General features: G+C 36.2%; 62 protein-coding genes, 8 tRNA genes and 5 riboswitches (1 of these 75 running past the window's edge). Of the genes, 21 read left to right on the top strand and 49 right to left on the bottom strand.

The window, feature by feature from the left end; all coding sequences use genetic code 11:
- Positions 1-788, bottom strand: the 5' portion of a protein-coding gene (locus tag ABH960_RS14755; RefSeq protein WP_113768969.1) for a DUF871 domain-containing protein. It extends 301 nt beyond the left edge of the window; only the first 788 of its 1,089 coding nucleotides appear in the window; its start codon is at positions 786-788; the stop codon falls past the left edge of the window.
- Between the two features lie 472 nt (positions 789-1,260).
- On the opposite strand from ABH960_RS14755, the gene ABH960_RS14750 reads away from it, so the two are divergent.
- Positions 1,261-2,463: an MFS transporter gene (locus tag ABH960_RS14750; protein WP_201051277.1), complete on the top strand. Its 1,203-nt coding sequence runs from the start codon at positions 1,261-1,263 to the stop codon at positions 2,461-2,463.
- 373 nt (positions 2,464-2,836) lie between these two features.
- A complete protein-coding gene (locus ABH960_RS14745; RefSeq protein ID WP_404446091.1) occupies positions 2,837-4,492 on the top strand; it encodes a Na/Pi cotransporter family protein in 1,656 nt (551 codons plus the stop codon).
- A gap of 36 nt (positions 4,493-4,528) precedes the next feature.
- Here the strand turns inward: ABH960_RS14745 and ABH960_RS14740 are convergent, their stop codons facing one another.
- On the bottom strand, positions 4,529-5,527 hold the full coding sequence (locus ABH960_RS14740; RefSeq protein ID WP_404446088.1) for a YhdH/YhfP family quinone oxidoreductase: 999 nt from the start codon (positions 5,525-5,527) through the stop codon (positions 4,529-4,531).
- 314 nt (positions 5,528-5,841) lie between these two features.
- Between ABH960_RS14740 and ABH960_RS14735 the strand changes: the two genes are divergently transcribed.
- Positions 5,842-7,044, top strand: coding sequence for an LCP family protein (locus tag ABH960_RS14735; RefSeq protein WP_404446085.1), 1,203 nt, complete (start codon positions 5,842-5,844; stop codon positions 7,042-7,044).
- A 148-nt stretch (positions 7,045-7,192) separates the two neighbouring features.
- Positions 7,193-7,633, top strand: a complete 441-nt coding sequence (locus tag ABH960_RS14730; RefSeq protein ID WP_002029912.1) for a hypothetical protein — start codon at positions 7,193-7,195, stop codon at positions 7,631-7,633.
- Between the two features lie 33 nt (positions 7,634-7,666).
- On the opposite strand, the gene ABH960_RS14725 is transcribed toward ABH960_RS14730, so the two are convergent.
- From ABH960_RS14725 to ABH960_RS14675, 11 genes are all read right to left on the bottom strand, one after another.
- On the bottom strand, positions 7,667-8,440 hold the full coding sequence (locus ABH960_RS14725) for a sulfite exporter TauE/SafE family protein (RefSeq protein ID WP_002029911.1): 774 nt from the start codon (positions 8,438-8,440) through the stop codon (positions 7,667-7,669).
- A gap of 33 nt (positions 8,441-8,473) precedes the next feature.
- The gene (locus ABH960_RS14720) at positions 8,474-8,953 is read right to left on the bottom strand and encodes a DsrE/DsrF/DrsH-like family protein (RefSeq protein WP_404446082.1); all 480 of its coding nucleotides are present in this window, start codon (positions 8,951-8,953) and stop codon (positions 8,474-8,476) included.
- Between the two features lie 89 nt (positions 8,954-9,042).
- Positions 9,043-9,402 (bottom strand): rhodanese-like domain-containing protein, encoded by a 360-nt coding sequence (locus ABH960_RS14715; protein ID WP_404446079.1) that lies wholly within the window; start codon positions 9,400-9,402, stop codon positions 9,043-9,045.
- Positions 9,403-9,440: 38 nt separating this feature from the next.
- Positions 9,441-9,671, bottom strand: coding sequence for a sulfurtransferase TusA family protein (locus ABH960_RS14710; protein ID WP_002134528.1), 231 nt, complete (start codon positions 9,669-9,671; stop codon positions 9,441-9,443).
- 21 nt (positions 9,672-9,692) lie between these two features.
- Positions 9,693-10,829, bottom strand: coding sequence for an MBL fold metallo-hydrolase (locus ABH960_RS14705; RefSeq protein WP_404446075.1), 1,137 nt, complete (start codon positions 10,827-10,829; stop codon positions 9,693-9,695).
- A gap of 38 nt (positions 10,830-10,867) precedes the next feature.
- On the bottom strand, positions 10,868-11,428 hold the full coding sequence (locus ABH960_RS14700; RefSeq protein WP_404446071.1) for a sulfurtransferase TusA family protein: 561 nt from the start codon (positions 11,426-11,428) through the stop codon (positions 10,868-10,870).
- A gap of 88 nt (positions 11,429-11,516) precedes the next feature.
- Positions 11,517-11,780, bottom strand: coding sequence for a metal-sensitive transcriptional regulator (locus ABH960_RS14695; protein WP_000456201.1), 264 nt, complete (start codon positions 11,778-11,780; stop codon positions 11,517-11,519).
- 179 nt (positions 11,781-11,959) lie between these two features.
- Positions 11,960-12,349 carry a DUF2606 family protein gene (locus ABH960_RS14690; protein WP_404446068.1) on the bottom strand — a complete coding sequence of 130 codons (390 nt, stop codon included), beginning with the start codon at positions 12,347-12,349 and terminating at the stop codon, positions 11,960-11,962.
- Positions 12,315-13,208, bottom strand: coding sequence for a trypsin-like serine peptidase (locus tag ABH960_RS14685; RefSeq protein WP_404446436.1), 894 nt, complete (start codon positions 13,206-13,208; stop codon positions 12,315-12,317). The genes ABH960_RS14690 and ABH960_RS14685 overlap by 35 nt, the downstream gene beginning before the upstream one ends.
- Before the next feature lie 426 nt (positions 13,209-13,634).
- On the bottom strand, positions 13,635-14,219 hold the full coding sequence (locus tag ABH960_RS14680; protein ID WP_002150439.1) for a DUF3238 domain-containing protein: 585 nt from the start codon (positions 14,217-14,219) through the stop codon (positions 13,635-13,637).
- 136 nt (positions 14,220-14,355) lie between these two features.
- Positions 14,356-14,940, bottom strand: coding sequence for a DUF3238 domain-containing protein (locus ABH960_RS14675; protein WP_404446064.1), 585 nt, complete (start codon positions 14,938-14,940; stop codon positions 14,356-14,358).
- A 152-nt stretch (positions 14,941-15,092) separates the two neighbouring features.
- Between ABH960_RS14675 and ABH960_RS14670 the strand changes: the two genes are divergently transcribed.
- Positions 15,093-15,566, top strand: coding sequence for a MarR family winged helix-turn-helix transcriptional regulator (locus ABH960_RS14670; protein WP_002087475.1), 474 nt, complete (start codon positions 15,093-15,095; stop codon positions 15,564-15,566).
- Positions 15,567-15,694: 128 nt separating this feature from the next.
- Here ABH960_RS14670 and ABH960_RS14665 read toward each other — a convergent pair whose 3' ends face one another.
- The 3 genes from ABH960_RS14665 to ABH960_RS14655 form a co-directional block, all read right to left on the bottom strand.
- Positions 15,695-16,957, bottom strand: coding sequence for a neutral/alkaline non-lysosomal ceramidase N-terminal domain-containing protein (locus ABH960_RS14665; RefSeq protein ID WP_404446061.1), 1,263 nt, complete (start codon positions 16,955-16,957; stop codon positions 15,695-15,697).
- Positions 16,958-17,063: 106 nt separating this feature from the next.
- Positions 17,064-18,479: a stage V sporulation protein SpoVR gene (gene spoVR / locus ABH960_RS14660; RefSeq protein WP_012260354.1), complete on the bottom strand. Its 1,416-nt coding sequence runs from the start codon at positions 18,477-18,479 to the stop codon at positions 17,064-17,066.
- A 117-nt stretch (positions 18,480-18,596) separates the two neighbouring features.
- Positions 18,597-19,157: a nitroreductase family protein gene (locus ABH960_RS14655; RefSeq protein WP_002087479.1), complete on the bottom strand. Its 561-nt coding sequence runs from the start codon at positions 19,155-19,157 to the stop codon at positions 18,597-18,599.
- Between the two features lie 231 nt (positions 19,158-19,388).
- Between ABH960_RS14655 and ABH960_RS14650 the strand changes: the two genes are divergently transcribed.
- The 9 genes from ABH960_RS14650 (at position 19,389) to ABH960_RS14610 (ending at position 26,204) form a co-directional block, all read left to right on the top strand.
- The gene (locus ABH960_RS14650; RefSeq protein WP_137076685.1) at positions 19,389-19,997 is read left to right on the top strand and encodes a hypothetical protein; all 609 of its coding nucleotides are present in this window, start codon (positions 19,389-19,391) and stop codon (positions 19,995-19,997) included.
- 234 nt (positions 19,998-20,231) lie between these two features.
- Positions 20,232-21,737, top strand: a complete 1,506-nt coding sequence (locus tag ABH960_RS14645) for a spore germination protein (RefSeq protein WP_002188379.1) — start codon at positions 20,232-20,234, stop codon at positions 21,735-21,737.
- Positions 21,734-22,816 carry a spore germination protein GerYC gene (gerYC, locus tag ABH960_RS14640; protein ID WP_404446056.1) on the top strand — a complete coding sequence of 361 codons (1,083 nt, stop codon included), beginning with the start codon at positions 21,734-21,736 and terminating at the stop codon, positions 22,814-22,816. The genes ABH960_RS14645 and gerYC overlap by 4 nt, the downstream gene beginning before the upstream one ends.
- A 12-nt stretch (positions 22,817-22,828) precedes the next feature.
- Positions 22,829-23,938, top strand: coding sequence for a GerAB/ArcD/ProY family transporter (locus tag ABH960_RS14635; RefSeq protein ID WP_404446053.1), 1,110 nt, complete (start codon positions 22,829-22,831; stop codon positions 23,936-23,938).
- 45 nt (positions 23,939-23,983) lie between these two features.
- Positions 23,984-24,493, top strand: coding sequence for a PCYCGC domain-containing protein (locus tag ABH960_RS14630; RefSeq protein WP_404446050.1), 510 nt, complete (start codon positions 23,984-23,986; stop codon positions 24,491-24,493).
- Between the two features lie 121 nt (positions 24,494-24,614).
- Complete coding sequence (locus ABH960_RS14625; RefSeq protein WP_001195459.1) at positions 24,615-24,863, top strand: YhdB family protein; 249 nt, start codon at positions 24,615-24,617, stop codon at positions 24,861-24,863.
- A 165-nt stretch (positions 24,864-25,028) separates the two neighbouring features.
- Positions 25,029-25,448: a disulfide formation protein C gene (locus ABH960_RS14620; RefSeq protein ID WP_002125372.1), complete on the top strand. Its 420-nt coding sequence runs from the start codon at positions 25,029-25,031 to the stop codon at positions 25,446-25,448.
- Between the two features lie 12 nt (positions 25,449-25,460).
- The gene (locus tag ABH960_RS14615; RefSeq protein ID WP_016093295.1) at positions 25,461-25,916 is read left to right on the top strand and encodes a thioredoxin family protein; all 456 of its coding nucleotides are present in this window, start codon (positions 25,461-25,463) and stop codon (positions 25,914-25,916) included.
- A gap of 72 nt (positions 25,917-25,988) precedes the next feature.
- A complete protein-coding gene (locus tag ABH960_RS14610) occupies positions 25,989-26,204 on the top strand; it encodes a DUF1540 domain-containing protein (protein ID WP_002029883.1) in 216 nt (71 codons plus the stop codon).
- A 32-nt stretch (positions 26,205-26,236) separates the two neighbouring features.
- Here ABH960_RS14610 and ABH960_RS14605 read toward each other — a convergent pair whose 3' ends face one another.
- From ABH960_RS14605 to ABH960_RS14595, 3 genes are all read right to left on the bottom strand, one after another.
- Positions 26,237-26,488 (bottom strand): hypothetical protein, encoded by a 252-nt coding sequence (locus ABH960_RS14605; RefSeq protein ID WP_002029881.1) that lies wholly within the window; start codon positions 26,486-26,488, stop codon positions 26,237-26,239.
- 163 nt (positions 26,489-26,651) lie between these two features.
- Entirely contained in the window at positions 26,652-27,413 is a 762-nt protein-coding gene (locus ABH960_RS14600; protein WP_404446043.1) for a L,D-transpeptidase, read from the bottom strand.
- A 374-nt stretch (positions 27,414-27,787) separates the two neighbouring features.
- Complete coding sequence (locus tag ABH960_RS14595; RefSeq protein ID WP_404446433.1) at positions 27,788-28,654, bottom strand: SDR family oxidoreductase; 867 nt, start codon at positions 28,652-28,654, stop codon at positions 27,788-27,790.
- Positions 28,655-28,878: 224 nt separating this feature from the next.
- Here ABH960_RS14595 and ABH960_RS14590 point away from each other — a divergent pair, with 224 nt between their 5' ends.
- The 4 genes from ABH960_RS14590 to ABH960_RS14575 all read left to right on the top strand — a co-directional run bounded on the left by ABH960_RS14590 (position 28,879) and on the right by ABH960_RS14575 (position 34,041).
- Positions 28,879-30,180: an NCS2 family permease gene (locus tag ABH960_RS14590; protein WP_002029878.1), complete on the top strand. Its 1,302-nt coding sequence runs from the start codon at positions 28,879-28,881 to the stop codon at positions 30,178-30,180.
- A gap of 92 nt (positions 30,181-30,272) precedes the next feature.
- Positions 30,273-30,378: riboswitch (SAM riboswitch) on the top strand.
- Between the two features lie 87 nt (positions 30,379-30,465).
- Positions 30,466-31,578, top strand: a complete 1,113-nt coding sequence (locus ABH960_RS14585; RefSeq protein ID WP_404446040.1) for a sugar ABC transporter substrate-binding protein — start codon at positions 30,466-30,468, stop codon at positions 31,576-31,578.
- Positions 31,575-33,062: a sugar ABC transporter ATP-binding protein gene (locus tag ABH960_RS14580; protein WP_404446037.1), complete on the top strand. Its 1,488-nt coding sequence runs from the start codon at positions 31,575-31,577 to the stop codon at positions 33,060-33,062. Before ABH960_RS14585 ends, ABH960_RS14580 begins: the two co-directional genes overlap by 4 nt.
- On the top strand, positions 33,046-34,041 hold the full coding sequence (locus tag ABH960_RS14575; protein WP_113936759.1) for an ABC transporter permease: 996 nt from the start codon (positions 33,046-33,048) through the stop codon (positions 34,039-34,041). Before ABH960_RS14580 ends, ABH960_RS14575 begins: the two co-directional genes overlap by 17 nt.
- Positions 34,042-34,185: 144 nt before the next feature.
- On the opposite strand, the gene ABH960_RS14570 is transcribed toward ABH960_RS14575, so the two are convergent.
- Together ABH960_RS14570 and ABH960_RS14565 are read right to left on the bottom strand one after the other, a co-directional pair.
- Positions 34,186-35,040: a patatin-like phospholipase family protein gene (locus ABH960_RS14570; RefSeq protein ID WP_404446034.1), complete on the bottom strand. Its 855-nt coding sequence runs from the start codon at positions 35,038-35,040 to the stop codon at positions 34,186-34,188.
- A 130-nt stretch (positions 35,041-35,170) separates the two neighbouring features.
- Positions 35,171-35,632, bottom strand: coding sequence for a MarR family transcriptional regulator (locus ABH960_RS14565; RefSeq protein ID WP_002125351.1), 462 nt, complete (start codon positions 35,630-35,632; stop codon positions 35,171-35,173).
- Positions 35,633-35,772: 140 nt separating this feature from the next.
- Between ABH960_RS14565 and ABH960_RS14560 the strand changes: the two genes are divergently transcribed.
- Positions 35,773-36,951 carry an MFS transporter gene (locus ABH960_RS14560; RefSeq protein WP_404446031.1) on the top strand — a complete coding sequence of 393 codons (1,179 nt, stop codon included), beginning with the start codon at positions 35,773-35,775 and terminating at the stop codon, positions 36,949-36,951.
- 19 nt (positions 36,952-36,970) lie between these two features.
- On the opposite strand, the gene kdpDN is transcribed toward ABH960_RS14560, so the two are convergent.
- From kdpDN to tenA, 18 genes are all read right to left on the bottom strand, one after another.
- Positions 36,971-38,125 (bottom strand): KdpD-like non-kinase potassium sensor, encoded by a 1,155-nt coding sequence (gene kdpDN, locus ABH960_RS14555; RefSeq protein ID WP_100248418.1) that lies wholly within the window; start codon positions 38,123-38,125, stop codon positions 36,971-36,973.
- Between the two features lie 56 nt (positions 38,126-38,181).
- Positions 38,182-38,763: a K(+)-transporting ATPase subunit C gene (gene kdpC, locus ABH960_RS14550; protein ID WP_404446028.1), complete on the bottom strand. Its 582-nt coding sequence runs from the start codon at positions 38,761-38,763 to the stop codon at positions 38,182-38,184.
- Positions 38,764-38,780: 17 nt separating this feature from the next.
- Complete coding sequence (gene kdpB, locus ABH960_RS14545; RefSeq protein ID WP_219300003.1) at positions 38,781-40,871, bottom strand: potassium-transporting ATPase subunit KdpB; 2,091 nt, start codon at positions 40,869-40,871, stop codon at positions 38,781-38,783.
- A gap of 13 nt (positions 40,872-40,884) precedes the next feature.
- The gene (gene kdpA, locus ABH960_RS14540; RefSeq protein ID WP_061675211.1) at positions 40,885-42,552 is read right to left on the bottom strand and encodes a potassium-transporting ATPase subunit KdpA; all 1,668 of its coding nucleotides are present in this window, start codon (positions 42,550-42,552) and stop codon (positions 40,885-40,887) included.
- A gap of 19 nt (positions 42,553-42,571) precedes the next feature.
- Complete coding sequence (kdpF, locus tag ABH960_RS14535; protein WP_000972378.1) at positions 42,572-42,652, bottom strand: K(+)-transporting ATPase subunit F; 81 nt, start codon at positions 42,650-42,652, stop codon at positions 42,572-42,574.
- Positions 42,649-42,753, bottom strand: coding sequence for a SipW-dependent-type signal peptide-containing protein (locus ABH960_RS14530; RefSeq protein ID WP_000887888.1), 105 nt, complete (start codon positions 42,751-42,753; stop codon positions 42,649-42,651). Before ABH960_RS14530 ends, kdpF begins: the two co-directional genes overlap by 4 nt.
- Positions 42,754-42,848: 95 nt before the next feature.
- Positions 42,849-42,994, bottom strand: a riboswitch (cyclic di-AMP (ydaO/yuaA leader).
- Positions 42,995-43,256: 262 nt separating this feature from the next.
- A complete protein-coding gene (locus ABH960_RS14525) occupies positions 43,257-43,487 on the bottom strand; it encodes a hypothetical protein (RefSeq protein ID WP_404446024.1) in 231 nt (76 codons plus the stop codon).
- Between the two features lie 16 nt (positions 43,488-43,503).
- Positions 43,504-43,890 carry a hypothetical protein gene (locus ABH960_RS14520; RefSeq protein ID WP_404446021.1) on the bottom strand — a complete coding sequence of 129 codons (387 nt, stop codon included), beginning with the start codon at positions 43,888-43,890 and terminating at the stop codon, positions 43,504-43,506.
- 93 nt (positions 43,891-43,983) lie between these two features.
- Positions 43,984-44,131, bottom strand: a riboswitch (cyclic di-AMP (ydaO/yuaA leader).
- A 556-nt stretch (positions 44,132-44,687) separates the two neighbouring features.
- Entirely contained in the window at positions 44,688-45,509 is an 822-nt protein-coding gene (gene thiD / locus ABH960_RS14515) for a bifunctional hydroxymethylpyrimidine kinase/phosphomethylpyrimidine kinase (protein WP_404446018.1), read from the bottom strand.
- Between the two features lie 6 nt (positions 45,510-45,515).
- Positions 45,516-46,535 carry a thiazole biosynthesis adenylyltransferase ThiF gene (gene thiF, locus ABH960_RS14510; protein ID WP_404446015.1) on the bottom strand — a complete coding sequence of 340 codons (1,020 nt, stop codon included), beginning with the start codon at positions 46,533-46,535 and terminating at the stop codon, positions 45,516-45,518.
- Positions 46,528-47,298, bottom strand: coding sequence for a thiazole synthase (thiG, locus tag ABH960_RS14505; RefSeq protein WP_404446012.1), 771 nt, complete (start codon positions 47,296-47,298; stop codon positions 46,528-46,530). The genes thiF and thiG overlap by 8 nt, the downstream gene beginning before the upstream one ends.
- 2 nt (positions 47,299-47,300) lie before the next feature.
- Complete coding sequence (gene thiS, locus ABH960_RS14500) at positions 47,301-47,504, bottom strand: sulfur carrier protein ThiS (protein ID WP_001049509.1); 204 nt, start codon at positions 47,502-47,504, stop codon at positions 47,301-47,303.
- A gap of 15 nt (positions 47,505-47,519) precedes the next feature.
- The gene (gene thiO / locus ABH960_RS14495; RefSeq protein ID WP_404446008.1) at positions 47,520-48,629 is read right to left on the bottom strand and encodes a glycine oxidase ThiO; all 1,110 of its coding nucleotides are present in this window, start codon (positions 48,627-48,629) and stop codon (positions 47,520-47,522) included.
- On the bottom strand, positions 48,622-49,242 hold the full coding sequence (tenI, locus tag ABH960_RS14490) for a thiazole tautomerase TenI (protein ID WP_113936771.1): 621 nt from the start codon (positions 49,240-49,242) through the stop codon (positions 48,622-48,624). The genes thiO and tenI overlap by 8 nt, the downstream gene beginning before the upstream one ends.
- 10 nt (positions 49,243-49,252) lie before the next feature.
- Positions 49,253-50,254 carry an ABC transporter substrate-binding protein gene (locus tag ABH960_RS14485; protein WP_404446004.1) on the bottom strand — a complete coding sequence of 334 codons (1,002 nt, stop codon included), beginning with the start codon at positions 50,252-50,254 and terminating at the stop codon, positions 49,253-49,255.
- Positions 50,251-51,003 (bottom strand): ABC transporter permease, encoded by a 753-nt coding sequence (locus ABH960_RS14480; RefSeq protein ID WP_404446429.1) that lies wholly within the window; start codon positions 51,001-51,003, stop codon positions 50,251-50,253. The genes ABH960_RS14485 and ABH960_RS14480 overlap by 4 nt, the downstream gene beginning before the upstream one ends.
- A complete protein-coding gene (locus ABH960_RS14475; protein ID WP_404446001.1) occupies positions 51,003-51,752 on the bottom strand; it encodes an ABC transporter ATP-binding protein in 750 nt (249 codons plus the stop codon). Before ABH960_RS14475 ends, ABH960_RS14480 begins: the two co-directional genes overlap by 1 nt.
- A complete protein-coding gene (tenA, locus tag ABH960_RS14470; RefSeq protein WP_404445998.1) occupies positions 51,721-52,416 on the bottom strand; it encodes a thiaminase II in 696 nt (231 codons plus the stop codon). The genes ABH960_RS14475 and tenA overlap by 32 nt, the downstream gene beginning before the upstream one ends.
- An 89-nt stretch (positions 52,417-52,505) precedes the next feature.
- Positions 52,506-52,609, bottom strand: a riboswitch (TPP riboswitch).
- A gap of 60 nt (positions 52,610-52,669) precedes the next feature.
- A riboswitch (TPP riboswitch) is annotated at positions 52,670-52,782 on the bottom strand.
- A gap of 259 nt (positions 52,783-53,041) precedes the next feature.
- On the opposite strand from tenA, the gene ABH960_RS14465 reads away from it, so the two are divergent.
- Entirely contained in the window at positions 53,042-54,199 is a 1,158-nt protein-coding gene (locus tag ABH960_RS14465) for an SH3 domain-containing protein (RefSeq protein ID WP_404445995.1), read from the top strand.
- Between the two features lie 5 nt (positions 54,200-54,204).
- The gene (locus tag ABH960_RS14460; RefSeq protein ID WP_002010638.1) at positions 54,205-54,537 is read left to right on the top strand and encodes a hypothetical protein; all 333 of its coding nucleotides are present in this window, start codon (positions 54,205-54,207) and stop codon (positions 54,535-54,537) included.
- A 240-nt stretch (positions 54,538-54,777) separates the two neighbouring features.
- On the opposite strand, the gene ABH960_RS14455 is transcribed toward ABH960_RS14460, so the two are convergent.
- The 10 genes from ABH960_RS14455 to ABH960_RS14410 all read right to left on the bottom strand — a co-directional run bounded on the left by ABH960_RS14455 (position 54,778) and on the right by ABH960_RS14410 (position 57,555).
- Positions 54,778-55,929, bottom strand: coding sequence for a DUF3965 domain-containing protein (locus ABH960_RS14455; protein ID WP_113936776.1), 1,152 nt, complete (start codon positions 55,927-55,929; stop codon positions 54,778-54,780).
- A 423-nt stretch (positions 55,930-56,352) separates the two neighbouring features.
- Entirely contained in the window at positions 56,353-56,772 is a 420-nt protein-coding gene (locus ABH960_RS14450) for a CBS domain-containing protein (protein WP_002010634.1), read from the bottom strand.
- Positions 56,773-56,903: 131 nt separating this feature from the next.
- A tRNA-Glu gene (locus ABH960_RS14445) sits at positions 56,904-56,975 on the bottom strand.
- Position 56,976: 1 nt separating this feature from the next.
- Positions 56,977-57,051, bottom strand: a tRNA-Asn gene (locus tag ABH960_RS14440).
- 7 nt (positions 57,052-57,058) lie between these two features.
- Positions 57,059-57,135 (bottom strand) — tRNA-Ile (locus tag ABH960_RS14435).
- A 10-nt stretch (positions 57,136-57,145) separates the two neighbouring features.
- A tRNA-Trp gene (locus ABH960_RS14430) sits at positions 57,146-57,216 on the bottom strand.
- Positions 57,217-57,219: 3 nt separating this feature from the next.
- Positions 57,220-57,295: transfer RNA gene (locus ABH960_RS14425), tRNA-Thr, on the bottom strand.
- A gap of 20 nt (positions 57,296-57,315) precedes the next feature.
- Positions 57,316-57,391, bottom strand: a tRNA-Phe gene (locus ABH960_RS14420).
- Between the two features lie 9 nt (positions 57,392-57,400).
- Positions 57,401-57,476: transfer RNA gene (locus ABH960_RS14415), tRNA-Asp, on the bottom strand.
- 2 nt (positions 57,477-57,478) lie between these two features.
- A tRNA-Met gene (locus tag ABH960_RS14410) sits at positions 57,479-57,555 on the bottom strand.
- Positions 57,556-57,671 lie beyond the last annotated feature (116 nt).

Raw genomic sequence — 57,671 nt, 5'->3', positions numbered from 1 at the left:
ACGATAATTCTTTCTAAATCTGTTGTTGTATCGTATAGTTCTATATCAAATGTTTGTTTCTCTTTATTTAACGCACCTAGTGCTTGTAATTCTTCTTCTGAAGCATAAGCATTCGCAATAATAACATCATCAATTAATTCTGTTGCAAACAAATGCTTCGCCTGTGTTGTCATCGGTAATTCGCGATGCTGCTCTAACGTACATAACCCTTCTGTTACTGGCCAAGGTCCGTATGTTGCATCAAATGATGAAATAAAAGCAGCCGTTCTCATACCGTAATCTTTAAATTGTTTCGAGCATTTAATGAAATGATCGTATGATAATCCTGAATAACGATGTGGATAAAAATTATGGCAACCAATTAAATTTTCACGATTTGGTCTATGGCTCATAATGTTATCTACATATTTCGTACCGTTACTCATATTAATTTCAATTTTTAAGCCGTATGGATTGTAAGTCATAATCGATTCTTCTAAACCAGAGAATCCAACATCTAAACGGATACCGTACGCTCCTAACTCATGGAAGAACGATAAATCATTATATGAAATACCTAATTGTGTAAAGACAGACGGACTAATATCAACTAATACTTGGAACCCTAATGCATTTGCATGAGAGATCGTTTCTTTAAACTCTTCTATAATTTTCTCTTTTTCGCCATCTACAGATAATAAACATGTGAATACACGTGTAAATCCGTATTTACTCGCTAATGTTACATACTCTTTATCTTTCTCTACTGTCGAATGTTCTGGATAAATAGAAATACCTAATCGTCTCATATGTACACGCCTCTTTCTTCATCATATTGTAAACCTTTTCAAATATACGTAGCGAAAAAGTATGTATCCCCTTTTCTTCCACTACAATTTGAATCCGCTTTCTTTAAAGAAAAAACAATTTCTATCATTCATAACAACTACTAGTCTACACATCTATACTTTACATCTTTTTTTCATAGTTGTGTAGCTTTTACACAAATTTGTCAGTTTTTTACCTAAAAAATTGTTATCCGCTTTCAAGACACCTTCCTTGACTGTTATGTTGACCAATACATATACTCGAAAGAACAGAGATAAAGTGAAACTTTAATCAGTGGGGGTATTGTTCATCCCCCATTGATTATTAGCCTTCACCAATCGGGCGTTAACGGACAGCATGGCTCCCACCTAACTTCTTTGCTCCAACCAAATTTTGAGGTGAGAGTCTTACTGCCCGTTAACGCGGGAAAACTTTTATATAGGGGATGAATATATGGGAGAGGCAGTACTCGTAAAACGAGAACCGTTATGGACAAAAGAGTTTATTGCGCTAATTCTAGCAAACTTATGTATGTTTTTAGGATTTCAAATGTTAATTCCAACTTTACCTGTTTATGTGAAAGAAATTGGAGGCACAAGTTCAAATATCGGATTCGTTGTCGGCATGTTTACCGTTGCAGCACTTTTTATTAGGCCGCTAACTGGAAATGCCTTGCAGAAATTCAACAAAAAAATCATTTTAATGATCGGTACCGCTATTTGTTTACTCGCTATGGGCAGTTACCTTTTCGCTTCAACCGTTTTCCTATTGCTTGCCGTTCGAATTTTACACGGAGCTGGTTTTGGTATTACAACGACTACATACGGAACTGTCGTTTCAGATTTAATTCCGCAAGCTCGCCGCGGTGAAGGCATGGGATACTTCGGTCTTTCTGGAACTATTGCCATGGCGCTCGGTCCGCTTATTGGACTTTGGCTTATGCAAGCATATAACTTCACGATTCTTTTTTTATGTGCACTTTCATGCACAATAGTTTCATTAATATTAACGAAACTACTTCAAATCAAAAAATCGCCGCAACCACCACAGCAAACATCTGGTACCTTTCTCGATGGATTTATTGAGCGTAAAGCTTTACTTCCTTCACTATTAATATTATGTATTACATTAATGTACGGGGGAATTGGGAGCTTTATTACATTATTTGCTACAGAAGTCGGGATTGCTGATATCAGTCTCTTCTTTTTATTTAACGCACTTGCAATCGCTGTAACTCGTCCGTTTTCTGGAAGATTATATGATACGAAAGGTCATACATTCGTCATCATTCCAGGTGTTATTATTACGTTTACAGGTATTATCTTGCTGTCGTATACAACTACAATTCCGAGTTTAATTATTGCCGCAGCTTGCTACGGCAGTGGTTTCGGAGCAATTCAACCGGCACTACAAGCATGGATGATTGACCGAGTAGCACCGCACCGGAGAGGAGTAGCAACAGCAACATTCTTCTCAGCATTTGATCTTGGAATTGGTGCTGGAGCGATTATTTTTGGATTCATTGCACACTTTACCAACTACGCAACTGTATATCGATATTCCTCTTTATTACTTATTGCTTTCTTGTTCATTTATATTACAAGTATAAGAAAACAAAAGCATAGAGATAAAAATACAGAAAAAGCTGCTGGATAATTCAGTGGCTTTTTTCATCCCACAATAACCTCATACTAATCAATACACGTTAAACATTCCCCATTTTTCGATGGTATAAAACTACAGGCATTTCCCTACATATTTTTTTAACTTTCATCAAAAAATATACGATGAACTCGCAGACGCTTTTTTTCATATGTAATCGAAAAATATTATTCTAAAAAGTGTGACTCCTTTACAAAAATACCATTTACAAAAGTTGAAAACCAATTAAAACCAGGTGTTTCTTTAAAGATTTGTAAACTTTTTATCCCTTTGTAAATTTAGTGTAAATTTTACTGATAAATCGTTTACAGTGCCTCAAGGTTTAGTTAATAATTACATCGTACATGAAATTTAAGGAGTGGAATGCGTGGAATACAATATTCAAGATATGATCTTCCAGTTCATTGGTGGATTAGGTATTTTCTTATTCGGGATTAAATACATGGGCGATGGACTGCAACAAGCAGCTGGAGATCGTCTTCGCGATATTCTAGATCGTTTTACAACAAACCCTCTTATGGGTGTACTAGCAGGTATGTTAGTTACAGTATTAATTCAATCAAGTTCAGGAACAACCGCTTTAACAGTCGGACTTGTAAGTGCTGGATTTATGACATTAAGACAAGCAATCGGTGTTATTATGGGTGCGAACATCGGAACGACAGTTACTGCATTTATTATCGGGATTAAAATCGGAGAATACGCTCTCCCAGTTATGGCAGTTGGAGCAATCTTACTATTCTTCTTTAAAAATAAAAAAGTACAGTCTTTAGGTCAAGTCGTATTTGGGTTTGGTATGTTATTCTTCGGTTTAGAATTAATGAGCGCAGGTATGAAGCCTCTTCGTTCTTTAGAGTCATTCCAAGAATTAATGGTTAGCATGAGTGATAATCCAATTTTAGGAATTGTTGTTGGTACAGTCTTCACTTTAATTGTACAAAGTTCAAGTGCGACAATCGGTATTTTACAAGAACTATTCGGTCAAGGTGCTATTGATTTACAAGCTGCTCTTCCTGTATTGTTCGGTGATAACATCGGTACGACAATTACAGCCGTATTAGCAGCAATCGGTACTTCAATTGCAGCAAGACGTGCAGCATTAGTTCACGTTATCTTTAATATTATCGGTACCATTATCTTTACGATTATATTAATACCATTTACAAGTTTAATTCAATATTTCCAAACGTCATTAAACTTAAATCCAGAAATGACAATTGCATTTGCACACGGGACGTTTAACGTAACGAATACAATCATTCAGTTCCCATTCATTGCAGTATTAGCATGGATTGTAACAAAACTTATTCGTGGTGAAGATGCATCTATTAACTTCAAACCACAGCATTTAAATCCAATCTTTATTGAGCAATCTCCAGCGATTGCTTTAACAGAAGCTCAAAAAGAAATTATTCGTATGGCTGAGTTTTCATTAGATGGACTAAAAGAAGCTAATCAATTTTTAAATACACAAGACAAAAAACACGCTAACATGGCTACTCAATTAGAAGGAGCTATTAACAATTTAGATAAAAAAATTATCGAGTATTTAGTTTTACTATCAGAAAAACCACTTTCACCTACAGACTCTGAAAAACATTCAGTTTTAGCAGGTGTTGTTGGAGATATTGAACGTGTCGGTGATCATGTAGAAAACCTTGTAGAACTTGTAGATTTCCAAATTTCAAACCGCGTTTCACTATCAGATGAAGCACTAGCTGAATTAAATGAAATGCTTGAATTAACAATTTCAACATTACAAGATGCAATCAATGCTTTAACAAACTTCGATACTGAACTAGCACAAACGGTTATTGCAAAAGAACGTAAAATCGACCAAATGGAACGTGTTCTACGTAAACGTCACGTATTACGTCTGAACGAACGTAGCTGTTCAGGTGATGCAAGTATCATCTTCGTTGATATGGTAAGTAACTTAGAGCGTATCGGTGATCACGCTGTAAATATTGCTGATGGTGTTTTAGGCGAGCAAGGTAAACTAGCAGTAAAACAATCATTATAATTAGAAAAAGAGACGCTAATGTAAGCGTCTCTTTTTTCATTTCATCTTTACAACCGTTCTTCCTTTTAACTTTCCTTGCAGTATAAGTGTAAACTTCTCATCTAATTCTTTTAATGTACATTCTTCTGTATAAGATAATAGCTCTGAATTTTTCCACTCACCTGCTAGCAATGCCCACACTTCTCTTCTCATATCTACTGGACATTGAACTGAATCTATTCCTAAAAGGCTAATCCCTCGTAATATGAATGGGTATACAGTTGTATTTAATTCGTGCCCTGCTACGTTCCCACACGTTGTTACACAGCCTCCATACTTAACTACCTTTAAAGAACTTTCTAACATGCTTCCGCCTACGGTATCGACAACCCCAGCGTATATTCCTTTAAGCATCGGTCTTCCTGATTCATCACTCAACTCCTCGCGGCGAATCATCTTTCTTGCACCTAAACGTAGCAGCATCTCTTTCTCTTCCATTTTCCCTGTTGCCCCTACTACGCTATATCCTAGCTTCCCTAAAATACTAACTGCTACACTGCCTACTCCGCCCGTAGCACCCGTTACTAAAACATCTCCCATACTAGGCGTAATTCCCGCTCTAATGAGCTTATATACCGATAAGGCAGCTGTAAAACCGGCTGTCCCGTACATCATACTTTCCTTCAAAGACATTTCTTTCGGTAAAGGAACAACCCAAGATGATGGCACGCGAATATATTCTCCGAAACCACCAGAAGTATTCATACCTAAATCATATCCAGTTACAATAACTTGATCGCCTTCCTGAAAGGCGTTATTTTCACTACTAACTACCTCTCCTGCTGCATCTATGCCAGGTGTATGAGGATATGTTCTCGTTACACCTTTATTACCAGTAGCTGAAAGGGCATCTTTATAATTTAATGAAGAATAATGAACACGTATTAATACGTCTCCTTCAGGTAAACCATTTACTTCTCTCTCAACAAGCTTTCTTTCAAATTGATTATTTTCCTTTTCTTTCACGACAATTGCTCGGAATGGTGTATAATTCATTACGCTCTCTCCTTCATCCGTAAAATCCTTCTTTATTATATAAGAAGTACATATACAGCTAATCACATCTTCTTGGCTATATTTCAACAAATCTTACTTCTCTATCACTTTCTCACATTACATATTTTCATTTCTACTAAAACAACTTATACTTATTCTACATCTCAAAAATAAAATATAGAAAATCTAACTTTTTATAAATAAATTGAATTTTTACGAAATGTAAATGATTTGTAATGTTTTTTTTCGCTAAATTTCATTATAATAAGTGGATATGAGTGTCGTATTTCAATCCAAATGAAGGAGTACAAGAAATGGAGCAAAACCCATCTTTACAAGAAAATACACGAACTAAACCGAAAAATAGTAAGAAAAAAACAAAAATTATTATAAGCGTTATTCTATTAGTTTTAATAATAGGTGGCGGTTATACATGGTTTTTAGTAAATAAAGCATCTTCTGCTGTTCGAAACGCCGCTCACGATTTAGCACGCGGTGATAAGTCTGATTTACGTGCTAAAGCTGTAAAACCTATTACAAATAACGTCTCTGTCTTAATAATGGGTGTTGATGAAAGCGATGTCCGTGGGAAAGAATATGGTGAAGCTATAAGAACGGATGCACTATTACTTGCAACGTTTAATAAAGATAGCAAAACTGTAAAGCTATTAAGTATTCCACGTGACACGTATACTTATATTCCAGTAGAAAAGAAAAAAGATAAAATTACACACGCTCATGCATTCGGTTCTACTAAAAACGGAAAAGATGGTGGACCACAAGCTAGTATTGATGCAGTTGAAAAATTAATGAATGTTCCCGTCGATTACTTTGTAAAATTCAACTTTAAATCATTCATGAAAATCGTTGATGATTTAGGCGGCATTGAAGTTGACGTACCAGTTGAGTTTACTGAACAAGATAGTAATGATAACGCCGAAGCAATTCACCTGAAAAAAGGTGTTCAAAAGTTAAATAGTGAAGAAGCTCTTGCTCTTGCTAGAACAAGGCACATTGATAGTGATGCGATGCGTGGACAACGTCAGCAACTTGTTATTGAAGCAATTTTAAAGAAACTAACAAGCGCTGGATCCGTAACAAAAGTTGGAAACATCATTGATGATATTAACGGACAATTCGTTACAAACTTAACATTCGATGACATGCTTTCATTCTATAAATATGGATCGGATTCGGAAATTGAGAAATTACAACTTCAAGGTGAAGATTGTTACATGGCAAAAGGTGATGATACATGTAGTAAGTCAGCTGGTGGTGGTCGAACTTACTACTACAATCCAGATAAAAAAGAATTAGCTAATGTTACAAACGAACTTCGTAGTCACCTTGGACTACCTGCCTATACAAAATCTGATTCTGATTCGAAAAAAACAAGCTCAGAGAAAACAAAAGCATCTACGTCTGAAAATACGAGTGAACGCGAATCAAGTAACGATGAAACTCAAAATAAGAATAACAGTGAAGATACAGAAACATCGTCTAATGACAATGAATAAAGTGAAGCAGTGCTCTATGGAGGTAGAGCACTGCTTCTTTTTAATGCTTTCAAAATAAAAAATCAGAACTTTCCAACTATCTTTTTTAATATTTTTAAATTATAATAAATAGTAGTAATCTATTCCAATTATCAGGGGGCCCACGCATATGAAAGCTGCAGTAAAACATAACATTTCAGATTTTAAAGAGTACTTAAAATCAAACGATATATACATGGAAGAAAATATAGATGAAAATGATGGTTCGGTACATTTTTCAGTAGGATTAGAAACAGAAGCTGGCGCAAAAATTCAACTTATCGCTGCTTTCCAAAGCGAACATCCTGCTGTGGATATATACTGCTTCAATGTTGCTCTTGTACCTGATTCAACATCAACAAATGATATTTTACATGTCATCAATGAATTAAACACATCTTATCGATTTGCAAAATTCACGCTAAACAAACAAAATGCAATTGATATTTCAACATCTCTTGCATTCTCAGAACCAAACTTTAATCCCGCACTTGTCTTTGAACATACGAGAATGCTATATAAACTGGCAAACGATGAATATAAGAACTTAATGAAAGTTATTTGGGCGTAAATAAAAAGATGGTGCTACAAGAGCACCATCTTTTTATTTCGATATCATATCAACCCACATCTTTATCGCGGTTCCTACAATTAAAGTAGACAATACGTATTGCAAAACTTTTTGATTCACTCTCTTCCCTACTCTCACTCCAAGAGGAGCGGCAAATAAACTTGCTATCGCAACGATAAGAGCCGGAATAACAACTATTTGTCCAGTAATCACTTTCCCAGTAGTAATTCCTATCGAGGAAATAAAAGTAATAGCGATAGATGTTGCTATTGTTGTACGTATCGGTAGTTTTAAAACAACTAGCATAATCGGTACTAAAAGAAATGCACCACCAGCCCCAATAATGCCGGAAACACTTCCTACAATAAACGCTAGCAAACTAGCGAGCCACTTATTGTACGTAATTCCTTCTGTCCCCTTACGATTGCTTCGCTTCGGTATAAACATCATAATAGCCGCAATAGTAGCTAGTAATGTGTAAACAACGTTTACAGCATGCTCATTTAATAGATTCGCACTAAAGCTACCTACAAAGCTTCCTATTAATATACTAGCTCCCATATACACAACTAAAGTTTTATCCATATCGTTACTTTTCCTGTACGCCCACGCGCCTGCAAAAGTTGCAAAAAACACTTGAATCGCTGTAATACCACTCACTTCATGTGATGTATATCCAGCAAATCCTAGCAATACTGGAATGTATAAGATCATCGGATAATTAATAATTGCACCGCCAATCCCAACCATTCCTGAAATAAACGAGCCTATAAACCCAATAATAAAAAGTAGTACTGTTAAACTCATATTGTATCCCCCGCCTTCTAAAAAGAAGGTGATTTAAATAAATAAATTCACATTCCCATCCGAAGCATCTGCTAAATATGCACCTACTCCTGCAAACTCTACCCCTTCCATAATCTCTTCCTCTTTTAACCCTAATAAATCTACTGTCATTTGACAAGCTACAAGCTTAACTCCCTGTTCTTTCGCCATATCAATTAAATCTGGCAAAGGCATCGCATTATGCTTCTTCATAATGCCTTTAATCATCTTTGGCCCCATACCAGCAAAATTCATTTTTGATAATCCCATCTTATCAGCGCCGCGCGGCATCATTTTTCCAAACACTTTCTCTATAAACGTTTTCTTTACTTTCACATGCTCATCTTTCCTAAGGGCATTTAAACCCCAGAAAGTATGAAAAATAGTCACTTCATGATCGTACGCCGCTGAACCATTTGCAATAATATAAGCAACCATTGCTTTATCATAATCTCCGCTAAATAAAACGATTGTTGTTTTCTTCTGTTGTTCCATGTTGTTCTCCTCCTAATTACCTATAGGGGTATTTTAAAATTTGTAAAAAGGCTCAAATCATCTAGCTACACCTAATGCTACTTTTCCCCTTACAAAACGTTCATACCGCCTGAAACATTTATAATGCGCTGAAATCCTAATTTCTTTAATACTTTTGCTGCTTGCTTACTTCTCATCCCACTCTGACAAATAACAATTACTTCCTTATTTTTATCTAACTCATTTACTTTACTAGCTAACTCATTTAGTGGGATATTCTGAAATCCTTTCATATGATTTCCTCTATATTCTCCAGCTGTACGAACATCGATAAATTGTTTTCCCTTTTTCCCCACTATACTCTTTAATTCTTTTCCATTTATATTTTGAACACCTTTCACCGGTAAAAAACGTGAAATAACAAGCCATGCAGCAATTACAATGAAAAGCGTACTTAATATTGTATTCATAAAAACAACCTCTCCGCCTTTACAAAACTAGTTCTTCACTACGCCTTCTTAATCCAAAACTTCAGCACATCGTCTTCTATATTATGCTTTACTATTTCATGACCGCCTGTTTTTGACCATGCTGGAATATCTTTTACTGATCCTTTATCCGTTACATGTACTTCTAACACTTCTCCAGATTGTAAAGCATCCATCGCTCTCTTCGTTCTTACAATCGGCATTGGACATGCTAAACCCTTCGCATCTAATACTTGTTTTACATTCATCATCTATTCCTCCAGTTTGTTATTTTATAATGAATCATGAACTGCACAACGATTTGGGCCAATCTCCATTTCACGCTCTTCTTCCACACTCGGATAAATCTTACCCATATTCGTTTGACGAATTTCTTCATAAGCATTCGGCTGAGGCGGTAAGTTCTCTGTCACAGTTTTACGAAACTCTCCCTCATCAACAATATTTAACCCTACATTCTCCTTAAATAAATCTTGTAAATGCGCACTCACAATGCCTCTGTCGTCCATTTCACTTATTTTTGAATAATGAGCCGGTAAAACAATTAAATCTTGAGACAGTTCCTTATAAAGTTTATATAACGTATTTCGTAAATCACTCACCCAATCTTCAGCCTTCCCAGCAAGATCTGGACGCCCGATTGAATCTACAAATAAAATATCGCCTGATAATAAATAGGAATCATCTACAATAAATGATGTACTTCCAATCGTATGCCCCGGTGAGTATAATGCGTCAATTTCAATTTTGGTACCCCCCACCGTAATAACAGATCCTTCAACAAGCGGTTTATATGAGAAAACGACTTCCTCCGCATCTTTTGGAGGTAACCAATACGTACCACCTACTTTTTCAGCTAACCTACGTCCTCCAGAAATATGGTCTGCATGTAAATGTGTATCCATGACATTCGTAATAGTAACACCATACTCTTCCGCAAAATCTTCATATGCTTCAACCGTTCTGACTGCATCAATAACTGCTGCTTCACCGTTTGAGACGATCATATAAGATAAACAGCCTTTTCCAAGACGGTTAAATTGATATACACTTCCTCCGCCCTGTACATCTCCTACTTTTAACGGCTTTACATATTCACTCCAAGCTTTCATACCACCAGCTAAATAATAAACATCATTGAATCCGGCATGTAACAATTGCTCTGCGACAAACTGCGAAGAACCTTCTTTCGCACATACGACTAAAATTTCTTTCTCCCTCGGCAATTCATCTACAATATGATCTACACCATCTAATAAGTCAAAATACGGTTTATTTATAGAAGAAACTTGTTTCCCTTCAATTTTCCAATCTTCATAGTCCGTTTCATTCCGAACGTCTAAAATAAACAACTCTCCGAATAAAACTTTCTCGGCAACCTCTTTTGCTTGTAATATCTTAACACTCATCCAATTACCCCCATAGGTATGTTTTTATTTAAAAAATTTTATTTCCCCACATTCCCTTGCCACTCTAACATACCTGGAATGACATTCTTCACATTTGAATAACCTTTCTCTTTCAACATTTGGCACGCTATATCACTACGGTTACCAGTTCGGCAAACAACATAAATTTGCTTCGTCTGATCTAACGCTGCACTGCCCAGTTCGCCTAATGGAACTGAAATAGCCGATGGAATATGACCAAAAGCGAATTCCGCCGCTTCACGAACATCTAATATAATACACTCTTCACCACTTAATAATATCTCTTCCAATTCCGAATTCGTAATTGTATGAGGATATTTCACTATTTCATTCATTTCATGTTCATGTGCTTTTCTAACGTAATGCATCAATAAATCGCCTTCGTGTTTCGTACCGATATATTGATGACCTACTTTGCTCGCCCAACTTTGTATATCTACAGTAGACCCTTTATCTGTTGCCTGAACTTCAATCACTTGCCCTGATGCGAGACTTTCCATCGCCTTCTTCGTCTTCACAATCGGCATCGGGCAGGCCAAACCTTTACAATCTAAACTCATATCCACTTTTATACTCATAATCATTTCCTCCCTAATCATTATACATATACCTGTATGGGTATAATGAGATGTTTTTAAAAATCTGTCAACACATACGTTTGACAGATTATCGGCTTTTTACAAGTAATTGAACAGCTTCTTTAATTAACTCTTCATTTGAGCCATTACCTGTCTCAAACTGCTCGCGCAAACATTGCTCTAAATTTGTTCCAACAACGAGTCCAATTGTACGATCAAGTGCAGAACGGGATGCAGTTAACTGTGTAATAACATCTCGGCAATCTTTTCCCTCTTCCATCATGCGAAGCACACCACGAACTTGACCTTCAATACGTTTCAATCTATTTTTCATATCTTGATTATATTCCACTGTAGACCACCTCCGTAATTATAACTATATTATACATTACTTTGTAACTTTGTATAATATCATATACCCTTTAGGGTATATTGTAAAGTTTTTAATTTTAAGCCTATAATTTATACTTTCTAACCAGATAAAAATAGACCGAATCAACCATATGGCGGGTTTCGGCCTATCCTTATTCATTAATTTACGTTAATCGTTATTAATTCAGCTATATTTCTATCATTAATCACAATCGCCTTTTTCTCATTATTCGGCAGTAAAATTATATACTTCCCTTTTCTGGGAATCTTCCAAATGAATTTTCCTTCTTGATTAGTCTCCCCTATCGAAATTACGATTTCTTTGCTAGGCCCAGGTGATTCATCTTTTATAAGCATAATTTCAAAATCTTTTATCGGTTGTTTCTCTTTATTCTGAACATAGAAAGTTATAGGATTACCAACCTTACTAGCATTCTCCTCATTATTTGCTATACAACTAGACATCAAGATTATGACCAATATACAAAACAAAATCCCAATATACTTACTATATTTATTCAGACCATTTTTTAATATTATTAAAAACATCGTCTGTTATCCGATTTCCAGAATTCATATTTTTATTTCCTCTTGTATGAATGGCTATTATTCTGACACCCGTATCAAAATAATGGCATACAGGTGATCCACTTTGCCCCTCATAAGTATCAATCCTATATGTTAAAATTCTAGGATTAACACCTTCAATTGGACCATAGTCTCTCCACATTGTGTAACGTTCATTTCCTACTTTATCAGCTGGATATCCCGGAATCACCGCAAGTAAACCTTTTGGTGAATCTACATAGGTAGTTCTATATCCCAACCACCCTGTATAATCTCCGGGAGACCCATTTAATTTAATCGTTCCATAATCATAATCTGAATTTCCATTATCAGTCCATCCACTTACTGAGTAAAGTTTTGTTCCTTTAAAAGGTAAATACGGTGCTTGTCCTCCATTACGACCTGGAGTTACAATAACATTTGTCGCCCATCCACCAATTTCTTTATTGTAAATACAATGTCCAGCTGTAAGCACTGTATCTTTACTAATTAGTGCTCCTGTACACCCATAAATTTCTCCATTATTATACTGAGTTGCTACATGGACTATAGCGCTATACGGATATGAAGTTGTATCATTGACCCGTATTCGATCATCTATTCCTATAACAGAATAGGTAAGAATATTAGGTGAATAATTTAACTTAGTATTTTCCAATAAATATCCCCAATCTTCCCTACCATGTTTACGCCCTTCAAACGAAGGCGAAACAAGATCTTCTCCTCTTAGATCATTACTATACAAAGATTGTTCTTGAAAAAGTACTCTTTCTCCCTCATTCGAAACTGATGTCCAAGGTACATCTTCTGCATATACCTTCTGATTCACCCAAAATACCATATAAAAAAAGATAAAGAGAACACCAAAACTGTAAAGAGCCAATCTACATCTTATAGAAATAAAGCTATACACTTTAACTTACCTCCTATATAAATGATAGCGAACAATTGAGGATCCCCTTTATAAATTCTAATTTTTCTTTTCTTAAAAGTAAATGTAATTAATAATGATTATCATTATTAATTACATTTACTTAACAAAACAATGAAATTATTTACATTCTTTACTTTGAGTTAAAAAAGCTTAGTTCTTCCAAGGATTCGGCTGTAAAGAAAAGGAGTTAGGTGGGAGATCAACTTCCCGTAAATGCCCAATTGGTGATGGCTAATACTCGGCGGCGGATACTATGACTAATACAATATATCTACTACAAAAAATTCATTTCATTTACGAAAGAAAGAATCAACCGTTTTATTATCCTACTTCTTATAATCTCTTTGTAAAACTATAATCCATCTCTCCACCTAAAGCTTCAGCTGTATCACCAGTTTCTCTAAAATCATGTGTATAAATTTGCTCAAATGAACCAAAATCTACTTGTTTATAAAATTCATAACAAGGGAATCCATCATGCTCTCCTTGAATATCGATACTACCATCCTTTTTAACACATACAGTTAATAAATAATCCACAGGAGGTGCATATATATTTAATGGATTACTTGCACTGGCACTCATTTTGAATTGGACACCATCAGAATTCCATGCAATATGAGTACACACAATATTTTCAGTACTCGCTTTTCCTGTTCTTTTATTCACAGAACCATCTGGATTTGTAATCTTCTCTGTCGTAATACCCGTGTTTGCATATGAAAACACTTCTTCTTTATAAAAATCTACTACTACCTCTTGCTCAACTCTAGAGCGCATAGTATTTACCGCATGTGGTGTAAATTCACGTGAATCACCTTCGAATTGGATTACTCTTCCTGTTTGTACATCCTTACTCGGTTCCGTCCAAGACATTGGAATAAATACACTGGCTCTAATTTTAACGATATTCGTCATAAGAAACACCCCTGTAATTCTAATTTTATATACTGCATACTATTGAATAAAATAGACCACAATTTCAATCCTAGAACCAATAGCTTTCTCTTTTACGTTTGCTACTTCCTTCTAAAAAATAGCGCTATATTTATATCTAGATTTTCGTTTTAAAGCTATATTCCATTTCTCCAGCTAGTGCTGCTGGGGTATCATCCGTTTTCCTGAAATCATGTGTATATATTAATTCAAATGAACCAAAGTCGATTTGTTTATAAAATTCATAGCAAGGAAAACCATCATGTAAACCTTCAACATGCACAGTACCACTATCATTAACTCGTATAGTCAAAAAATAATCAGCTGCAGGTGCTGCCGCGTTTAACGGATTACTTGCACTTGCTCTCATTTCAAATGAAACTTCATCTTCACTCCATACAATATTTGTACATGCAATGTTTTCTGTACTTGTTTCTCCTTTTTGATACTCAATTGAGCCATCTGGATTTGTAATTTTCACAGTAACGATACAAGCATCTGCATATGTGAAAATTTCTCTTTTATAAAAATCAACAACCACTTCTTGTTCTAATCTTGAACGCTTTGTGTTCACAGCGTATGGTGTAAATTCACGTGCATCTCCGGCATATTCAAACACTCTTCCCATCGCAGGATCCTGAATAGGTTTCAGCAAAGCATACGGTGCAAATACACTCCCTCTAATTTTAACGATATTAACCATGTGAAACCTCCATAATTCATTGATTTTATTTAGATAAATCATTATTTGTTCTATTACCATTATATAGTCAATTTGATTGACTATATCCTGTATAGTACAATAGATTCTACTTATAGTCAATTTAATTGACTATAAGCAAGGAGGTTATATACATGACTCATCAAACACTTAACGAACTAGATCTTACTTCACTTTTATCACTATCCTTCAGTACATTAATTACTGAACTACACGACAAATTAAGTGAATTGGGATTTGAAGATATTAGGCCAGCGCATGGTTTTATGTTCAAACGCATCCTTCCTAATGGAGCAACCGGTATAGAACTAGCTGAATATTTAGGGGTTTCAAAACAAGCCATAAGTAAAATGGTAGATTCTCTTGAGAACAGTGGTTATGTCACGCGCCAAACGCATCCTACTGATAAAAGAGGTAAAATTATTGTTTTAACCGAGCGTGGTTTAGCAGTAATGAAAGCAAAAGAAGAAATAGTAGCTGAAATAGAACAACGATGGATTGCAAACATAGGTGCAGAACGAATGCAAATGCTTAAAGAGGATTTAACAACATTCGTTACTAAAGAAAATACAGGAAAATTATCATCGAGCATACGACCTGTTTGGTAAACAAAAACTCCATATAAAAAACGAATCCACTTTGATTATTCTTTTTCAAAGTGGATTCGTTTTTTACAGCTTTATTAAAATCATTGATTCCTCTAAATTTTGTTTTAAATATATGGGATACCCATATTTTATACATTATATAATTCCGTAACTCTCTGCACGATCAGCTCTGCCGTATTCTCCTCTGGCGGCATCAACAAATTTGTAACCGGCCCATACACAACAGGATTTAATTCCACTTCATACCCACCATATGCATACTCCTCTTTTGTCGGTAAGTAACCAATATATCCATTCGTATAGCCACCAAAGAAAGCTAGTTCATTTTGAAGACTCTCTTTCATTTCTAAAACAGTTTCTGAAAAAGGTTCCATCGGTATTCCAGAGAATATACCATCATTAATTTGAAACAATTGAATTTCTAAATCGATACTTAAGTGCCTAATGTTTTTCCTATGCTTATCTAAAACAATAGCAAGCCATTCGTCAGTATTCACACCCCACTGCTTCTCAGCTAATTGGGCCATTCTTTTTATCTCTTCAATTTCTGGAATATCCTTTAACTTCATTTGCATCGTACTCGAAATAGTTCTTAGCTTTACAATTGGTCTATATGTAACTGTTGGTAATATCGTTAACACATGTCCACTGAGTACGTAAGCCATTTGTTTTAATGCTTCCTGTGAACCACGATACTTCGCATTCACATTTCCAGTGGCACCTTGAACAATAATAACAGGACAGTTTACTATTTTCTCCAGAATCTCTCGCGTCATTCCAGGATAATCTGCTGATAATACATCGCTATCCCCTTTTAAAACATTCGGATGAGCAGTACAAAATACAATGACCCCAGCTAACTCCTTTGACTCAGCATTTCTCATTGCTAAAACACCAATTCTTTTATCTACAATACCCTCTATATTTATGCCCATCTTTGCTTTTCCATCAGGTGTCCTCTCTCTTCGGTTTACTCCAATATCACCTGTCGTAACATCCCACCCAACTTCACATGACCGCATATTATTATTCGCAGTAATAGCACCCTGCACTACATTATTTAGTAAAATCGTTTTATACGACTTTATTAAAGGATGATCACCGACTGTTTCCGGACCAGAATGAGTATGTGTATAAACGACAGTTATTTGCTCAAATGGTACATGAAGCTCACTAGCTACTCGTTCACGAATAATATTCGTATCTTCTACTAACATTCCAATGTTATCAATACTTATAAATACAGTCTTCACTTCATCTTTTTCAAATACAAAGATTGTCCCGTAAATGTGCTCTTCAATATTATTAATTCCTGTATCTCTATGGTATCCAATAAAATCAATACCTAAAGGCGGCGTAATATCCACCTGACATACCCCTACTTTGCTCACTTGAATCGCTCCATTTCTATATGTAACTCCCTTTCTTCAAGAATAGCATATTTACCATTTTCAAAATAAAAAGAACGGACAAGAAATTCTATGTCCGTTCTTTTCATCACACATACTTCCGATGCACCATCTTCCCATCATAAGAAAACACAACGCCCTTACTCTCCACCATCGACTCCATATGCACTGTTCTTCCCCATAGCTGATGAAGATACGGTAATACTTTTTCTAAGTATTTTAAATCTAACTCAATTCCTTCATAGCTATGTTTAATGTACAATTCCCCATTCTTTAAGTAGTCTCCATCTTCTACTACTAAGTACGGGAAACCTCCATTTGTGCGCATATTTACGAGTTGATCGCGTACATGCTCCCATTCTTTATCAATTACTTTATATTCTTTTCCTTGGCGCTGGAATAAGTACATATCTTCTCTCATTACAAGTTTTTTATTTAAATAGTTTCTTAGGAACGATACATCCCATTCAATTTCCCGTACTTCAAAGATTTTGTCACGACCAGAACCAGGTTTCACACCGCGTCGTTTCATTTCTTCTGTCGGGTTGTTATAGCGCTCTTCAATATCTTCAAACATTTTAATACCGAGGTAGTATGGATTAATACTTGTTTTTGATGGCTGTACGACACCTGCATTTAATTTCGCAAATTCAATTGCTTCACCAGATGTTAAGTCCATTTCACGAAGTATGCGTTGATGCCAGAAGGAAGCCCAACCTTCATTCATAATCTTCGTTTCAAGCTGTGGCCAGAAGTATAACATTTCTTCACGCATCATCGTTAATATGTCGCGCTGCCACTCTTCTAGCTCACGGCTATATTCTTCAATAAAGAGGAGTAAATCTTTTTCTGGCTGCGGTGGGATTTTCTTCTTTTTATGCATATTAGGTCGTTCTCTCTTTTTGTTTCGATCATCTAAATTCCATAAATCATCGTACTGTGATATCTTTTTCTTTTCTACATCCTCTTCTAAATCTTCAATACTCCATGCAAGTTTCGGACGCATAAGCGATGGATCAATATGTTCTTGAATGGCAAGTACGGCATCTAAAAATGTTTCTACCTCTTCTCTTCCATACTTATGTTCATACGCCTTCACACGATCTGCTGTCGCTGCCATACTCTCCACCATATCGCGTTTCGTATTAGAAAAACGAATATTATTTTTGAAGAAATCACAATGTGCTAAAACGTGCGCCACGATTAATTTATTTTGAATTAAAGAATTCGTATCTAATAAAAAGGCGTAACATGGATTAGAGTTAATAACGAGTTCATAAATTTTACTAAGTCCTAAATCGTATTGTAATTTCATTCTGAAAAATTGCTTTCCAAAACTCCAATGCGAAAACCTCGTCGGCATCCCATATGCACCAAATGTATAGATAATTTCCGCTGGACATACTTCATAGCGCATCGGATAAAAATCAAGACCAAATCCAGTCGCAATTTCCGTAATTTCAGCAATCGCATATTGTAGTGCTTTATCATCACTTGCTCTCATTATTTTCCCTCCTTACACTTTCCCTTAAGAAAGTGTATGATGAGGAACAAGCTTTCATGAGGATTGATTGCATAATAAAAAGACACCCTCTAAAAAAACGAGAATGCCTCTTTCTAATTAACCTTCAATGATCTCCATCTTCTCCGTAATCGGTGTACGAGCTTTTCCTTCTGGTGCTTTATCGAAATAGCCGATATGAAGAATTCCAATGATGCGCTGGCCTCGTGTTAAACCGATTCCTTCTATAAATAGTGGATTATAGTTTAATCCACCTGATTTCCAAACGCACCCTAAGCCGCGTTCCCAAGCAAGTAATTGGAAGTTTTGCATAAATGCACATGTTGCAGCGTAATCTTCGTCACGTTGAATTTGACGCGGATCTTCATTAATGTAAACAACGATTTGTGCAGGTGTGCTTAAGAAACGATCAGATAAAATCTTGCCGCGTTTCGCTCTTTCTTCTTCTGTGAAAGAGTTTAGTACTGCGTCCACTAATTTCTGACGGCCTTCTCCAATGTATAATTTACAATTCCATGGTTCACGGTGTTTATGATTCGGTGCCCATGTTGCGTCGTTTAATAGTTCAATTAATAGCTCTTTTTCTACTGCTTTATCTGTAAATGTACGAACAGAACGTCTTTCTTTAATAACGTTTGCGATGGAAGTATATGTAGTCATATTTTTCTCTCCCTTATTTTTATCTATATGTATAAATCCGTCATTGATATTGATTTTCAATTTCGATTATAACCTAGTTTTTCACTATTAATCAATGTTTTATGTTGGAAAACCATGAAAAACTTCTTTTTATACTGTGAATAAAAAAACTTAACTTGTTCACAAGTTTTTCACATTTTATGGAAATGATATGTGTAAGTTTTCCACATTACCCATCTAGGAGGAGTTTATATGTACAAGAAAATCGCAGTAAGTATGACTATGGCAGCATTATTGTGCGGGATATCTGTCTTTCCTGCTTCCGCTTCCGCTTCCGCTGCCACGCCAAAAGAAGTAACAATGCACCATCATAAGCCTATTTCAGAAGAAGAAATGCAGTCGCTCGAAAAACTCGGCTATAATAAACATGAAATTTGGAAAGCTGCCCACATTGCAAGAATAAGTAAAAAAGAAATTAAGGACGTTTTAGCTTACTATAAGCAAAATAAATCTTGGGAGAAAACAGCCGAGCATTTCGGTGTAGACCCAAGTAAATTGAAAAAGCATCATATGAATAAAGAAACGAAAAAAGCACTACTGCAAAAATTAGCAAATATGCAAAAGTCCACACCAGATGGACTGAAACAAAAAATGAAAGAATATAACATCGGCTTACGCCAACTTACCGTGTTAACAATCATCTCTCAAAAAAGTAATACCCCTCTTGACGATGTACTAAAAATGAAAAAAGATGGGATGGATATTAAACAAATTGCGGAAAAATTAAATGTTAAAAAAGAAGATATACGGGCAGAAATGATTAAATTAGTGAAGTCTATTAAAGAAAAGAAAACAAATTAGCCTGTCAAAAAGGAAGAGATATTCAATACTCTTCCTTTTCTTTATCCCGCTATTTGTGGGTAGTAAAACTCCCACCTCAAAATTCGGCTGGAGCAAAGAAGTTAGGTGGGAGTCGTGCTGCCCGTAAAATCCAGATTATTAGCCTTCACTTTATGAACTTTCAATTTTCAAGTATAAATTCCCGTCTTTCCCAAAAACTAACACAAGTAAATGATGTGTGTAAGGGGTGAGGAAATGTTCCGTGTATCATCTAAAAAGAAGAAAAAAGCACTCTGTTCTATTCCGGAGTTTATCCACACTATGAAAGAATCCAGTGATTTCGTGTCTTATAACGTAGTAGACGATGGAACATTGTGTTTGTTTTATTATAAATCTACAGCTGAATCACTCCTCATTAATCGATTCATTTTAACACCTATTAAAAGAGAATTAGATCACATTGAAAATATAAGTGATATAGCAAATATCGTCACACTTGAGGAGATTATCACTGGCCCTACTATTGATGACATTCGTGAAAAATTATTAAGTGGGTATGTACTTATACAACTAAAAAATGATTCTCAAATCGCAGAATATGCACTTATTCGTGCTGAAAGTTCCGTTTTAGGTACACGGCTATATAACGATACTGAAAATGAATATAGTGTCATCGGTCCAAAAGTCGGATTTGTTGAGAATATCGATACAAATATACACTTACTTCGGCGAAATATCGTCACAGAACAATTAGTTTTCAAAGAAGTTATAGTTGGTTCTATATCAAAAACAAAAGTCGTAGTTGCTTACATCGAAGATATTACGAATGAGCAGCACGTTAATACTGCGATGCAGCGCCTACAAGACATTGACTTTGATGTTCCTTTCGATGCAACTATGATTGAACAGTTTATTAGTGATAACAGCAACTCTCCCTTCCCTGTTTTACTCCCTACAGAGCGTTTAGATCGCTCCGTTTATGCATTATTGAATGGAGGAGTCGTCATTTTAACAGACGGTTCACCTTACGCATTAGCTGGACCAGCGACATTACTCGATTTCTTCGTCTCTCCAGAAGATTATTATTTACCATGGATAGCAGGCTCATTTCTTCGAATGGTTCGCTTTTTCGGAGCAGCATTCTCGCTATTTTCATCAGCTATTTATACAGCTGTATTAACGTATCACTATCAAATGATTCCTGCGGATTTACTAGGTCCGATTATTTTTTCAAGAGCTAATGTACCCTTTCCGCCCATTTTAGAAGCACTTTTTTTAGAAATCACAATCGAATTGCTCCGTGAAGCTGGAGCACGATTACCTACAAAAGTTGGACAAACAATCGGCATCGTTGGCGGGATTGTAATTGGCCAAGCATCTGTTCAGGCTGCTTTAACGAGTACCATTTTATTAATTGCAGTTGCTTTATCAGCACTCGCTTCTTTTACAACACCAACTGTAAAAATGTCTTCTACTATCCGGATACTACGATTTCCACTTATTCTTTTAGCTGGTGCATTTGGGGGCTTAGGTCTCATTGTAGGATTCGTACTCATATTAGCTCATTTAATTCGCTTAAAATCACTTGGATCACCTTATCTATTACCTCTATATCCATTTCGCGGTTTAGGAACGGCAGAAGGTCTCTTTCGCTTGCCATTTAGTCAAACTGCAGGACGTGCCTCTTTTCTAAGACCAAAAAAAAAATGGCGCTATGATCCAAACAAAGCGAAAGAAAAACATGATGGTGAAGAGAAATGAAAAATACTTTATTATGCTTTTCCATTATCATTTTAATTTTCCAATCCGGCTGTACACAACCGAATATAGTAGACACACAGCGAATGATTCATATAGGTGGATTTGATATAACGAAGGATAAAAAATTTCGCGGGACAATCTTATATCCCGATTACACAAAAGGCGTTCAATCAAAACCAGAAACTCAGTCAACTACCGCAGATACAATTGAAACAATTTCTTCACTTCTAAACGCCAAATCACCACATACGATCGCTGTAGGTCAAATGCGTGTTGTCCTATTTGGAAAATCATTTGGTGAACGTGGAATTGGGGATGTTATTAACAACTTACAACGTGATCCTAATATTGGCCGAGATGTGCAACTAGCGCTTGTAGATGGTTCAACAGAAGAATTACTTAAACATGTCAAAACGAATGGATCGCTATATCTATCTGATTTACTGGAGCAAAATATAGAAACCGAGACAATCCCTCGGACAGCTTTAAATATTTTTTTATATAACTTTTATTCATCTGGATGCGATCCATTTCTTCCTTATATTAAAGTTGATGAAGACAAGTCTGCTTCCATTAAAGGAATTGCTTTTTTAAAAAAGGATAAAGTGGTTATGTACACAGATAAAAAAGGATCTTTTTTATTAAAACTACTCATTAATCCAACTAAAAATGGTCGTTACGAAGTTCCGATACGTCAAGGTAAGCATAAAGGATTGATCGCTACTCAAAACTTATCCGGGAAAAGTTTTTGTTCTCTTTCCCAAAACGGTGACATTCCGAAAGTTAACATCCACTTAAAGTTAAACGGACTTATAAAAAATGCTCCCCACTGGCTCGATTTAGCAAAGCACGAAAATATAACTTACGTAAAAAAACATGTAGAAAAAACGCTTGAGAAGCATTTAAACGAATTAATAAAACAATTCCAAGAAAAAGAAATCGATCCGATAGGTATACAAGAAGAAATTCGTAGTCATTCAAGAAAATGGACTATAAAACAAATTCAAGAAATGTACCCTAATGTAGACGTTGCTGTTCATGTGCAAATCAATGTCGTGCAATCTGGTATCGGAGAATAGTGAGGTGCTGTAATGGCTGGACAAGATAAAACACATACTGTTTCCCCTTATTTCACATTTCTTCTATTACACTCCCTTCAAATTGGAGTAGGTGTGTTAGGATACCAAAGGATTATTGCGCAATATGCCGGTTATGATTCTTGGATTTCTCTTATTGTTGCGGGCATTGCAACTCATATCGTGCTATTTTGCATGCTTAAAATGTTAGAAAAAGATAATGATTTAATGAATATTCATACGACATGTTTCGGAAAGTGGATTGGAACATTTTTGTCCGTATGCTTTGCTGCATACCTTCTATTATTTTGCCTTACTGTCCTTCGTACATATATTGAAGTCATTCAAGTTTGGGTCTTCCCTACAATTAAACCGTGGAAATTAACTTTATTATTTTTACTTGTGACTTACTACGTAATTAAAGGTGGTTTTCGCTCTGTAACAGGAATATGTTTTTGGGGCGTCGTAATACCGATTTTCGTCCTATTTTTCTTAGTTTTCCCAATGAAATACGCGCATGTCCGTAACATTCTCCCAATTCTAACTCATTCACCTTTAGAAATTCTAACTGCAGCGAAATCATCTGCATTAGAATTTCTTGGATTTGAAGCAATTCTTGTTTTTTATCCATTTATAAAAAAAGAAAAATCATTAAATAAATGGGCGCACGGTGGTATTGCTTTTACAACAATTCTATACGTAATACTAGCCATTGTTTCCCTTATGTACTATAGCCAAGGACAACTACATCATACAATTTGGCCAACATTAACAATGCTAAAAATCATAAAGATTCCTTTTATCCAAAGGTTTGAGTACATCATTATTTTCATGTGGTATCTTATTATTTTACCTAATCTTTGTTTAACAATTTGGTCTTCTTGTTGCATTAGTAAAAGGTCTTTTCACGTACCATTTAAAATTACACTTCCATTTATTATTGCAGCTATATTTATTTCATCCTTATTTTTCACAAACCGTGAAAGTATCAATACATTAAATACAGTACTGTCTCAAGCTGGTTTATATATTGTATACGCTTATATCCCAATTTTATTTCTATTCCATTCACTACGATGGCGCTTCAAAAATCAGTCGAAAAAATCTTCACCCGACACACCATGATATTTGATACAATTTGATTAATACATTTGTAAAGGGGACAAGCGAATGAAAAAGTATGTATTTTCTTTACTTGCAGTACTGAGCCTAATTCTTGTTGGATGCGGGAGTACTAGTACAAATGACAAAAAATCTTCTGAATCAAAAGAAGAGCATGACCACGCATCACATACTCAGCAAGCTGATATTCAAGAAAAGACAAAAGGAGTCGACACACTCCCTACCTTCCTAGACAAGCTTGATCCGCAAATGAAAGATATCTACACTGTCGCTGGACAAAATGCAGAGCTATTAGATTGGATTCCATGTTACTGCGGTTGCGGTGAGGGTGTAGGACATAAAAACAATAAAAACTGCTTTATTCGTGAAATTAAAAAGAATGGTGAAGTTGTTTGGGATTCCCACGCAACAACTTGTGTCAACTGTCTAGAAATCGCGGTTGAATCGGCTTCTATGAAACAAAAAGGAAAATCAACGCTCGAAATTCGTAACTATATCGACAATAAATACAAAGAAGGCTATGGCAAGCCAACACCTACGCCAATGCCAAAAGCATAAAAACGAGGAAATCCCTCGTTTTTCTCTTTTCATTCACCTTTTTTCTTAACAAATTCTTTCAAGTGTATTTCTCCTTACTTGTCACACACTATATATAACTCCTCGGTAAGGAGGGTACACAGTGCAAACATATAACGACTATGATAAAGCTCTCTATTACACGTATTGCTGTAATTGGGATAAATTACTCGTTCTCATGGTTCAAACGAACGATCAATTATTTTCTAAGCGTATTGAGCATTTTTTACACGCTTATCAATACAGTAAAGAACTACCAGAAGTTGATAAACAATTGCAGCTCCTATTTCAATATATTGACCACGCATCCCAAAAGTCACATGTAGAAGAAGTAGAGCAAATTCAAATGTAAAATATAGCGCTATTCTCTTTATGAGAATAGCGCTTTTTTAAAATGTTTATATCAATAAAAGTTTCTCCTTATAAAACTTTTATTGATAAACATATTTTTTCTTTCTTTTCCCTACCACTTCATACTATAATTTAGTATGTAACTATTATAAGTGAGGTATAAAATATGGGACGAGAAAAAAAGCAAGAGTATGCTTTATTTGCTGCATGGGGAGCTTCGTTTATTGCTACATTAGGAAGTCTATACTTTTCCGAAATTATGAAATTTGAGCCTTGTGTCCTTTGTTGGTATCAACGTATTTTTATGTATCCATTTGTTTTATGGCTCGGTATCGCTGTAGTAAAGAAAGACTATCGCATTGCAAGTTATTCTTTACCAATCGCAAGTATTGGTGCTTGTATTTCTTTATATCACTATGCAATTCAAAAAATCGCAGCATTTTCAGCTGCTGGGGCAGCTTGCGGCCGCGTACCTTGTACGGGAGAATACATAAACTGGTTCGGCTTTGTGACAATCCCGTTTTTAGCACTTATCGGCTTTATCACAATCGCTGTTTGTAGCTTCATCGTAATTAAAAACAAATAAGGAGATGAAAGAATGAAAAAAATGCTTATATTTGGCGGTATTATTATCGCCTTGTTTGCAGCAATTTTCGCTGTAACACAAATGGAAGAAAAAAATGCTTCAACAAGCCAAAAAATTGATAATGCTACTGATAGTAAGACAAATGGCCCTGACTACTATACAAATAAAATCTCTCTTTCAGATCTCCAAAAGAATTTAAAAGAGAAAAAAGAAGAAACAGTATACTTTTATCAAACATCTTGCGTTCATTGTCAAAAGCTATCTCCTATCGTAGTACCAATGGCTAAAGACTTGAATGTTGATATGAAAGTTATGGATATTGAAAAATTAGATGCTCCTTGGGATGAATATAAAATTAAAGGAACTCCAACAATCATTCATTTTAAAGATGGTAAAGAAGTGAGCCGTATTAGCGGCGAACAACCGGAAGACAAATTAAAAGAGTGGCTTGAGCAAACGAAAAAATAATAAGAAAAGGAAACTCCTTCTATACATGAAATGCGTGTAAACTCCCACACTAATGTATAAGGAGGGGGTTTTATGCCAGAAGTGAAATGCTCTGTTTCCAATTGCTCATTTTGGGGACAAGGTAACCTTTGTCAAGCAAGTGCAATCGTTGTTCAACCTGATGCACAAGAAGCAGGTCAAATTGAAAACAGTTCATATACAAACGCTACTTTAACAAACGAGACGCTTGAAAGTTCTGTAACAACGAGTGTAGAAACGTGTTGTCATACATTTAAACCGAAATATTAAACGTAAAAGCATACGATTAGTCGTATGCTTTTTTACATTCCTCTCCAAACATCATGCATCATAAAAAAGTACAAAATAACGAGAAGGACCGTCCCGCATAAAGTAATGCGTCGATATACACTCTTCTCCCCTTCCCTCGCTTTAACAAATGCCCAAATAAATCCGACGAACAATATTAAATCAATATATGGAACATAAAAGGAAAAGACGAGTAACGCATATAAATACACGATAAATAAACAAGTCGTGATTAAGAAAATTTTAAATGCAAATTCACTTTTCATAATGTGACCGCCCCCCAGTCTGTACTGTATTATATTCAGCAAAACATAATAGTTGCTGTTTCAATTTTTTCATCTCACTATTTACAGGCGCGCGATTGGTATGAAATCAATAAAAACAACTAAAATTCATCACAAATAAGCTACCGTCTATTTACGGTAGCTATTACGGGACATTATATTTCCGTTTATATAGGTTACTTAAAATCGAATAAGGTAATTGTTCATAACGAATTTTTTCTCCTGTTTCATCTACAACATACAAATTGTTTCCTATATAATAGGTTCCATCTTTTCGTTTGGAATACACTGTGTATCTTTCATTTGGCAATACTGTTTTTACTTTCGTCAATTGTCCATTTGGTTCTTGCCAATATATATTTACACGATCTACTAACGTAAGCATTCCAATTTGTTCTTCTTCTACTTTACGACCATTCCAGCTCACAACACGATAACCTAGCTTATATGCTTCATATTCGGGACTCGTATGAAAACGAGAAATAATTACTTTCGTCTGTAATTGTACCCGGTCGTATAACCATTGTATGTCCCGATCGTGCATGCGAATACAACCATTCGACTCCCGGCTTCCAATTGTTCCTTCCCGATTTGTCCCGTGAATTGCATATTCCTTTTTATCTAGACCTAGCCACCTCGTACCGAGAGGGTTATTCGGAGCACCTCCAGCTATTTTTTTACGATGGTATTCTTTATTTTTATATTTAGTTATAATACAAAAATTCCCTTCAGGCGTCGGGGTGCTATCTCTTCCTGTCGTTATCGGAAATGTTCTAGTATAGTTTCCCTCTTCAAAAAAAGACAGCTGATTCGTCGTAAGGTTAACTAATATTAAATGATCTGTATTAGCAAAAACGCTAGCTGGCAGGCAGAAAAATAGGATTACGATAAACCATACTTTCTTCATCTAAATCCTCCCTAGCACTAACATCATAATAAAGTGAAACTTTACTCGGTGGGAGGGTTTGTCCATCCCCTACTGAATATTAGCCTTCACCAATCGGGCATTTACGGGCAGGTATCTCCCACCTAACTTCCTTGCATTCGCCGAATTTTGAGGTAGGAATCTTACTGCCCGCAAATAGCGGGATAAAGTGAAACTTTAATCAGTGGGGGTTTTGTCCATCCCCCACTGATTATTAGCCTTCACCAATCGGGCATTTACGGGCAGTTAATCTCCCACCTAACTTCTGTGCTCCACCTGAATTTTGAGGTGGAATTTTACTGCCCGTTAATGCGGGATAAATGCAATTAGCTTTACTTTGCTCTTATAAATGAAAACTATCCATTCACAATTACTCCACCATTTACATGCATCATCTGTCCCGTTACATATGCCGAATCACTAGACGCTAAATATACATATGCAGGCGCTAATTCATACGGCTGACCAGGCCTTTGCATAGGAACATTGCTCCCAAACTGTGATACTTTTTTCTCATCAAAACTGGATGGAATAAGCGGTGTCCAAATTGGGCCTGGTGCAACACCATTTACACGAATTCCTTTTTGTACTAACGACTGAGATAACGATCTTGTAAAAGCGACAATTGCTCCTTTCGTTGCAGAATAGTCGATCAACGTTTCATTTCCTTCATACGCAACGATAGATGCCGTGTTTATAATTACATCCCCTTGCTTTAAATGAGAGAGTGCTGCTTTTGTAACATGAAAATAAGAAAAAATATTAATACGGAACGTTTTTTCTAGCTGTTCCGCTGTAATATACTCTAGTCCTTGCTGCGGATATTGCTGTGCGACGTTATTCACAAGAACATTTAGCCCCCCTAGCTGCTGGGCGGTCTCTTCTACAATCTCTTTACAATGTTGTTCATTACTCAAATCTCCCGGCAATAATACACAATTCACGCCTTCTTTTTCCACAAGTTGTTTCGTCTCAGTTGCATCTTCGTCCTCATCTAAATAAGCAATCGCAATATTTGCTCCCTCTTTTGCAAAAGCGATAGAAACAGCTCTTCCAATCCCGCTATCTCCTCCTGTAATTAATACATTCTTTCCTTTTAACTTTTCACTTCCTTTATAACTTGGATCTTCAAACTTTGGAAGAGGATTCATTAACGATTCAATACCAGGTTGTTTATTTTGATGTTGTGCTGGCATTGTTAAAAAGTTTTTTTGCTGCGGCATAACTTCCTTCAACTCCTTTCCCCTTATAATGCGCACAATAAAAAAAACTACTTACACATTAAAGAACCGCAATTCACACACAGTTTTACGATTAATATTCGAATTTACGACATAAAATATGAGTTGTTCTAAAGTTTTTATGCAAAACTATTGCAAAATAGTTAAAAAACGAATATTATATATAACTGTTGTGAAAATTATTCGTAAAAAGAAAGGATGTTTATATGTTTAACCTTTCAAAACATAAAACTTCTATTAAAACTGAAATTATGGCAGGTATTATTACCTTTTTAACAATGGCATATATCATTGTCGTAAACCCTGTCATCCTTGGGGATGCAGGTGTTCCGTTTGAACAAGCATTTACAGCTACAATTATCGCTGCTGTTGTCGGAACATTATTTATGGCGATCTTTACTAATTTACCAATCGCAATTGCACCAGGTATGGGATTAAATGCTTACTTCTCTTATTCTGTTGTAAAAGCCCATGAAGGCATGACTTTCGCAATTGCATTCTCTGCTGTATTCGTAGCAGGTATGATTTTAATTTTGTTATCATTCACATCTTTCCGTACGAAATTAATGGAAGTAATTCCTGAGAACTTAAAACATGCACTTACTGCTGGTATCGGTCTTTTTATTGCTTTTATCGGTTTGCGCTTAACGGGAATTGTTACAAAAAATGATGCAAACTTAGTTGGGCTTGGCGATCTTCACTCTGCTCCAGTTCTACTAGCATTAGCTGGCCTTGGAATTACAATTATCCTTATGTCTTTAAATATAAACGGGGCACTATTTATCGGAATGTTATTAACTGGTATTATCGCTTACTTCACAGGTCAATTAACATTCTCAAGCGGCGTTACATCAATGCCTGGATTACCAGAAGGAATTATCGTTTCAAATCCAATTACTGCTGTATCTGATGTAATTAACTACGGATTATACGGCGTTGTGTTCTCATTCTTCCTTGTTACACTATTCGATACAACAGGTACACTACTTGGCGTTGCACAACAAGGTGGATTTATGAAAGATGGAAAGCTTCCAAAAGCAGGACGAGCTCTTCTATCTGACTCATTCTCAGCAACAATTGGAGCTATGTTCGGAACAACACCATCAACAGCTTACATTGAATCATCTGCTGGTGTTGCAGCTGGTGGTCGTACTGGTTTAACAACTGTTACAGTAGCTGTTCTATTTGCATTAGCAGCATTCTTCGGACCGTTAGTGAGCGCTGTTTCTGGCGTTTCAGCTATTACAGCACCATCACTAATTATCGTTGGTAGTCTTATGATGGGCTCAGTTCGCCACATCGATTGGGATACATTCGATGAAGCATTCCCAGCATTTTTAGTAATCTTAAGCATGCCACTTACATCAAGTATCTCAACAGGTATTGCACTTGGATTTATTTCATACCCACTTATGAAAGTGGCAAAAGGACAATTCCGTGCTGTTCACCCACTTGTGTATTTATTCGGGATCTTGTTCGCTTATCAATTAGTTTTCTTACCACATTAAAATCCCTCGTTGTGAGGGATTTTTTATTTACAAAAAAACATTTGACAACAGCATACACTTATGGAATAATTCGAAATAGTTAAATATTCGATGTCTTATCAAGAGCAGGTGGAGGGATGAGCCCTACGAAGCCCGGCAACCGACCCATTTATGGGCACGGTGCTAATTCTTACAACACATTGTGTTGAAAGATAAGAGTAATATGATAAGACGTCTTTTCTATATGAAAAGACGTTTTTATTTTCACTCCCTCCTCTCTTTTCTTAATTTAGGAGGGATTTTTTTATGAAAAAATTATGTTCCACCGTACTCATTATTCTCTTACTCGCATTAACAGCTTGCACAAATGAACAAGATGCTATCTCTTCACAAAAGCAACAAACGGTGAAGAAAGAAGCTACTACAGCAGCAAATCATTTACAAGCAGAAATTCCAAGCCAAGTAAAAAACCCATTAAAAATCGCATTAATTATGCAAATGTCCATCGGAACTTTTTCCTCTCAATATATTGAGGGTGTCAAAAAACAAGTCGAGCTATTCGGCGGCAGTGTGCAAGTCTACAATTCTGATAATGATTTAGCAAAAATGGCAGCAAATCTAGATACTGCTATTAATTCAAAAGTTGATGGTATTTTAATTGATCACGGTCGCTCTGAAGCACTAAAACCCGGAGTAGAAAAAGCATTACAAGCGAATATTCCTGTAGTTGCATTTGATAACGACCTACGCTTACCAGGCGTAACGATTATTGATCAAGATGACTATAGTCTTGCATGGAAATCATTAAAAACGTTAGCGGAAGATCTGAATGGACAAGGGAATATCGCCGTCGTATGGGTTGGCGGATTTGCTCCAATGGAACGTCGCAATGTTATCATTGATGCTTTTTATAAACGTTATCCAAATATAAAAGAAGTTGCACGCTTTGGTACCGCTAGTAATAACACACCACTTGATACGCAAACACAAGTAGAGGCTTTACTAAAAAAATATCCGAAAAAAGGTTATTTACAAGCTATTTTCGCTTCGTGGGATGAGTTTGCTAAGGGGGCCGTCAAAGCACTCGAACAAGCTGGTCGTACAGATATAAAAGTATACAGCATTGACTTAAGTAATGAAGACTTACAACTCATGCAAAAAGAAAATTCACCTTGGACTGCTACGGCTGCAACCGATCCAGCTGAAGTCGGTAAAGTTCAAGTGCGTTTCTTATACAAGAAAATCGCTGGTGAACAAACGCCAGATATTTATTCACTAGAACCTTATTTAGTAAAGAAAAATAGTTTGCCACAAGAAAATATAACGATGGATCAATTATCAAAACATATAAACGGTTGGGGAGACTCGAAAGATGCATATTCACCTTGGATGAAAAAATTAGAGAAGGAGAAAAAATGATGACATTCTCTCTTCAAAACATTACACATTCTTATCACATCTCTACCCCTGTACTAGAAAATGTTTCTATTAACATACAAAAAGGAAAAGTTCACGCTTTACTAGGAATGAATGGTGCAGGAAAAAGTACTTTACTAAAAATAGCAACTGGTGAAATTCAACCAGTTGCTGGGAATATAAAAATTGATAATCAGTCTATTTCCTTTACTTCACCACGCGATGCAAAAAAGCATGGTATTTCTTTCGTAACACAAGAAGTGGATCACGGACTTATTCCTGGATTATCTGTATTAGAAAATGTACTAATCGATCATTTAGCAATGCAAAATAAAGTACTATTTTCAAAGTCAAAATTAGTCTCACTCGCTAAACAACATTTGCAAACTGTACAGGCTGATTTAAATGTTTCGGAAGATGTTTCAAACTGCTCATTACATGAAAAACAATTACTTCTTATCGCAAGAGCTTTATCCAACAATACAAATTATCTTTTATTAGATGAGCCTACTTCTTCTCTTGGACCGAAAGAAGTTGAAACCTTCGGGCAACTATTAAAAGATTTAACATTGAAAGGAATTGGCATCATCTTAATTTCTCATCGTTTATCAGAGATTCGAAATTTTGCGGATGATGTAACCGTATTACATAACGGTAAAGTTGCAATTTCTGAAGCGATTACAAAGGTTACAGATCAACAAATTGTGGAAGCGATGACTGGAAAACAACTTACACTTCCTATTAATACAGCGCCAAAACGAGGGAACGAAGAATTATTTAAAGTACAAGAACTTCCATTACACAAAGACCATTCTCCTCTTTCTCTCACCGTACGGAAAGGTGAAACTGTTGTGATATACGGATTAATTGGCAGTGGCAAAACAACACTTGCTGAAACGTTATTTGGTACTCGTCATACTTATCACGCAGAAATAGATGGTCAAACAATAACAATTAAAACACCGCGAGATGCGATTAAAGCAAAGATCGCACTTGTACCAGAGGAAAGAAGAAAACAAGGCGTATTTCTTTCGGAAGATATTATAAGCCACACTAATTTACACCAATCAGGTTGGAGACGAAAGCAAACCGAAGTAAATAATGCTACTACAGCAATTTCTTCTTTCAGCATTTTACCCAATGACCCAAAAGCATTTATTCATTCACTTAGCGGTGGAAACCAGCAAAAAGTCTCCATTGCAAAGTGGCATGGATTCAAACCGAATCTATTTCTTTTGGACGAGCCAACTAAAGGTGTAGACATAGCTGCAAAACAAGACATTTTTCAATTCATTCGTAACATTACTGAAAACGGAAGTTCCGTAATTTACTTCACAGGAGAACAAGATGAAGCACTACATATCGCTGATCGCATTCTTATACTCGCAAACGGAGAATTTGTAGGTGAATACTTACCAGACGAACTATCTCCTGAACAGCTTTTACATTTATCTGAAGGGAGTTATTCCATTGAATCTCGTTCATAAAACAAAAACTAAGAAACTATATTTACCTACCCATCTTTTTTATCAATTTAGCACGATTGCTATCATTATAGGTGTTACAATTTTTTTCTCTATCGCCAACGATTCTTTTTTAACCTACAACAATATTAGTGATATTTTACGTTCTATTTCTATTGTAACGTTACTCGCAATTGGCGTTACCTTTACATTAATTGTAGATGGATTTGATTTATCAGTCGGCTCTACCGCTAGTTTAGCCACAATTACCGCGGCTTCTTGTCTCGTTTTATATCGACAAGAACTAATAGTCACACTCCTTATTCCTATTCTTTGTGGACTATTAGTTGGATTATTAAATGCACTACTCGTTATCCGAATTAAACTACCAGATTTACTAGCTACATTAAGTATCATGTATATCGTGAATGGACTACACTTAACATTTTCAAAAGGATCTTCTATTTATGAAGGAATGTCTGGTGCCAAAGGACATTTTATTCCATCCTTTTTATTTATCGGTCAAGGTTCTGTGTTAGGAATTCCAGTCCCTGTCATTATCATGCTTATCGTCGTTTTAATTGCATATGTATTTTTAGAAAAAACAACGTACGGTCGTTTCTTTTATATGACAGGTGGGAATCGAGAAGCTGCTAGACTAGCTGGTATTCCTACTGATCGTTACCGTGTATATGCTTATATGATTAGCGGTTTACTTGCCTCTATTGGCGGTATTATTTTATGTAGCCGCGTTGGAACAGGACAAGTTTCAGCTGGCGCCCCATTATTAATGGATGCAGTTGCAGCTGCCTATATCGGTTATGCAATGTTCGGTGCTAAGAAACCAAATGTCATCGGAACATTTCTTGGTTCCGTATTAATTGGAATCATATTAAACGGCCTTACAATGATGAACGTTCCTTATTATGCGCAAGATATCATTAAAGGCAGTATTTTAATTGCAGCTTTAGCCTTTTCATTTATTAAAAAGAAGCGTAAATAAAAAGTAGCGCGTCGAATTCCGATGCTCTACTTTTCTTTTGCAACAATCACACGAACTACTTTCAATGCAAGAAGCAAGAGGAAATTTGCTATTACCGTACTCCCTAGAAAGGCTGCAGAGAACTCCTTCTCCGCAGCCTAATTATTATTTTTGCAAAAACGCCTGTAAATCTGCAAATTGTCTCTTTGCATCTTCATAGCCTTGCTCATATAAACTTTGTAATTTAGCCGTATCCTTTTCCATACGATCTACTTGAAGCGGCACTTCTGGGCGAATAACAAATAAATTACCAGCTTGCTCTTCTTTTTCAATGTAGTGAAGTGTTTCATTATACACTTCATAACGATTCAGCATCGTATTTACAAGGTTTGGATACTTCTTATAAGCCTTTGCTGCAATCCAACCAAATTTTGATTTTTTCTTCGCGTAACCATGATTTCTCGTCAAAATAACGACTGATTTTTTAAATCCATCTTCCTGTGCTTTACGAACTGGAATCGGATCTGAAATCCCGCCATCTAACAATTGCTTACCTCGGTAGTTTACTACCGGTGCAATGAAAGGTAATGAACTAGATGCTTGCAATAAATTTAGTGCATCATCATTCGTTCCCTCTTTTTCAAAATAAACAGACTGTCCTGTTTCACAATCAGTTGTTCCTACAAGGAAACGCTCTGGACTATTAAAGTATGTTTCAAAATCAAACGGTACATGCTTTTCTGGAATTTCATGAAAAATGAATTCCATATCAAATAGCTGACGTTTTTTCCACAAGTTTTTATACGATAAATACTGCGGATGTGATGCATAATCAATATTTACTGTTTTGTTTCTATTTCTTTGTCTGGAAAGATACGACGCTGCATGACAAGCACCAGCTGATACACCAATTACATATGGAAAATATAAATCTTGTTCCATAAAATATTCTAATATCCCGCCCGTATATACACCACGCATACCTCCGCCTTCTAATACTAACCCCGTATTTTCAAGCATGTTATTCTCTCCTCTTTATATATATTGACTCTTTAATTATTCACTATGTTAAGTATCTTTTTCTATTATATATGAGTTCTTTCAGAAATTATATTGAAAAGGCTTGAAATGGAGGGGTTTTTTCTTCCAATTATATTTCCAAATGACCAGAGACATCCTTTATAAACCTTTGAATAAAATCTTGCTCTTCTTTCGTATATCCATCTAAAAGTAACAGCCACTTTTCTTCAGCTTGTTTATGCAATTTTTCATGAGCTTTATATATTTCATTTCCTCTTTCCGTTAAGCGGAAGAAAATTTCTTTTTGATTATCTAACATTTGCATTTTCTCAACGAATTGCTTTTGAAACAACTTTGTACAAATTTTAGAGATTGCGCCTTTCGTCATTCCCATTTCTGTTGCAATAGCAGTTACATTCATCAGACCATTTTTTCCGATACACTCGATAACATGTAACTCAGATAAAGACATACCACTTACACCTGTCTCACGAAGAAACTTCTCATTATTTTCTTTCAAATGCTCTTCTTTTTTATGAAAAAGTGTACGAATATCCGAAAGTATTTCCATTTGTTTCGCTGTACGTTCCAATCCATTCGCCTCCTAAGTTTCCAAAGAAACAATTTAACTATATACCATTTTAAAATCATTTTTTCATCTTTACAAGTGAGAAAATCATGTTAAAATTAATTTAGTTTCCAAAGAAACCAAATGACAAGGAGGTTAACATTATGGAAAAAACCAAACTGAATTTCATTTTATATGTTGTCTGTATGAGTGCCTTACTCGGTTCCTTCGCTCAAAATATTTATACACCTATCTTGCCGATGATTCAAAATTCGTTTCATACTTCTCTTTATCTTGTAAATTTAACCGTTTCACTTTTCACATTCGTTCTTGCGGTTATGCAGCTCATATACGGACCTTTAATTGATACAAAGGGAAGAAAATCTGTCCTTATCCCTAGTTTAATCATTAGTACAATCGGCTCAATTGGTTGTGCTTTCTCACCAAACATTTACTTATTTCTATTTTTTAGAGCTGTTCAAGCTATAGGAATAGCGGCTATACCTGTAGTTGCAGCAACGATTATCGGTGATTTATTTGAAGGAAAAGAACGCGGAGAAGCGATGAGCCTTTATCAAATGTTACTTGCTCTCGCACCTGCAATCGGTCCTCTCATAGGTGGCTATCTCGGCAGTATAAATGGCCACTTATCTGTATTTCTTTTTTTATCTACAATTGGCATCATCTTATTAATTATAAACATTTCACTACTTCCAGAAACAAAACCAAATGTAATTGAGAAACCTAAAGCAAAAAAGAATTACTGGCTTATCTTAAAAAATAAAACTGGATTTTCCATTACACTTATTGGCTTTATTCAATTTTGTATATATTTCTGTTTCCTCGTTTTTTTACCTAGCATATTAACAAATATATTTCATCTAAGCGCAAGCGAAATTGGTCTTATGTTTGTACCGATGTCCCTTTCTCTTATGTTAGGAAGCTATTGCTACAAATTTTTGCAAAAACATTTCACAACAAGGCTGGCTTTATTCATCACTAGTTTCTTCAACATTATATGTGTCACTTTATTCTCTTTCACATATAGCATCAATATCCCATCCGTAATTATCGTTACCTCTTTATACGGTTTTAGTATGGGACTTTCTATGCCGACTCACACTACTTTATTAACGGAAGAATTCGTACAAGAACGCGCAACTGCCATCGGTATGTACAACTTCATTCGCTATCTTGGTATGGGTACAGGGCCTATTGTAGGTGGGTTTCTTTTATTTAATCAAAATTACTTTTGGATTTTCTTCCTAGGGGCAATTATATTTCTACTTATAGTTTTACACGCAATGAAAATGCTACATTCCCATGCTGCACAAAGAGCTTAAGAGACCTATAGATGGTCTCTTAAGCTCTTTGATCAGCAACGATATGAATATCAATATACTTCGTTTGTCTCATAATTTCATTTACAATAGAACCTTTTCGTATTTCTTCCCACCGTGTTCTCGCCGATTGCCCAAGTAAAACTTGTGTCACCTGTAGTCTTTTTGCAACTTCAATAATAACATCAGCGGGCTTTCTTCCCTTTGCTTCTTCTAATACAAAGCTCGCATCAAATTGATTCGTTAGCGATTTCCATTCTTCAATCGTCTGCTTTTTGCCTGCTGAAATAGAATCTATATTTTCTCTTTCAACGTTTAACACATACAATTCAGCATTTAGCCGATCAGCCATGCGCCAACCTCTCCGTATTAATTTCTCTGCTGTTGAACTGTATTGTACACAAACGAGAATTTTTTCTTTCACACCTATCGGTTCTATTACTGTTTGGCTAATTTTCTCATCCATATCATCTGCAACTTCTCGAAGTGATAACTCTCTTAATGCCCCTAAATTATTTATCGTAAAGAAGTTTTGTAAGCTTTGTTGAATTTTTTCTTCCTTATATATCTTTCCATCTATTAATCTCTTTCGGAGTACCTCAGGTGTTGCATCAACAAGCTGAATTTCATTTGCTTTTTGTAAAATAAAGTCTGGAATACGCTCTCGTACTTTGACATTCGTAATTTGAGCTACAATATCATGAACGCTTTCTAAATGTTGAATATTAAACGCTGATAATACAGATATACCGGCATCTAACAATTCCTGCACATCCATGTAACGTTTCTTATTTTTCGACCCGGGAATATTACTATGCGCAAGTTCATCCACAACAACAATTTGTGGTGCCCGCTTTATAATTCCTTCTACATCAAGTTCATAAAATACTTTCCCTTTATAATCTATTTCTTTTAAAGGAACTTTTTCTAAATCAGCAATTGCTTCTTCCGTCTCTTTTCTACCGTGTGTTTCAATTAAACCAACTACAATATCAATACCGTCTTTTTTCATCTCTCTTGCATCAAATAGCATTTTATAACTTTTCCCAACTCCAGGTGCAGCCCCTACGTATAGCTTTAACTTTCCGCGATTTTGCTGACGAATGTATTCTAAATACTCTTCTGGTGTTCGCCTTTGAAACGTCGGTTTATAGTCATCCGCATACAAAACACTCACAACCTTTCTTTCGAAACAACACTACCTCAATCCGTTAGATTGAGGTAGCACTGTTACTATTTCATTAATTTCTGTAATTCTAAATTTAACTTTAAGACGTTCACGCGATCTTCTCCAAACAAGCCGAGTGCAGCACCTTCCGTTTGATCCTTAATCAGTTGATTCAGCTTTTCTTTCGGAATATTCGTTAATTTCGAGATGCGATCTACCTGCACAGAAGCCGCTTTTGGACTAATGTCAGGATCAAGCCCTGAACCCGAATTCGTCACTAAATCTATCGGTACTTCTGTAACTGGAACGGCCCGGTTTTGTTTCTTCCAGTCTTCAATACTTTTCTCAACTCGTTTTGCTAAATCTGGATCAGACGGCGCATAGTTATTTGAGCCAGATGCTTCTGCTTTATATTCTATACTAGAAACACGTCCATGAAAATAACGTGGATCTGTGAAATTTTGACCGATTAATTTTGAACCAACTACTTCATCCTTATCATTATATATAAGACTTCCATCCGCATTATCCTTCATTACCGCTTGCACAATACCAGTTACAATAAGCGGGTATACAAGGCCGCACAAGACTAAGAACGTAAAAGTAATACGAATAATTGGTGAAAGTATACTTTGTTTTTCCGCCATCTTTTTTCCCCTCTTCCTTATATGAACAAGCCGACAATCATATCAATTACTTTAATTCCAATGAATGGAACGATCACTCCGCCAAGCCCGTAAATGAGTAAGTTTCTGCTAAGCAATGCATTAGAACTCATTGGTTTATATGCGATACCTTTCATCGCTAGCGGAATAAGTAACGGAATAATAACCGCATTAAATATTAATGCTGATAAGATTGCTGAAAGCGGTGATGTTAATTTCATAATGTTTAATGCTTCCATTTGCGGAATCGCAAGTGTAAACATTGCTGGAATGATTGCAAAATATTTTGCAATATCATTCGCAATACTAAACGTCGTTAACGCACCTCGTGTCATTAACAATTGCTTACCGATTCCTACAACCTCAATAATTTTAGTTGGATTCGAATCTAAATCGATCATATTTGCTGCTTCTTTCGCAGCTGTCGTACCACTATTCATCGCTAACCCAACGTCAGCTTGCGCTAATGCCGGGGCATCATTTGTACCATCACCTGTCATCGCTACAAGTTTACCTTTATCTTGCTCTGCTTTAATAACTGCAATTTTATCTTCTGGTTTACACTCAGCAACGAATTCATCTACCCCTGCTTCTTTTGCAATTGTTGCTGCTGTTAATGGGTTATCCCCTGTACACATAACCGTTTTAATTCCCATTTGGCGCAATTGTTCAAAACGCTCACGCATACCAGGTTTTACTGTATCCTTTAAATAAATTAAACCGTAAATACGATCATCCACTGCAACTACAAGTGGTGTTCCACCCTCTTTTGAAATTAAATCTGCTTTTTGATTCACATCTTTCGGAATCGTTCCGCCTTTTGATTGAACCCATTCAATAACGGCACCAACAGCACCTTTTCTTACTTTCGTTCCATCCTGTAAATCAACACCACTCATTCTCGTTTCTGCTTTAAACGGGACAAATTCACCTTGTTCTGCAAGTTCTCTATTATATGATATAGATTTCGTTTGTACATATTCTATAACTGATCGACCTTCTGGTGTTTCGTCTAAAACTGAGCTAATCGCAGCCCATTTTCCTACTTGCTCAATCGTTTCATTTCCTACAGGGAGTAGTGTATGTGCCATCCGGTTCCCGAAAGTGATCGTACCTGTTTTATCTAAAATAATTGTATTAATATCACCCGCAGCTTCTACTGCTTTCCCTGACATTGCTAATACATTGAACTTTGTTACGCGGTCCATCCCAGCAATACCGATTGCCGATAATAACCCACCAATTGTCGTTGGAATTAGACAAACTAACAATGCAACAAGTACAGCTGTATCAATTTGAAACCCTAAATAATTTGTAAAAATCGGCAACGTCACAACAACGATTAAGAAAATAAGAGTTAAGCTCGTTAATACTGTATTTAAAGCAATCTCATTCGGCGTTTTTTGACGAGCAGCTCCTTCTACTAAAGAAATCATTTTATCAATAAATGATTCACCAGGATTACTCGTAATCACAATCGTAATCTCGTCACTTACGACCATCGTTCCGCCTGTTACTGAACAAAAATCGCCACCTGCTTCTTTTATAACAGGAGCTGATTCCCCTGTAATTGCTGATTCATCTACAGACGCTAATCCTTTAATTACTTCACCATCATTCGGAATCATTTCCCCTTGTTTTACAATAACAACGTCACCTTTTCTCAGCTCAGTTGCTGAAACTTGAACAATGTCTCCATTTTCTTTTACAACATTTGCAAACACATCTTTCTTCGATTGTTTTAAAGAATCAGCTTGCGCTTTACCACGCCCTTCAGCTAAAGCTTCTGCAAAGTTAGCAAATAAAACTGTAAATAATAGAATGAGAGAAACTGTTATATTAAACCACCCTGGTACACTACTAGAACTACTTGGAAGAAAGGATAAAATTAACGTAATGATAAATCCAATTTCCACAACGAACATAATCGGATTCTTTATCATTACTTTCGGATTCAATTTCGCAAAGGATTGTTTCATCGCATGTGTCACGATATCACGATCCATCGTTTTCGCTTGTCTAACCTCATCTTCTACAGCATGTATTTGTGACTGATCTACTTGTTTTTCTTTTACTACTACCGGTCTCATCATTTACCCTCCATTACTTCAATGTAAGAAATTCTGCAATTGGGCCGAGTACTAACATCGGGAAGAATGTTAACGCACCAACAATTACAATTGTTCCGATAAATATCCCTCCAAATAAACCATTATCTGTACGGAACGTTCCGACTGTTTCTGGTACTACCGTCTTCTCTTTCAGTGAAGCTGCAACAGCTAGCATCGTAATTAAACTGAAATAGCGTCCTAAAAACATAACTAAACCAGTCGTAATATTCCAAAACGGTGTATTGTCTGCTAAACCTTCAAATCCAGATCCGTTATTCGCAGCTGACGATGTGTACTCATATACAACTTGCGTTAAACCGTGGAAACCTGAATGAGAAATTGCATCCGTTCCTAAGCTTGTTGAAAGAGCTAATGCTGAAAACCCTAAAATAAGCAATGGATGAAATAAAATCGTTACCGCAATCAATTTCATTTCCTTACCCTCAATTTTCTTACCTAAAAACTCCGGTGTCCGTCCAACCATTAAACCAGATATAAAGACTGCAATAATTGCATACATAATAATGTTCACAAAACCTGCTCCAACACCGCCGTATACTGTATTTAACATCATATTTACGAGTGGAACTAGACCACCAATTGGTGTTAACGTATCATGCATCGTATTAACGGCCCCCGTTTCCGCAGCTGTCGTTACTGTCGCATAAAGGGAAGAAAATACTGTTCCAAATCGGACTTCTTTTCCTTCTGTACTTCCTTGTACATGTTCGATACCCATTCCATTTAACACTGGATTTCCATGTAATTCAGATGTCGTAATCGTTATAAATCCTAGTAAAAACACCATGAATAGTGACACGAAAAGGATGCGACCTTGTTTTTTATTTCCTACCATTCGTCCGTACGTAAATGGAAGTGCTGTTGGCAATAACATCATAAGCATCATTTGCAAAATATTACTCATTTGCCCTGGATTTTCAAAAGGATGTGTAGAGTTTGCCCCGAAAAATCCACCGCCGTTATTTCCAAGTTCCTTAATGGAAACGAATGATGCAACTGGACCACGTAAAATACTTTGTTTTGCCCCATCAATTGTTTGTGCTGTAACTGCCCCGTCTAACGTTTGTGGTACACCAAGTGCGACAAAGATTAGCGCTGCAACAAACGCAATAGGAAGAAATACTCTCGTTAAAGCTCTCGTAAAATCAACGAAAAAGTTACCAAGTTCTTTTCCAGCGAGCCCTCTTATAAATGCCATAACGAGCGCTAACGTCGTTGCTGGTGCTGCAAACATTAAAAATGTAATCCCGATTAATTGTGATAAATAAGACAAACCATTTTCACCGCTATAATGCTGTAAATTTGTATCAGCCATAAAACTAATTGCTGTATTAAAAGCGAGCGTAGGCTCCATCCCTTCAATATGCGCTGGATTTAATGGCAATACGCCTTGTAATCTGAAAATGAAATATACGACAACAATCATAAATCCATTGAGTAAAACTAATGATAATGCGTACTGTTTCCACGTTTGATTGTATGCTTTTACACCCGTAATTTTAAAAATAAGTTTTTCAAAAGGCCCGAATACTTTATCTAGCGTTTTGCTACCTTGAAAAGCTTTTTCTAAATAAATCCCCGTTGGCTTTGCTACTAAAATAAACAAGAGCATTGTAATAACGACTGCAACCCAAATCATAATGAATGATTCCCCCTAATTAAAACTTCTCTGGATTTAATAATGCGTACACTAAGTACACCGTAATCGCTGCAACAATAACCGATAAGGCAATCATCATGATTGCTTCCCTTCTTTCACAACTTTATCTGACCAACTTGCAAGACTTGCCATCGATGCGACTAACCCAACAAAAATACCGATCATTACAACATCTAACATAACTACCCCTCACTTTTTGTTAATTTTTACCATCTAGTTATCAAAAAAAGAACACTAAGCTCTACTTAGTGTTCGAAACGAACAACACAAAGTAAACCTCCTCTCTAAACGCTTACGAGGTTAGCTGTCGGATTCGGGCCTAAAGAGTAGCCCTACTTTCAAAATTGAAAGATTCACCCCAAGTGACAATGCACAAAATTGGTTCCCCCGCTCCATTTCTGGAACTCAGCGATTTTAGGTTTTTTTTGGAAATTTCATGAATGATTTATGAGAGTAAATATACTCCTCTAAATTTAACTTGTAAAGAGGCAAATTACTTAAAATAAGAAAAAATTCTGCCATTTAAACGCTTACATTGCTTATTTTTAATATTCTTTCATCTATTTTCTTGTGTTTTCTTTTTTTTTCATAGAAATGATCTTTTAAATATGAAATAAAAAGAGCGAATGACATGAAGTGCATAGCTTGTTGCACTCAGCATTCGCTCTTTTTTCATTCAACCTTTATTCTCCACGCAAAAAAGCACGCAAATTTCTCCCTCGAATATAAACTTGTGATAATTCTGCATGTAACTGCTCATATTCGGTAATATCCGCCTCTAAATACAAAACATCTTTTGATGGTAATATAATATATGGCCCTGGAAAAAGAGGATCGAGCACTACCAATTCGTGAACTCTCTCTACCGATATCGTCCAACGATTCGCTATATCTCCTAGTAACAACACTTTCATCTTCATTTCCCCCGCCCTATTCAAAAAATAAAAAAGAAATATTATCACAGTTCGTAAACACTACAAATTTAGCTCCAATTGTTTCATAGAGCCTGGTCGGATAGCGTTTATTCTTTGTAACAACAGTAATAGGCGCTTGAAAAGAAAAACGAATGTGTTCTGTGAAGAAACTAACTATCGGAAGCTCATCCCCTAGTAAAATCACCTTCTTAATACGTGTGCAAATACTAGTAAAATCCTTCTCCTTATTACAGCTATAAGCTGATTCAAACCCATACTCTCTAACTTCATCCGCTATCTCTTCATTGGCTGTAAAAATAATTAACTCATGCTGAAATGCTACTAGCTCTCTTAAACTCTTTACCTTGTTTTTTTCTCCAACACAAATAAGTGTTAGTTCCATGTACCTCATCCTCCTTAGCATAAAAGAACTCAAACATATATTGATATTCTCCTATACTAATCAGACCGATGAAGTGATGTATCCATCATGGCACCGTCCTCTCTCAAGACGCTTACGAAGTTAGCTGTCGGATTCGGGCTTTGAGAGTAGCCCTACTTTCAACATTGAAAGATTCACCCCTAGTGACGACGCACAAATTGGTTCCTCCGCTCCATACATTTGGACTCAGCGTATTACAAAAAATGTATTCTGGCTGATATATTACTCCTGTATTTTGAAAAAGTAAACAATGAAAAATCCTTAAGGTGGATTTTTCATTGTTGCTGGACATTATAAATATTTATATTCAATAGGAATTTTCATGAGTCGTATTGTAATAATACTAAATAAAGAAATGATTAAAAATTAAACGTGAAACGAGGATGCTATATGACCGAGGATAAAAAGAATAATTTTATTAAAATAATAAATTTTCTAGGTAATTCGTTACTATTAATTTTAGCGATTTTAGTTACTATTACTAGTTATACTGAATTCCGTACTACATTAGAAATCATTTTTTTAATTTCTTGTTTGTTATTAATTTATAGTAAATACTTAAGTAAAAATAAGAAAGCTATGATTCCCTATTTTATATATTTAATATTAATCTCATCACACCTTTTATATACTTTACTCATCTAAAGGACGCATTTAAACAAGAAGAGCCAATCACATTTGCTAACATATATTAAATCTCTATTAATCATTAACATTAATAACCAGTGAGGATATAGCCCCACTGGTTAAATTTTCACTTATGCATGTGTCTTATTCACTTTATACGCAAAATGATTCGTCGGTCCATGACCACTTCCAATATTCAACGGCTCTTCAATCGCTATACTAATAAATCGTTTTGCCTCTTGAACTGCCTCTTCGATTGAATATTCTTTAGCAAGTCCTGCTGTAACTGCAGACGCAAATGTACATCCGCTTCCGTGCGTCTGCTTCGAAGGAATTCGTTCGCTCCTAAATTCAATAAACTGCTCTCCATCAAAGAGTAAATCAATTACTTCATTACCTTGATATTCTGCATGTCCGCCCTTCATAAGAACATATTTAGCCCCTAATTCATGTAATACTTTCGCAGCTTCTTTACTATCTTCAACATTATGAATCTCCATCCCAGTTAACACTTCTGCTTCCGGAACATTTGGTGTTACGACAGTTGCTACTGGTAATAAATATTCCTTTAATGCTTGTACTGCTTCTTGTTGTAATAATGATGCCCCGCCTTTTGCAATCATAACAGGATCTAGCACAATATTATTCCAGCCGAATTTTTTAATATGTTCTGCAACAATTTGAATAATTTCACTGCTAAATAACATTCCTAGTTTTACAGCATCTGGCGTTAAATCCGTACCAATTGAATTCAGCTGTTCCGTAATTCCTTCTAAAGAAACAGGATATACCCCTTGAACGCCAAGCGTATTTTGAGCAGTAATTGCCGTAATAGCCGTCATTCCATACACACCAAGCTCTTGGAATGTTTTTAAATCCGCCTGAATCCCAGCGCCGCCTCCGCTATCAGACCCTGCAATTGTTAAAGCTTTATTCACTTTCATTCCACTCATCCTTTTCTACCCAAAATAGCGATGATAAATTGTTTTCGCTTCGCTTATATCTTTCGTTCCATGTACAAGTACACGGCCATCTTTAAAAGCAACTAATCTCTTTTCTTCAACCGAAAATGATAATAAATATGGATTTACATTTAAATCATTCACACGATCATTCAGCAATTTTTTATATTGTTCAAAATCCAGTTCCTCTTTATGAGGTGGTCTAATTTGAACTGTATTTCTCCCGCATAACACCGCTGTTTTTGAAGTATTTTCCTTATTTAAATACGGATATAATGCTTGCTCACCACATGATAGACAATTATGTTTACGAAGCTTTTGCACATTCATACATGAATACTCATTTTTCCATACATCAAATGACACAAGTCCATCTCGAAGCGAGTCATAATCTTCTACTAGCAGTTTAAGTGTTTCCGTTACTTGATGAGAAACGACGAGAGATACAGCAGGTGATATAATCCCCGCTGTGTCACATGTCGCTCCGCCAAGTGGAATCGATTGTAATAAACAAGATAAACATGGCGTTTTGCCTGGAAGAATAGTATAAGAAAGACCGTAACTTCCTACACATGCCCCGTAAACCCATGGAATAGAATATTTTTGCGCTACATCATTCACAATGAAACGCGTTTCGAAATTATCAGTCGCATCGATGATTACATCAACATTTGTAACGTGTTCTTCTAATTCTTCAGCCGTTACATCTTGAACGAGAGCTTCTACTCTTACTTCACTATTAATCTCTTCTAGACGTTTTTTTGCCGCCACAGCCTTCGGAAGGTTATTCTCTACATCACGCTCTGCATACAATTGCTGCCTTTGTAAATTACTCCAATCTACATAATCGCGGTCAACAATTGTTACCTTACCAACGCCTGCCCTTACAAACATCTCTGCATTTGCACTACCTAATGCACCCGCACCGATAATAAGTACATGCTTTTCCCCTAGCTTTTGTTGCCCTTCTTCCCCAATTGGAGAAAATAGTTCTTGGCGAGAATATCGATTATTCAACTACGCTCATTCCTTCTAAAGGACTACTTGCTGTCGCGCAGCGCTTGCGTGCAATACGACCTGCTTCAAACCCTAATCGTCCTGCCTCAATACTTAATTTCATTGCGTATGCCATTTTAATAGGATCGTTCGCTCCAGATACTGCAGTATTTAATAACACACCATCCGCTCCTAATTCCATCGCAAATGCCGCATCAGCTGGGCTACCGATACCAGCGTCAACGATAACTGGTACTGTCGCTTGTTCAATAATGAAGCTTAAATTTAACGGATTTACAATACCAAGCCCTGAACCGATTGGTGATGCTCCTGGCATAATTGCATGCACACCTAATTCTTGTAATTTACGTGCTAATACAACATCATCAGATGTATACGGAAGTACGATAAATCCTTCTTTTAGTAACATTTCAGATGCCTTTAACGTTTCTACTGGATCAGGTAATAACGTTCTATCATCACCAATAACTTCTACTTTGATCATATCGCAAAGTCCAGAAGCTTTTGCTAATTTTGCAATACGAACAGCTTCTTCAGCATTTTTTGCTCCAGCTGTATTCGGTAATAACGTATATTTTTTTACATCAAGTTTCTCTAATAAATTAGGCTGCTTTGCATCAAATATATCCATACGACGTACTGCGAATGTTAAAATCTCAGCCTCAGAAACATCAATTGCCTTTTGCTGCACATCAAAATCAGGGAATTTCCCTGTTCCTAATAAAAGTCTAGAATGAAATGAAAATTGTCCAATGTTTAACATAATCAACCGCCTCCTACGAAAGTTACAATCTCAATTTGGTCCCCATCAAAAACAGATGTATCGTTATGATCATCTTTTTGTAAAATATCTTTATTACGTTCTACTACAACAATTCTGTTATCTAACTCTAAATGTGTAAGTAGCCCAGCTACTGTTTTTACACTCTCTGGTACTTCAATTTGGTTACCATTAATTTTTAAATTCAAACTTCCATCCCCTTTCTAAACCATTTTAGAAAGCAATGAATCTAGCAAGTGATTCTCCTGCTTTCCTTCTATTAAATCAGCCATATACTGACCAGAAACAGGACTTAATAAAATGCCGTTTCGATAATGGCCCGTACAAGCATATAAACCTTTTATTTCTTCATGCTCTCCCATATAAGGAGCTTCATGATTAGACTGCGGTCTTAACCCAGCCCACGTACTTTCCCATTCTGCTTCTTTTAAAGCAGGCAATATTGTGTAGGCACGCTCTAATATGGAAGTAATACTTTCTGGTTGTACAGATTTATTAAATGTATGAGGCTTCATCGTTGCCCCAATCACATAACGGCCACCGCGCTTCGGCGTAATATAAAACCTCTCCTGGAAAATAGGAGCTTTCAACAGAGGTTTCCTGCTTCTTACTGCAACAACCTCCCCCTTAACAGGATATGTACCCCAATCACTCTGAAAATAATGTAGTAATTTCGTACTCCATGATCCTCCGGCGATAACGACCTTTTCACATGTGATTACACCTTCGCTTGTCACAATTCCAGTCACTTTATTATTTTCAATACGAATATCAAACACTTCTGTTTGTTCATATATATCAGCTCCGGAAATTGCTGCAGAATGTGCGAATGCTTTCGTAAGCTCTGGCGCAATAACGTGACCATCTTTCGGATAATATACCGCTCCTATAATTGATTCGGATAGAAACGGCTCTTTTTCTCGCAAACGATCACCCGTTAGAAAATATGAATCTTCACCTGTTTTCTGTTGCCAATCCATAATATGAAGAATTCTTTTCTTCTCATCTTCATTTTGAGCGATGCGATAAATGCCCTTTTCTTCATACCCAATATCGATGCCTGTTTTTTCACGTAAAACTTCTGCAAGTTGTGGAAATATAACACGGCTTTCTCTAGCAAGCTCAAACAGCGGATCATATGCATCCCATTCTGCCTGAACACCGAGCAAACCAGCAGCTGCTTTCGAAGCTTCAGATGCGATTCTTTGTTTCTCTATAATCGCTACTTTATGCCCTCTTTCTGCTAGAAAGTGTGCAACTGAGCTACCAATTACACCTCCGCCAATAATCGCTACATCATACTTCTTACACATGTTTTTCCGCCCACTTTCTTATTGATTCCTTATAAGATTTCGCCCTGCTATACGGATTACTACTGCTTATAATCCCAGACATAACAGCAATGCCACTTACACCATTTGCAAGAACATCACCTGTATTTTCAGGGGTAATCCCACCAATTGCAGTTATTGGTATGGATAAGCATCTTGCCATATGAGCAATTTCTTCTAATCCTCTTGCTGGCACATCCTTTTTACAAGCCGTTGGAAATACATGACCGTAAACGAGTGAATCCGCTCCATTTTTAAATGCCACTATCGCTTCATCTAAAGAATGTACTGAATAGCCAACATGCAAATAAGAAAACTTTTCTTTCACCGACCTTACATCTGCGCTTCGATATCCTAGCTGCACACGCGGAATATTTAATAGAATAGCAATATCAATTCGATCATTTATCACTATCTTCGATGCCGGAAAGCCTTTCCCCAAAAGACTTTCCACACCTTCATACAATTCCTTCGTGCTCTTCTCACGCTCACGAATATGCAAATAATCAATCTCACTCTCAATTTGCATCGCTACATTCACTAATTCTTCAAATGGCATATGGCCATTTGAGATTACATGAAGCTCATTTTTCATATTCATTCGCCTACTTTAAAATGTTTTCGAATAATTCATCGGCTGGAACAATTTCTTTCGCCATTCCTTTGTCTTTCAACCATTTATTTTGTTTCTCCCATGACTCTTTTGAATCCGATAAGAATGGCTCATCTTTCGTTTCCATCTTCTCTAATAAAATTTTCATACTTTCTTTTTCAACTTCTGGTACAAGTGGGAAGTTTTCTTTTTCTTGATGATCTAATAAAATATTTAATGCTTCATCCGGATTTTTCTTCATGAAATCATATCCCTTTTTCGCACCACGTAAAAAGGCCTGTAATGCTTCTTTATCCTTTTTCAAAGTTTTATCACCTGTTACAAACACAAGCTCATGATAATTCGGCACACCGTAATCAGCTGGATTAAAGTACGCTGGTTCATGGCCCTCATGACGCATAACAGGTACTTCATGGTTAATGTATGCTCCTGTTACAGCATCCACTTTTTTCGTAATTAACGCTGGTACTAAATCAAATCCAACATCGACTACTTTTACTGTATCTGGATTACCACCATCTTCTTTTACCATCGTTTTTAAATATGCTTCACTTAAAGGGGTCCCAGAATATCCAACTGTTTTTCCTTCTAAGTCTTTAGGTGACTTAATACCTGCTGATTTCAGCGATACAACATGATTTAACGGCGAACGTACGACAGCTCCAATTGATTTCACTGGAATTTGTTCATTTGCTTTTGCCATGACAACATCTGGTTGATAATACAAGCCAACGGTCACTTTCCCTGCTGCCGCTAGCGTTAATGGATCAGTCGGATTAGAAGGGAATTTAATATTCACCTTGACTCCTTCTTCTTTAAAGTATCCTTTTTCAATTGCCGTATAAATAAAGCTATGTACCGCATTCGGGTACCAATCAAGCATTACTGTTATTTCTTTTTCTGATTTATTCTTATCTGATGCCGAGTTACTCGAACATCCTGCAATCATTGCAACTAATAATGTAAACACAAAGATGCGTTTTAATAATTTCATGAATGTTTCCTCCAACTAATGAATTTCTTTTCTAATGTGGAAATAAGTATGACGAAGAAAATAGCTAATAATGATAACAATACAATTGGTGCAAATACACCAGCTCCGTCTAACTGCGTCATCATTCTTTTACTGAAATATCCAAGCCCAGCTTGTGCACCGAGCCATTCTCCAATTGCTGCCCCGATCACACTAAGCGGAACTGCAATTTTTAACGCTGAGAAAAAGTAAGGAAGAGCAGATGGCAGCTTTAGCTTTAGAAAAACATCTTTTTTTGTTGCACCATACGTGACTAAGAGCTCCTCCCATTCTTTTTTCGTACTGCGCAGTCCATCATACGTATTGACCGCAATTGGGAAAAACGTAATTAAAACGGTAACAACAACCTTACTCCAGATGGTATATCCAAACCATAAAACGAAGAGCGGCGCAAGCGCAGTAATCGGGATTGTTTGTGAAGCAACTAATAACGGATAAAATGCTCTTTCCATCCACGTACTCGCATTCATTAACATTGCTAGCCCTACGCCCAGTACGATAGAAATAACAACGCCTATTAAAACGACGTACAACGTTGCAGGTAAATGAACCGTAAATAATATATCTTTCAGTACCCATATCTTCATTACAATTGCAGAAGGTGATGGCAAAATGTACATCTCATCTACAATTCTTGCTCCTACTTCCCATAGAGCAAGTAAAATTCCACTTAATATAAGGGCAGGTAATAACTCCTTCAAGCGATTCATCATACAAGTACCTGCCTTTGTAACATACTAAGGAGCTCTTCTTTAAGCGCTAACACTTCAGGCTTATATAAATCTTTTCTTGTTCGGTTACGATCAAGCGGCACAATTCGCTCAGTTAAAGTTGCTATCGGTTGATTTTCTACAACCAAAATTCGATTAGAAAGAAACAATGCTTCTTCAACATCATGAGTGATAAATAAAATTGTTTTTTCCCACTCTTTCCATTGTTCAAACAACCATTCTTGCAAAGATGCCTTCGTTAAAGCGTCCAATGCACTAAAAGGTTCATCTAACAATAATATCTCCCCGCCTGTTAATAAAGTTCGGATAAAAGATACGCGTTGCCTCATACCACCAGATAAATCTTTCGGATATTTTTTCTCGTACCCTTGTAAACCAAATTTATGTAACAGTTCTTTCGCTTTTACTTGCGCTTCTTTCTTCTGCACACCTTGGCACTCTAGCGGCAGGGCAGCATTCTCAATAATCGTCCTCCACGGCAAGAGCATATCTTTTTGGGGCATATACCCTACAGGATGACTCTTTGTTTTTGTCAGCTCTATCTGTCCAGTACTTGCCTCTTCTAAGCCTATAATAAGACGAAATAAAGTACTTTTCCCGCATCCACTCGGTCCGATAATACTTACAAACTCTTTATCTTGTATAGAAGCATTTAATTCATCGATGATTGGTTTCTCATCATAATGAAAGGAAACATTATGAAACTGTAGTATGTTCTTGCTCCTCAAAACCCCACATCTCCTTACGATAAGCCATATCCCAGAATAAATATTCAAATCGGCTGGAATATAAGAAAATCTCCTCTAATCGGTCTAGCTCTTTCTCTGACTTTCCAACTGCCATTTCATTTAATAAATCTATTAACCAAATACAAAGGTTACCGTATTCTTCAGAACTATATCCTTGAATCCACTCTCCAAAGAACTCATGATCTCTTGCTCCAGGAATATCATTTAAACGCTTTCCAATCTCCCAATAACTCCACATACATGGAAGTAAAGCTGATATTAATTCTGCAAGTGTGCCATTTTGAGATACAGACATCATGTAATTTGTATAGGCTAAATTTTTAGCAGATGGTTTCGCAGATTCTATCTCCTCTACAGTAATGCCAAGTTTGTTTGCATACTGTTTATGGATCGTCATTTCTCCATTTAAAATCCCATCAATTTGCTCTGAAAATTTTGCCATAACTTGTGGATTCGTTGCCTTTACAACCCCAATTGCATATAGCTTTGCATAATCTAACAAATATAAATAATCTTGAATAATATAGTACTGGAATTTGTCTTTTTCCAACGTACCATCCCCCATACCTACTACAAACGGATGATTATGACTTTTCTCCCAAACAGGCTGCACCGTATTAAATAATCTTTCACAAAATTTCATTAATAATTCCCCTTCCTATATATCTATTTATTTCAATAAAAAAACCACTTCTGTATATAAGAAGTGGTTACAGCAAATAAAATTATAATTTATTCGTTGTTCCACTTCCCTTCGCTAGTATTATCTAGATCAGGTGTTGTAAGGGTTAAGGATTATTCCTCTCTCAGCACGAAAAGCACCCCTAGTGGTGTTAATATGAAATTTTTAAATAAAAAAGCCCCGTTTCTATACGCAAAGAAACGGGGACTCATTGTTAATGTCCGAATTGCTTCCCTACGCTAGCATAATCTAGATCAGGTAATAAAAAGGATCAAAGGCTTACGGCCCTACTCTCAGCTGGCAACACCAGCCCTCCTAGCAAACTATAAAATTATCACTGTCAGTATAACATCGCCATAAGACATCATCAACTGTTTTAATTTTCTTAATTGAAAATTAATTCTTAACGTGTTAAACAAATATAAATGCGACCTCACAAATGATATATACAATATTTATATACGAATCTCTCTTCTGACATTATTTTTATTGATTTCATATTACATTTATGTGAATACGACCAATATATTATATCTTTATACTATAATAAAATTACAACTATACAACTAGAGGAGGTCTTTATTACATGAATAAAGCTACAGCTTTAACAGCAACTACTATCGCAATTGCTTCTTTACTTCCTTCTATGGGAGAATCCGATATACAAACAGCGGCTGCTAAGCAACCATCTACAGTAAAAACTGGATATGTAAAAATTGACAACGTTGCACTACATCAAAATAGCCATACAGACAGTGCAATAATTGATAACATTCGATTTAATAGCCCGGTTACTATTCTTGAGACAACTCAAGATTGGTATAAAGTATCTGTTAACAACAAAACAGGCTATATGAAAAAAGATGCAATTCTATTCAAAAAAAATGTTCAACCAAAGTCTCAATATATCGTAAATGCAAACGCATTAAACGTTCGTTCTGAACCTAATACAGAGTCTTCTATTCTAGATATATTACCAAATGGTCAATTCATTACCATTCAAGGTGAACAAGGGGATTGGTATAAAATATTACATAACGGTCAAATTGGTTACGTACAAAAAACATTTGTATCTAATGGATCCACACCTCTAGTAAAAGGTGTAACAGTACAAGGTTCTCCTTCGTATACTGTTGCAACACCAAAATTAAATGTACGTAGCAATGCTAGCACAAGTGGCACTCTACTTGGCTCATTACAAAATGGTACACAAGTACAAGTAGTAGAAACGGTAGGTACTTGGTATAAAATTCGTTTTGGCACAGGATACGGATATGTAGCAAAACACTATGTAGTGCAAAATCAAAATCAAGCACACGCTGAAACAGCTCCACCTGCATCAATTCCAGCAGTTTTCAAATTCCCTACTCAAGGGAAAATCAGCTCCACTTTTGATATGCGCTGGGAGCAAATGCATTATGGTATAGATATAGCAGCACAAGGAAATGTCTCTATTCAAGCTGCTGCTGCAGGTAAGGTTGTGAAATCTTATTATTCGGCTAGCTACGGCAATGTCGTGTTCATCGCCCATCAAATAAATGGGAAATTATATACAACAGTTTATGCTCATATGAAGGATCGCACTGTACAAGCTGGTGATCAAGTACAAACTGGACAATTAGTAGGTCATATGGGAAACACAGGTCATTCATACGGGCAACATCTCCATTTTGAATTACATAATGGGGAATGGAATTTTGAAAAAACAAATGCAGTAAACCCACTGCCATATTTAGTTAGGTAAATTATATGCCACGCAATATACCTCTCTTTATTGAATACCTGGCCTTTTTAGGTTTAATCTGTTGTTTAATCATTTATAATACGAACACTGTATTTTTATCTATTATTATTGCTTTTGTTGCTTTAGAAATCATTATGGAAGCATTACAAATGCGGCTAAAACAAAAAATTGCCCATATTTATAATGTAATTTTTCTTTTAAGTGCTCTTATAACAAATATAATTAGTAATGGTTTTTATTTATCTACCGTACTTCCTGTATTCTTTATAGGTGTTTTATTATTCATAGCTAGATACGTTCATGTTCCTAATAACCAAAAACATGAACAAGAAGCTTAGAAAGAGGAGACACTGTGTACCAATCTTTCAAAGATAATCCAATGAAATATATATTGAATTTATATGAAAAAATGAATACTTTTTTTGGTATACAAAGAAGTTATACTGCACAATTTCTCCTTTATGGAATGTTATTTCTTATCTTAGTTACTTTCTCCTTGCTTTACTAACAAAAAAGGATCTCACATAAACTTGAGATCCTTTTTAATTTATATTAATTTTTAATATGTAAAATAAGGTTTATCCGCAAGCATATTTTTCATAAATAAAACTAAGATTATATTTTTTCTCTAAGCTCATTCTTTGTTCATCATCGCACCAATAGAAAAGAATATCATGAATCGTTGCATAACGCTTATTTTTAAGAAATAGTTTAAAGAATGATGGTAAACAATCATGTAATTGTATAAATATATAATTGCGTAGTATTTCTTCTTTGTATTCAATTCCCTTACAAATATACAGTAATTCTTCACAATAATATGCATGCTGTGGAACTTGGATCATTTCGAAAAATGGTACATATGATAGTAGCTTTCCAATAAAATGACCATACCGATCCATTACCCCTATCGTCATATGCTCCATCATTTCTTTCATCACATATAAATAATCATCTACATGAGTTGTCTTTAAAGGGTCTAATCGATCGGAAATTTGTGAAAGTACAGCTCTTTGACAAGCTAAAACTGCTTGACTAGGTCCATAATATGATAGGAAGTCTGTACACTTACGATACTTTCGTAATAAGTCATGTGTATATAAATCATACACAAAAGTATTACAATACATTGCCAGACTCATCATATCACTATTTAATTGCTCTTTTGACAGTAGCTTAGCTCGCTTACACATATAAAAGAATGTAAATTCCAATACTTCTTTATGAGATAATAGATGTTTGCAATCTGTTATACATTTCTCATTAAATTTAACTCGCTCCCAAATTTCTACATCCTCAGCTGTTAATTCACCAATACGATATTTAATAATTAAATAGTTTAAAGCAACTGCTTTCGTCAAAAGATCCCATGTTTCATACTCCAATGAAGTTCGGACAAATTCATCTAGCCCTTGGGTTATCATAAAAGCATTTGCCTCTTCATACCAACCAATCTCTTGACATAAACGAAGAATACGTACTAGAGTTGGAATTTCATCTTTATGAAACTGCGGTAAATTCTTTACTTTATTCATGCCATATACGATAAATGGCGCTAAATTCTCTTCTTTATAAAATTCTTTTTCTTTCCATACTAATATAGTTCGCTCTTTCCCTTCACCTTTTGGATGACAAGGTACAAGCAAAGAAAATAACTCAGCGAAATTATTTGGTTCTATATATGTATCTGTAACCAAATTCCAATTTGGATCGCCCTGTACAGCCCTCATATAATTCCCCTTCCCTTTTTATCCCGCTATTTGCGGGCAGTAAGACTCCCACCTCAAAATTCTGCGAATACGAGGAAGTTAGGTGGGAGATAAAACTGCCTATAAAAGCCCGATTGGTTCAACTAATAATTATTGGGGGATGGACACCCCCCAATAATTAAAGTTTCACTTTATCTACGTAGGAAATATTAATTCATTATTACATCATTAACAATAAATATTGTTATATTCAAAATCTATCATAATACTTATATCTCTCAGTATATCATTTTTTCTCTTATTAAAAATTAGGAATGACAAATTTTAAAAAACTGTCAAAAATATTGACTCTATACTTATTATATAATGTCTCAGATACATCACGCTAACATATTAGTTTAATCCGCATATACTAGAATAATGTATCTGATCTTTATACATAATTTATTCCATATGCTCTGAGATTTCACTTAAAGCAAACCCTGCTTGATCATCTGCTGATTTTCTTATAGCTAAATCACCTAGTGCTAGCATCCCAACAAGTTGACCGCTCTCAACTACCGGTAACCGTCTAATTTGATATTGTGCCATTAATTCTGTAGCTTTTTCAATAGAATCATCTGGAGAAACTGAAACAATGTTTGTTGTCATTACATTTGTAATTTGATTAGATCCAGGATGTTTTTCAGCAATCCCACGAACAACTAAGTCTCGATCAGTAACAAGCCCAACAACTTGTTTATTTTCAATAACAGGAATCAATCCAACCGATTCTTCCTTCATTTTTACAGCTGCCTCATATACATTGTCTAATGGTGTACAATGTACGATATGAGTACTCATAAGTTCTCTAACTTGCGTCATTTTTCATCTCCTCCTTTTAATACATACCATAGCTTTTCCTAAATCCCTTTATTTATTTCGGGAAAATAAGGTGATAAAAAGAGGCTTATACATAATAAAAAAGAGTCAGCAATATGCTGACTCTTTTTTTATGACCCGTACGGGATTCGAACCCGTGTTACCGCCGTGAAAGGGCGGTGTCTTAACCACTTGACCAACGGGCCATGGCTCCGCAGGTAGGACTCGAACCTACGACCGATCGGTTAACAGCCGATAGCTCTACCACTGAGCTACTGCGGAATATATATGGTGGGCCTAAATGGACTCGAACCATCGACCTCACGCTTATCAGGCGTGCGCTCTAACCAGCTGAGCTATAGGCCCATATACTTTACAGGGGCAGTAGGAATTGAACCCACACTGGAGGTTTTGGAGACCTCAGTTCTACCTTTAAACTATGCCCCTAAATGGTGCCGGCTAGAGGACTTGAACCCCCAACCTACTGATTACAAGTCAGTTGCTCTACCAATTGAGCTAAGCCGGCATAAAAAAAAACAAAAAAAATGGTGGCTCGGGACGGAATCGAACCGCCGACACGAGGATTTTCAGTCCTCTGCTCTACCGACTGAGCTACCGAGCCAACATAAAATGGCGGTCCCGACCGGGGTCGAACCGGCGATCTCCTGCGTGACAGGCAGGCATGTTAACCACTACACCACGGGACCATTGGTTGCGGGGACAGGATTTGAACCTGCGACCTTCGGATTATGAGCCCGACGAGCTACCGTACTGCTCCACCCCGCGACGATATTATGTTTTAAAAATAAATGGAGGAGGTAGAGGGATTCGAACCCCCGCGCGACTCTCGCCGCCTGTCGGTTTTCAAGACCGATCCCTTCAGCCGAACTTGGGTATACCTC

It is taken from the genome of Bacillus sp. RC252 (assembly GCF_044909215.1).
Classification (GTDB): Bacteria; Bacillota; Bacilli; order Bacillales; family Bacillaceae_G; genus Bacillus_A; species Bacillus_A mycoides.
Note: the sequence above shows the minus strand (reverse complement) of the source record. Positions and strands in the feature narration are given on the sequence as shown.

Bases quoted from the DNA above. Each gene is read 5' to 3' on its own strand.
- spoVR (WP_012260354.1), bottom strand. From the start codon at position 18,479: ATGAGAGCAAGTGATGATAAAGCACTACAATATGCGATTGCTGAAATT.
- ABH960_RS14710 (WP_002134528.1), bottom strand. From the start codon at position 9,671: ATGATGAATGTAAAACAAGTATTAGATGCGAAGGGTTTAGCATGTCCA.
- ABH960_RS14725 (WP_002029911.1), bottom strand. From the start codon at position 8,440: ATGAGTTTAACAGTACTACTTTTTATTATTGGGTTTATAGGCTCGTTT.
- ABH960_RS14585 (WP_404446040.1), top strand. From the start codon at position 30,466: ATGAAAAAATTATGTTCCACCGTACTCATTATTCTCTTACTCGCATTA.
- gerYC (WP_404446056.1), top strand. From the start codon at position 21,734: ATGAAAAATACTTTATTATGCTTTTCCATTATCATTTTAATTTTCCAA.
- ABH960_RS14610 (WP_002029883.1), top strand. From the start codon at position 25,989: ATGCCAGAAGTGAAATGCTCTGTTTCCAATTGCTCATTTTGGGGACAA.
- ABH960_RS14465 (WP_404445995.1), top strand. From the start codon at position 53,042: ATGAATAAAGCTACAGCTTTAACAGCAACTACTATCGCAATTGCTTCT.
- kdpA (WP_061675211.1), bottom strand. From the start codon at position 42,552: ATGATTTGGGTTGCAGTCGTTATTACAATGCTCTTGTTTATTTTAGTA.
- ABH960_RS14485 (WP_404446004.1), bottom strand. From the start codon at position 50,254: ATGAAATTATTAAAACGCATCTTTGTGTTTACATTATTAGTTGCAATG.
- ABH960_RS14560 (WP_404446031.1), top strand. From the start codon at position 35,773: ATGGAAAAAACCAAACTGAATTTCATTTTATATGTTGTCTGTATGAGT.
- ABH960_RS14480 (WP_404446429.1), bottom strand. From the start codon at position 51,003: ATGAATCGCTTGAAGGAGTTATTACCTGCCCTTATATTAAGTGGAATT.
- ABH960_RS14720 (WP_404446082.1), bottom strand. From the start codon at position 8,953: ATGGAACAACAGAAGAAAACAACAATCGTTTTATTTAGCGGAGATTAT.
- ABH960_RS14590 (WP_002029878.1), top strand. From the start codon at position 28,879: ATGTTTAACCTTTCAAAACATAAAACTTCTATTAAAACTGAAATTATG.
- ABH960_RS14740 (WP_404446088.1), bottom strand. From the start codon at position 5,527: ATGAATTATACACCATTCCGAGCAATTGTCGTGAAAGAAAAGGAAAAT.
- ABH960_RS14615 (WP_016093295.1), top strand. From the start codon at position 25,461: ATGAAAAAAATGCTTATATTTGGCGGTATTATTATCGCCTTGTTTGCA.
- ABH960_RS14650 (WP_137076685.1), top strand. From the start codon at position 19,389: ATGTACAAGAAAATCGCAGTAAGTATGACTATGGCAGCATTATTGTGC.
- ABH960_RS14700 (WP_404446071.1), bottom strand. From the start codon at position 11,428: ATGAGTATAAAAGTGGATATGAGTTTAGATTGTAAAGGTTTGGCCTGC.
- ABH960_RS14715 (WP_404446079.1), bottom strand. From the start codon at position 9,402: ATGAATACAATATTAAGTACGCTTTTCATTGTAATTGCTGCATGGCTT.
- ABH960_RS14450 (WP_002010634.1), bottom strand. From the start codon at position 56,772: ATGACGCAAGTTAGAGAACTTATGAGTACTCATATCGTACATTGTACA.
- ABH960_RS14680 (WP_002150439.1), bottom strand. From the start codon at position 14,219: ATGACGAATATCGTTAAAATTAGAGCCAGTGTATTTATTCCAATGTCT.
- ABH960_RS14630 (WP_404446050.1), top strand. From the start codon at position 23,984: ATGAAAAAGTATGTATTTTCTTTACTTGCAGTACTGAGCCTAATTCTT.
- thiG (WP_404446012.1), bottom strand. From the start codon at position 47,298: ATGTTAAACATTGGACAATTTTCATTTCATTCTAGACTTTTATTAGGA.
- ABH960_RS14600 (WP_404446043.1), bottom strand. From the start codon at position 27,413: ATGAAGAAAGTATGGTTTATCGTAATCCTATTTTTCTGCCTGCCAGCT.
- ABH960_RS14750 (WP_201051277.1), top strand. From the start codon at position 1,261: ATGGGAGAGGCAGTACTCGTAAAACGAGAACCGTTATGGACAAAAGAG.
- thiO (WP_404446008.1), bottom strand. From the start codon at position 48,629: ATGTGTAAGAAGTATGATGTAGCGATTATTGGCGGAGGTGTAATTGGT.
- ABH960_RS14690 (WP_404446068.1), bottom strand. From the start codon at position 12,349: ATGTTTTTAATAATATTAAAAAATGGTCTGAATAAATATAGTAAGTAT.
- ABH960_RS14605 (WP_002029881.1), bottom strand. From the start codon at position 26,488: ATGAAAAGTGAATTTGCATTTAAAATTTTCTTAATCACGACTTGTTTA.
- ABH960_RS14645 (WP_002188379.1), top strand. From the start codon at position 20,232: ATGTTCCGTGTATCATCTAAAAAGAAGAAAAAAGCACTCTGTTCTATT.
- tenA (WP_404445998.1), bottom strand. From the start codon at position 52,416: ATGAAATTTTGTGAAAGATTATTTAATACGGTGCAGCCTGTTTGGGAG.
- ABH960_RS14670 (WP_002087475.1), top strand. From the start codon at position 15,093: ATGACTCATCAAACACTTAACGAACTAGATCTTACTTCACTTTTATCA.
- tenI (WP_113936771.1), bottom strand. From the start codon at position 49,242: ATGAAAAATGAGCTTCATGTAATCTCAAATGGCCATATGCCATTTGAA.
- ABH960_RS14620 (WP_002125372.1), top strand. From the start codon at position 25,029: ATGGGACGAGAAAAAAAGCAAGAGTATGCTTTATTTGCTGCATGGGGA.
- ABH960_RS14705 (WP_404446075.1), bottom strand. From the start codon at position 10,829: ATGAGTGTTAAGATATTACAAGCAAAAGAGGTTGCCGAGAAAGTTTTA.
- ABH960_RS14460 (WP_002010638.1), top strand. From the start codon at position 54,205: ATGCCACGCAATATACCTCTCTTTATTGAATACCTGGCCTTTTTAGGT.
- ABH960_RS14735 (WP_404446085.1), top strand. From the start codon at position 5,842: ATGGAGCAAAACCCATCTTTACAAGAAAATACACGAACTAAACCGAAA.
- ABH960_RS14530 (WP_000887888.1), bottom strand. From the start codon at position 42,753: ATGTTAGATGTTGTAATGATCGGTATTTTTGTTGGGTTAGTCGCATCG.
- ABH960_RS14570 (WP_404446034.1), bottom strand. From the start codon at position 35,040: ATGCTTGAAAATACGGGGTTAGTATTAGAAGGCGGAGGTATGCGTGGT.
- ABH960_RS14675 (WP_404446064.1), bottom strand. From the start codon at position 14,940: ATGGTTAATATCGTTAAAATTAGAGGGAGTGTATTTGCACCGTATGCT.
- kdpF (WP_000972378.1), bottom strand. From the start codon at position 42,652: ATGATGATTGCCTTATCGGTTATTGTTGCAGCGATTACGGTGTACTTA.
- kdpC (WP_404446028.1), bottom strand. From the start codon at position 38,763: ATGGCGGAAAAACAAAGTATACTTTCACCAATTATTCGTATTACTTTT.
- kdpB (WP_219300003.1), bottom strand. From the start codon at position 40,871: ATGAGACCGGTAGTAGTAAAAGAAAAACAAGTAGATCAGTCACAAATA.
- ABH960_RS14520 (WP_404446021.1), bottom strand. From the start codon at position 43,890: ATGGAACTAACACTTATTTGTGTTGGAGAAAAAAACAAGGTAAAGAGT.
- ABH960_RS14580 (WP_404446037.1), top strand. From the start codon at position 31,575: ATGATGACATTCTCTCTTCAAAACATTACACATTCTTATCACATCTCT.
- ABH960_RS14595 (WP_404446433.1), bottom strand. From the start codon at position 28,654: ATGCCGCAGCAAAAAAACTTTTTAACAATGCCAGCACAACATCAAAAT.
- ABH960_RS14635 (WP_404446053.1), top strand. From the start codon at position 22,829: ATGGCTGGACAAGATAAAACACATACTGTTTCCCCTTATTTCACATTT.
- ABH960_RS14455 (WP_113936776.1), bottom strand. From the start codon at position 55,929: ATGAGGGCTGTACAGGGCGATCCAAATTGGAATTTGGTTACAGATACA.
- ABH960_RS14685 (WP_404446436.1), bottom strand. From the start codon at position 13,208: ATGGTATTTTGGGTGAATCAGAAGGTATATGCAGAAGATGTACCTTGG.
- ABH960_RS14525 (WP_404446024.1), bottom strand. From the start codon at position 43,487: ATGAAAGTGTTGTTACTAGGAGATATAGCGAATCGTTGGACGATATCG.
- ABH960_RS14730 (WP_002029912.1), top strand. From the start codon at position 7,193: ATGAAAGCTGCAGTAAAACATAACATTTCAGATTTTAAAGAGTACTTA.
- ABH960_RS14655 (WP_002087479.1), bottom strand. From the start codon at position 19,157: ATGACTACATATACTTCCATCGCAAACGTTATTAAAGAAAGACGTTCT.
- thiD (WP_404446018.1), bottom strand. From the start codon at position 45,509: ATGAGTGGAATGAAAGTGAATAAAGCTTTAACAATTGCAGGGTCTGAT.